The 52,157-nt window shown below is 69.8% G+C and carries 48 protein-coding genes, 4 pseudogenes and 1 riboswitch (1 of these 53 running past the window's edge); of the genes and pseudogenes, 27 read left to right on the top strand and 25 right to left on the bottom strand.

The annotated features are described in order from the left end of the window. The 3 genes in view from ABZ876_RS32145 to ABZ876_RS32155 are tightly spaced (at most 36 nt apart) and all read right to left on the bottom strand, a layout consistent with a single transcriptional unit that may run on beyond the window. Positions 1 to 221, bottom strand: partial view of an enolase C-terminal domain-like protein gene (locus ABZ876_RS32145; RefSeq protein ID WP_361788576.1) — the 5' end (the start) only. Its footprint begins 889 nt before the window's first position; 221 of the gene's 1,110 nt are visible here — the first part of the coding sequence; it begins with the start codon at positions 219 to 221; its stop codon lies beyond the left edge, outside the window. Continuing rightward, the gene (locus tag ABZ876_RS32150; protein WP_361788578.1) at positions 218 to 2,041 is read right to left on the bottom strand and encodes a thiamine pyrophosphate-requiring protein; all 1,824 of its coding nucleotides are present in this window, start codon (positions 2,039 to 2,041) and stop codon (positions 218 to 220) included. Before ABZ876_RS32150 ends, ABZ876_RS32145 begins: the two co-directional genes overlap by 4 nt. Before the next feature lie 36 nt (positions 2,042 to 2,077). Further along, positions 2,078 to 5,152, bottom strand: coding sequence for an FAD-binding and (Fe-S)-binding domain-containing protein (locus ABZ876_RS32155; protein WP_361788580.1), 3,075 nt, complete (start codon positions 5,150 to 5,152; stop codon positions 2,078 to 2,080). A gap of 344 nt (positions 5,153 to 5,496) precedes the next feature. Between ABZ876_RS32155 and pyrF the strand changes: the two genes are divergently transcribed. After that, positions 5,497 to 6,192: an orotidine-5'-phosphate decarboxylase gene (gene pyrF, locus ABZ876_RS32160; RefSeq protein ID WP_361788582.1), complete on the top strand. Its 696-nt coding sequence runs from the start codon at positions 5,497 to 5,499 to the stop codon at positions 6,190 to 6,192. A 254-nt stretch (positions 6,193 to 6,446) separates the two neighbouring features. After that, complete coding sequence (locus ABZ876_RS32165) at positions 6,447 to 6,665, top strand: hypothetical protein (RefSeq protein ID WP_361788584.1); 219 nt, start codon at positions 6,447 to 6,449, stop codon at positions 6,663 to 6,665. 37 nt (positions 6,666 to 6,702) lie between these two features. Here the strand turns inward: ABZ876_RS32165 and ABZ876_RS32170 are convergent, their stop codons facing one another. Further along, entirely contained in the window at positions 6,703 to 7,461 is a 759-nt protein-coding gene (locus tag ABZ876_RS32170) for a zf-HC2 domain-containing protein (protein WP_361788586.1), read from the bottom strand. Then, positions 7,451 to 8,038, bottom strand: a complete 588-nt coding sequence (locus ABZ876_RS32175; RefSeq protein WP_361788588.1) for a sigma-70 family RNA polymerase sigma factor — start codon at positions 8,036 to 8,038, stop codon at positions 7,451 to 7,453. The genes ABZ876_RS32170 and ABZ876_RS32175 overlap by 11 nt, the downstream gene beginning before the upstream one ends. 330 nt (positions 8,039 to 8,368) lie before the next feature. Between ABZ876_RS32175 and ABZ876_RS32180 the strand changes: the two genes are divergently transcribed. The 5 genes from ABZ876_RS32180 to ABZ876_RS32200 all read left to right on the top strand — a co-directional run bounded on the left by ABZ876_RS32180 (position 8,369) and on the right by ABZ876_RS32200 (position 14,729). Continuing rightward, positions 8,369 to 10,813: a Pls/PosA family non-ribosomal peptide synthetase gene (locus tag ABZ876_RS32180; RefSeq protein WP_361788590.1), complete on the top strand. Its 2,445-nt coding sequence runs from the start codon at positions 8,369 to 8,371 to the stop codon at positions 10,811 to 10,813. Then, a complete protein-coding gene (locus ABZ876_RS32185; RefSeq protein WP_361788592.1) occupies positions 10,810 to 12,276 on the top strand; it encodes a phosphopantetheine-binding protein in 1,467 nt (488 codons plus the stop codon). The genes ABZ876_RS32180 and ABZ876_RS32185 overlap by 4 nt, the downstream gene beginning before the upstream one ends. After that, positions 12,273 to 13,343 carry a 2,3-diaminopropionate biosynthesis protein SbnB gene (gene sbnB / locus ABZ876_RS32190; protein WP_361788594.1) on the top strand — a complete coding sequence of 357 codons (1,071 nt, stop codon included), beginning with the start codon at positions 12,273 to 12,275 and terminating at the stop codon, positions 13,341 to 13,343. The genes ABZ876_RS32185 and sbnB overlap by 4 nt, the downstream gene beginning before the upstream one ends. Positions 13,344 to 13,396: 53 nt before the next feature. After that, positions 13,397 to 14,425 carry a 2,3-diaminopropionate biosynthesis protein SbnA gene (gene sbnA / locus ABZ876_RS32195; RefSeq protein ID WP_361788596.1) on the top strand — a complete coding sequence of 343 codons (1,029 nt, stop codon included), beginning with the start codon at positions 13,397 to 13,399 and terminating at the stop codon, positions 14,423 to 14,425. A 121-nt stretch (positions 14,426 to 14,546) separates the two neighbouring features. Next, positions 14,547 to 14,729: a hypothetical protein gene (locus ABZ876_RS32200; RefSeq protein WP_361788597.1), complete on the top strand. Its 183-nt coding sequence runs from the start codon at positions 14,547 to 14,549 to the stop codon at positions 14,727 to 14,729. Between the two features lie 21 nt (positions 14,730 to 14,750). Here ABZ876_RS32200 and ABZ876_RS32205 read toward each other — a convergent pair whose 3' ends face one another. After that, entirely contained in the window at positions 14,751 to 16,010 is a 1,260-nt protein-coding gene (locus tag ABZ876_RS32205) for a DUF418 domain-containing protein (protein ID WP_361788599.1), read from the bottom strand. 286 nt (positions 16,011 to 16,296) lie between these two features. Between ABZ876_RS32205 and ABZ876_RS32210 the strand changes: the two genes are divergently transcribed. Next, positions 16,297 to 17,385: a glutamate--cysteine ligase gene (locus tag ABZ876_RS32210; protein ID WP_361788601.1), complete on the top strand. Its 1,089-nt coding sequence runs from the start codon at positions 16,297 to 16,299 to the stop codon at positions 17,383 to 17,385. Positions 17,386 to 17,428: 43 nt separating this feature from the next. Here ABZ876_RS32210 and ABZ876_RS32215 read toward each other — a convergent pair whose 3' ends face one another. The 3 genes from ABZ876_RS32215 to ABZ876_RS32225 all read right to left on the bottom strand — a co-directional run bounded on the left by ABZ876_RS32215 (position 17,429) and on the right by ABZ876_RS32225 (position 19,871). After that, positions 17,429 to 17,893 (bottom strand): hypothetical protein, encoded by a 465-nt coding sequence (locus tag ABZ876_RS32215; protein WP_361788603.1) that lies wholly within the window; start codon positions 17,891 to 17,893, stop codon positions 17,429 to 17,431. Positions 17,894 to 18,010: 117 nt separating this feature from the next. Then, complete coding sequence (locus ABZ876_RS32220; RefSeq protein WP_361788605.1) at positions 18,011 to 18,814, bottom strand: NAD(P)-dependent oxidoreductase; 804 nt, start codon at positions 18,812 to 18,814, stop codon at positions 18,011 to 18,013. Positions 18,815 to 18,983: 169 nt separating this feature from the next. After that, complete coding sequence (locus tag ABZ876_RS32225) at positions 18,984 to 19,871, bottom strand: SDR family NAD(P)-dependent oxidoreductase (RefSeq protein ID WP_361788607.1); 888 nt, start codon at positions 19,869 to 19,871, stop codon at positions 18,984 to 18,986. A 71-nt stretch (positions 19,872 to 19,942) separates the two neighbouring features. Here ABZ876_RS32225 and ABZ876_RS32230 point away from each other — a divergent pair, with 71 nt between their 5' ends. Further along, entirely contained in the window at positions 19,943 to 20,884 is a 942-nt protein-coding gene (locus ABZ876_RS32230; RefSeq protein ID WP_361788609.1) for a LysR family transcriptional regulator, read from the top strand. A 55-nt stretch (positions 20,885 to 20,939) separates the two neighbouring features. Here ABZ876_RS32230 and ABZ876_RS32235 read toward each other — a convergent pair whose 3' ends face one another. Continuing rightward, positions 20,940 to 21,377 carry a thioesterase family protein gene (locus ABZ876_RS32235; RefSeq protein WP_361788611.1) on the bottom strand — a complete coding sequence of 146 codons (438 nt, stop codon included), beginning with the start codon at positions 21,375 to 21,377 and terminating at the stop codon, positions 20,940 to 20,942. Between the two features lie 128 nt (positions 21,378 to 21,505). Between ABZ876_RS32235 and ABZ876_RS32240 the strand changes: the two genes are divergently transcribed. Next, a complete protein-coding gene (locus ABZ876_RS32240) occupies positions 21,506 to 22,312 on the top strand; it encodes a thioesterase family protein (RefSeq protein ID WP_361788613.1) in 807 nt (268 codons plus the stop codon). Between the two features lie 101 nt (positions 22,313 to 22,413). On the opposite strand, the gene ABZ876_RS32245 is transcribed toward ABZ876_RS32240, so the two are convergent. Continuing rightward, on the bottom strand, positions 22,414 to 23,253 hold the full coding sequence (locus ABZ876_RS32245) for an SDR family oxidoreductase (RefSeq protein ID WP_361788615.1): 840 nt from the start codon (positions 23,251 to 23,253) through the stop codon (positions 22,414 to 22,416). 171 nt (positions 23,254 to 23,424) lie between these two features. On the opposite strand from ABZ876_RS32245, the gene ABZ876_RS32250 reads away from it, so the two are divergent. Next, positions 23,425 to 23,856, top strand: coding sequence for a MarR family transcriptional regulator (locus ABZ876_RS32250; RefSeq protein ID WP_361788617.1), 432 nt, complete (start codon positions 23,425 to 23,427; stop codon positions 23,854 to 23,856). A gap of 226 nt (positions 23,857 to 24,082) precedes the next feature. Then, positions 24,083 to 25,300 (top strand): MFS transporter, encoded by a 1,218-nt coding sequence (locus tag ABZ876_RS32255; RefSeq protein WP_361788619.1) that lies wholly within the window; start codon positions 24,083 to 24,085, stop codon positions 25,298 to 25,300. 99 nt (positions 25,301 to 25,399) lie between these two features. Here ABZ876_RS32255 and ABZ876_RS32260 read toward each other — a convergent pair whose 3' ends face one another. Together ABZ876_RS32260 and ABZ876_RS32265 are read right to left on the bottom strand one after the other, a co-directional pair. Next, entirely contained in the window at positions 25,400 to 26,365 is a 966-nt protein-coding gene (locus tag ABZ876_RS32260) for a DUF1152 domain-containing protein (protein WP_361788621.1), read from the bottom strand. 160 nt (positions 26,366 to 26,525) lie between these two features. Then, the gene (locus ABZ876_RS32265) at positions 26,526 to 27,728 is read right to left on the bottom strand and encodes a glycoside hydrolase family 64 protein (protein WP_361788623.1); all 1,203 of its coding nucleotides are present in this window, start codon (positions 27,726 to 27,728) and stop codon (positions 26,526 to 26,528) included. Between the two features lie 468 nt (positions 27,729 to 28,196). On the opposite strand from ABZ876_RS32265, the gene ABZ876_RS32270 reads away from it, so the two are divergent. The 4 genes from ABZ876_RS32270 to ABZ876_RS32285 all read left to right on the top strand — a co-directional run bounded on the left by ABZ876_RS32270 (position 28,197) and on the right by ABZ876_RS32285 (position 32,874). Further along, complete coding sequence (locus ABZ876_RS32270; RefSeq protein WP_361788660.1) at positions 28,197 to 28,649, top strand: pyridoxamine 5'-phosphate oxidase family protein; 453 nt, start codon at positions 28,197 to 28,199, stop codon at positions 28,647 to 28,649. A 177-nt stretch (positions 28,650 to 28,826) separates the two neighbouring features. Continuing rightward, on the top strand, positions 28,827 to 31,214 hold the full coding sequence (locus ABZ876_RS32275) for an excinuclease ABC subunit UvrA (protein ID WP_361788625.1): 2,388 nt from the start codon (positions 28,827 to 28,829) through the stop codon (positions 31,212 to 31,214). Positions 31,215 to 31,365: 151 nt separating this feature from the next. Next, positions 31,366 to 31,950, top strand: coding sequence for a hypothetical protein (locus ABZ876_RS32280; RefSeq protein WP_361788627.1), 585 nt, complete (start codon positions 31,366 to 31,368; stop codon positions 31,948 to 31,950). 225 nt (positions 31,951 to 32,175) lie between these two features. After that, positions 32,176 to 32,874, top strand: a complete 699-nt coding sequence (locus tag ABZ876_RS32285; RefSeq protein ID WP_361788629.1) for an alpha/beta hydrolase — start codon at positions 32,176 to 32,178, stop codon at positions 32,872 to 32,874. A gap of 104 nt (positions 32,875 to 32,978) precedes the next feature. Here the strand turns inward: ABZ876_RS32285 and ABZ876_RS32290 are convergent, their stop codons facing one another. The 4 genes and pseudogenes from ABZ876_RS32290 to ABZ876_RS32305 form a co-directional block, all read right to left on the bottom strand. Further along, entirely contained in the window at positions 32,979 to 34,835 is a 1,857-nt protein-coding gene (locus ABZ876_RS32290) for a M1 family aminopeptidase (protein ID WP_361788631.1), read from the bottom strand. A gap of 242 nt (positions 34,836 to 35,077) precedes the next feature. After that, positions 35,078 to 35,287, bottom strand: a complete 210-nt coding sequence (locus tag ABZ876_RS32295) for a hypothetical protein (protein WP_361788662.1) — start codon at positions 35,285 to 35,287, stop codon at positions 35,078 to 35,080. 92 nt (positions 35,288 to 35,379) lie between these two features. Beyond that, positions 35,380 to 35,535 (bottom strand): annotated as a pseudogene (locus ABZ876_RS32300) (MFS transporter); the annotation flags it as partial. A 53-nt stretch (positions 35,536 to 35,588) separates the two neighbouring features. Further along, positions 35,589 to 35,750: pseudogene (locus tag ABZ876_RS32305) on the bottom strand (ThuA domain-containing protein); the annotation flags it as partial. A 333-nt stretch (positions 35,751 to 36,083) separates the two neighbouring features. Between ABZ876_RS32305 and ABZ876_RS32310 the strand changes: the two are divergent. Continuing rightward, entirely contained in the window at positions 36,084 to 36,863 is a 780-nt protein-coding gene (locus ABZ876_RS32310) for an SDR family oxidoreductase (protein WP_361788633.1), read from the top strand. Positions 36,864 to 36,958: 95 nt separating this feature from the next. On the opposite strand, the gene ABZ876_RS32315 is transcribed toward ABZ876_RS32310, so the two are convergent. Both ABZ876_RS32315 and ABZ876_RS32320 read right to left on the bottom strand, forming a co-directional pair. Beyond that, positions 36,959 to 37,390: a (2Fe-2S) ferredoxin domain-containing protein gene (locus ABZ876_RS32315; protein WP_361788635.1), complete on the bottom strand. Its 432-nt coding sequence runs from the start codon at positions 37,388 to 37,390 to the stop codon at positions 36,959 to 36,961. A 61-nt stretch (positions 37,391 to 37,451) separates the two neighbouring features. Then, positions 37,452 to 37,580: riboswitch (cobalamin riboswitch) on the bottom strand. A gap of 350 nt (positions 37,581 to 37,930) precedes the next feature. Further along, positions 37,931 to 38,164, bottom strand: a complete 234-nt coding sequence (locus ABZ876_RS32320) for a hypothetical protein (RefSeq protein ID WP_361788637.1) — start codon at positions 38,162 to 38,164, stop codon at positions 37,931 to 37,933. Positions 38,165 to 38,532: 368 nt separating this feature from the next. Here ABZ876_RS32320 and ABZ876_RS32325 point away from each other — a divergent pair, with 368 nt between their 5' ends. Together ABZ876_RS32325 and ABZ876_RS32330 are read left to right on the top strand one after the other, a co-directional pair. Continuing rightward, the gene (locus tag ABZ876_RS32325) at positions 38,533 to 38,724 is read left to right on the top strand and encodes a hypothetical protein (protein WP_361788638.1); all 192 of its coding nucleotides are present in this window, start codon (positions 38,533 to 38,535) and stop codon (positions 38,722 to 38,724) included. Between the two features lie 151 nt (positions 38,725 to 38,875). Beyond that, complete coding sequence (locus ABZ876_RS32330) at positions 38,876 to 39,478, top strand: SigE family RNA polymerase sigma factor (RefSeq protein ID WP_361788639.1); 603 nt, start codon at positions 38,876 to 38,878, stop codon at positions 39,476 to 39,478. Between the two features lie 10 nt (positions 39,479 to 39,488). Here the strand turns inward: ABZ876_RS32330 and ABZ876_RS32335 are convergent, their stop codons facing one another. Further along, positions 39,489 to 40,286 carry an inositol monophosphatase family protein gene (locus ABZ876_RS32335; protein ID WP_361788640.1) on the bottom strand — a complete coding sequence of 266 codons (798 nt, stop codon included), beginning with the start codon at positions 40,284 to 40,286 and terminating at the stop codon, positions 39,489 to 39,491. A 79-nt stretch (positions 40,287 to 40,365) separates the two neighbouring features. Beyond that, on the bottom strand, positions 40,366 to 41,343 hold the full coding sequence (locus ABZ876_RS32340; protein WP_361788641.1) for a hypothetical protein: 978 nt from the start codon (positions 41,341 to 41,343) through the stop codon (positions 40,366 to 40,368). Between the two features lie 63 nt (positions 41,344 to 41,406). Between ABZ876_RS32340 and ABZ876_RS32345 the strand changes: the two genes are divergently transcribed. Both ABZ876_RS32345 and ABZ876_RS32350 read left to right on the top strand, forming a co-directional pair. Next, the gene (locus ABZ876_RS32345) at positions 41,407 to 42,045 is read left to right on the top strand and encodes a TetR/AcrR family transcriptional regulator (RefSeq protein WP_361788642.1); all 639 of its coding nucleotides are present in this window, start codon (positions 41,407 to 41,409) and stop codon (positions 42,043 to 42,045) included. Next, a pseudogene (locus tag ABZ876_RS32350) lies at positions 42,042 to 42,212 on the top strand (TetR family transcriptional regulator); the annotation flags it as partial. The gene ABZ876_RS32345 and the pseudogene ABZ876_RS32350, both read left to right, overlap by 4 nt. 414 nt (positions 42,213 to 42,626) lie before the next feature. On the opposite strand, the gene ABZ876_RS32355 reads toward ABZ876_RS32350, so the two are convergent. Next, entirely contained in the window at positions 42,627 to 42,974 is a 348-nt protein-coding gene (locus ABZ876_RS32355; protein WP_361788643.1) for a DUF1330 domain-containing protein, read from the bottom strand. Between the two features lie 221 nt (positions 42,975 to 43,195). On the opposite strand from ABZ876_RS32355, the gene ABZ876_RS32360 reads away from it, so the two are divergent. Next, on the top strand, positions 43,196 to 44,212 hold the full coding sequence (locus ABZ876_RS32360) for a winged helix-turn-helix domain-containing protein (RefSeq protein ID WP_361788644.1): 1,017 nt from the start codon (positions 43,196 to 43,198) through the stop codon (positions 44,210 to 44,212). A 391-nt stretch (positions 44,213 to 44,603) separates the two neighbouring features. Here the strand turns inward: ABZ876_RS32360 and ABZ876_RS32365 are convergent, their stop codons facing one another. The 3 genes from ABZ876_RS32365 to ABZ876_RS32375 form a co-directional block, all read right to left on the bottom strand. After that, positions 44,604 to 46,112 (bottom strand): hypothetical protein, encoded by a 1,509-nt coding sequence (locus tag ABZ876_RS32365; protein ID WP_361788645.1) that lies wholly within the window; start codon positions 46,110 to 46,112, stop codon positions 44,604 to 44,606. Beyond that, positions 46,109 to 46,783 carry a hypothetical protein gene (locus ABZ876_RS32370; RefSeq protein ID WP_361788646.1) on the bottom strand — a complete coding sequence of 225 codons (675 nt, stop codon included), beginning with the start codon at positions 46,781 to 46,783 and terminating at the stop codon, positions 46,109 to 46,111. Before ABZ876_RS32370 ends, ABZ876_RS32365 begins: the two co-directional genes overlap by 4 nt. 449 nt (positions 46,784 to 47,232) lie before the next feature. Beyond that, the gene (locus tag ABZ876_RS32375) at positions 47,233 to 48,081 is read right to left on the bottom strand and encodes a polysaccharide deacetylase family protein (RefSeq protein ID WP_361788648.1); all 849 of its coding nucleotides are present in this window, start codon (positions 48,079 to 48,081) and stop codon (positions 47,233 to 47,235) included. Between the two features lie 329 nt (positions 48,082 to 48,410). Between ABZ876_RS32375 and ABZ876_RS32380 the strand changes: the two genes are divergently transcribed. The 5 genes and pseudogenes from ABZ876_RS32380 to ABZ876_RS32400 form a co-directional block, all read left to right on the top strand. Continuing rightward, the gene (locus ABZ876_RS32380) at positions 48,411 to 48,755 is read left to right on the top strand and encodes a cupin domain-containing protein (protein WP_361788649.1); all 345 of its coding nucleotides are present in this window, start codon (positions 48,411 to 48,413) and stop codon (positions 48,753 to 48,755) included. Positions 48,756 to 48,994: 239 nt separating this feature from the next. Continuing rightward, positions 48,995 to 49,789 (top strand): polysaccharide deacetylase family protein, encoded by a 795-nt coding sequence (locus ABZ876_RS32385; protein ID WP_361788650.1) that lies wholly within the window; start codon positions 48,995 to 48,997, stop codon positions 49,787 to 49,789. A 118-nt stretch (positions 49,790 to 49,907) separates the two neighbouring features. Further along, complete coding sequence (locus tag ABZ876_RS32390; RefSeq protein WP_361788651.1) at positions 49,908 to 50,321, top strand: SRPBCC family protein; 414 nt, start codon at positions 49,908 to 49,910, stop codon at positions 50,319 to 50,321. A gap of 239 nt (positions 50,322 to 50,560) precedes the next feature. Continuing rightward, on the top strand, positions 50,561 to 51,628 hold the full coding sequence (locus ABZ876_RS32395; protein ID WP_361788652.1) for a medium chain dehydrogenase/reductase family protein: 1,068 nt from the start codon (positions 50,561 to 50,563) through the stop codon (positions 51,626 to 51,628). A 326-nt stretch (positions 51,629 to 51,954) separates the two neighbouring features. Further along, positions 51,955 to 52,157: pseudogene (locus tag ABZ876_RS32400) on the top strand (hypothetical protein); the annotation flags it as partial.

Raw genomic sequence — 52,157 nt, forward strand, 5'->3', positions numbered from 1 at the left:
ACCGCTGATCCTTTCACCACACCGGCGAGCAGGTCGTCGATGACGCGTGCCGTGGCGGCGGGCGCGTAGGTGTAGCCGGTGCCGGTTGTGTCGCCGCAGCGGACGGCGGCCAGGACGAGTGTGGTGCTGTCCCAGCTGAGGGTGCCGTCCGCTTCGGGGGCGTCGGTGGGGATGGTGAACACGGCGGTGTCCACCCGCTCCACGACCGGGGTGTCGGTCACCTGCGGTCCTTCGTGCGGTGCCTGTCCTCGCGTTGGTGGCTGCCGGGCAGGAACTCCTGGATCTTGGCTTTGAAGCCCTGGCGGACCATGGCGGCACGGTCGCTGTCGCCCTTGAGGATGGAGACCGCGGCGGCTTCGATCTGGTCGAGGGTGGCGTGCGGCGGGATCGGCGGCACCGCCGGGTCGGTCACGAAGTCGAGCACACAGGGCTTGTCGGCGGCCAGCGCGGCCTCCCAGGCGCCCCGCACATCGCCTGGCTTCTCGATTCGCATGCCGTCCAGGCCGATCAGACGGGCGAAGTCTGCGTAGGCGACGTCGGGGATCGACTGGGAGGGCAGGAACTGGGGGGCGCCTTCCATGGCGCGCATCTCCCAGGTGACCTGGTTGAGATCACGGTTGTTCAGGATGGCCACGATCAGCCGCGGGTCCTGCCACTCCCGGTAGTACTTGGCGATGGTGATCAGCTCGGCCATGCCGTTCATCTGCATCGCCCCGTCGCCCACCAGGGCGATCGCCGGGCGGTCGCCGTGCGCGAACTTCGCGCCGATGACGTAGGGCACGCCGGGCCCCATCGTGGCGAGGGTGCCGGACAGCGAGCCGCGCATGGCGCCGCGCAGCTTCAGGTGCCGGGCGTACCAGTTGGCGGCGGAGCCGGAGTCCGAGGCGAGGATGACGTTGTCGGGCAGCAGGTCGTTGAGTGCGTGGGCGACGTACTCGGGGTTGACCGGGTCGGCGTCGACGGCGGCGCGCCGCTCCATGACTTCCCACCAGCGGGCGGTGTCCTTCTCGATCTTCTTGCGCCAGCCCCGGTTCTTGGACGACTTGAGCAGCGGCAGCAGTCGGGTGAGCGTCTCGCGGGCGTCGCCCACCAGGTTCACCTCGAACGGGTAGCGCATGCCGACCATGTGCGGGTCGATGTCGATCTGCACGGCCCGCGCCTGCCCGAACTCCGGCAGGAACTGCGTGTACGGGAAGGACGAACCGATGACGAGGAGCGTGTCGCAGTCCTGCATCAGCTCGTACGACGGGCGGGTGCCCAACAGGCCGATGGAACCGGTGACATAGGGCAGGTCGTCGTCCAGAGCGTCCTTGCCCAGCAGCGCCTTGGCCACGCCGGCCCCGAGCCGGTCGGCGACCGCCATGACCTCCTCGCGCGCGCCGCGGGCGCCCTGACCGATGAGGATCGCGACCTTCTCACCTGCGTTGAGCACCTCGGCGGCACGGGTGACGTCCTCGTCGGACGGTACGGGTGCGTAGCGCGGCATGCCCAGGCTGGAGGGAACCATCTTGAAGGCGTGCTTGGGCGGTGAGTAGTCGAGTTCCTGTACGTCGGCGGGGATGATGACGGCCGTCACCGAGCGTCGGGCCATGGCGGTGCGCATCGCCCGGTCCAGCACATTGGGCAGCTGTTCGGGAACGGTGACCATCTCACAGAAGTCGGAGGCGACGTCCTTGTACAGGCTCAGCAGGTCGACCTCCTGCTGGTAGGAGCCTCCCATGGCGCTGCGGTTGGTCTGGCCGACGATCGCGACCACCGGCACATGGTCCAGCTTGGCGTCGTACAGGCCGTTGAGCAGGTGGATGGCGCCGGGGCCGGAGGTCGCGGCGCACACCCCTGCCTTGCCGGAGAACTTGGCGTAGCCGACGGCTTCGAAGGCGGCCATCTCCTCGTGGCGGGCCTGGATGAACCGGGGGTTGTCGCCGGCGCGGCCCCAGGCGGCGAGCAGGCCGTTGATGCCGTCGCCGGGGTAGGCGAAGACGTACTCCACCCCCCAGTCGCGCAGGCGCTCGAGGACGTGGTCGGAGACCTTCGTAGACATGTTCTGACCTTTCCTGAGTTGCTCTCGGGGGCTCGGTCACGGGTGGTGCAGGCGCTGCCGAACCGCCCGGCCGGCCGCGGTGGCGGCCGTCGCCATGAGGGCTGCGGCGCCCACGGTGGTCGCCCACCGGGCCGCGTGGGTCGGGTGGGCGGGCCGCTCGGCCAGGCGTTCGGGGTGTTCACTGGGCAGATTGCCCTTCAGGCCGAGGCCGAGCGCTTCGGCCAGGTGCAGGGCCCGGCGTCCTGTGTCGCCCTGTTCGATCTGGGTGCGGCAGCTGAAGCCGTCGGCGAGGAGCAGGCTGTCGGGGGCGGCGGTGCGGACCGCGGGAAGGAAGCCCTGTTCCGCGACGGCCATGGAGACCTCGTGGTGGCCGCGTTCGAAGCCGAAGTTGCCGGCCAGTCCGCAGCAGCCCTCGTCCAGGACCTCGGCGTCCAGGTGGGCGAGGCGCATCAGTTCACGGTCGGCGTCGAACTTCATGATCGCGTGCTGGTGGCAGTGGGTCTGCACGGTCGCCTGCCGGGCCAGCTGCGGAGGCTGCCAGCCGGGCGCGTGCTGCACCAGGTGCTCGGCGAAGGTACGCACCTGCCCGGCCAGCCGCTTGACGTCCTGGTCGGCGGGCATCAGCTCGGGTGCGTCGGCCCGGAACACCGCGGTGCAGGAGGGTTCCAGTCCGATGATCGGAGTGCTTGCCTCGAGGTAGGGCCCCAGCACGTCGAGGGTGCGGCGAAGCACCTTCTCGGCGACGGTCAGCTGGCCGGTGGAGATCCAGGTCAGGCCGCAGCACACGGGCGTGGTGGGGACGGCGACCCGGAAGCCCGCGTCCTCCAGGACTCGTACGGCCGAGATCGCGATCGAGGGGTGGAAGTAGGTGCTGAAGGTGTCCGGCCAGAGCACCACGGTCCGCGGGTCCGCGGGATCGGGCTTCCCGGCGTCGCGCGCCTTGTACCACCGCAGGAAGGACTGCTTGGCGAAGAGCGGGGCCTGCCGGGCCTCGGCCACGCCGGCCAGCCGCTTTCCCGCGCGGGCCAGACCGGGGGCGTGGAGGAGGGTGTTGACCAGGGACGGGGCGATGCGGGAGAACCGGGCCCACACCGGCAGCCAGCCCATCGAGTAGTGGGCGGCGGGGCGTGGCCGGCCCCCGTAGTGGTGGGAGAGGAACTCGGCCTTGTAGGTGGCCATGTCGACGCCCACCGGACAGTCCGACTTGCAGCCCTTGCAGGCCAGACACAGGTCGAGGGCGTCGCGCACCTCGGTGGAGCGCCAGCCGTCGGTGATCGTCGAGTCGGCGTGGCCGCCGAGCATCTCGAACAGCAGCCGGGCCCGGCCCCGGGTGGAGTGCTCCTCCTCCCTCGTGGCCCGGTACGAGGGGCACATCACGCCGCCCTCGTGACTGCGGCAGTTGCCGATACCGACACAGCGCATCACCGCGCGAGTGAAGGAGTGCTCGTCCTCCGGGTAGCCGAAGTGTGTCTCGGGTGTGGCCGGCCGCCAGGCGGGGCCGAGGCGGAGCTGCCCGTCGACCGGATTCGGATCGACGATCTTGCCTGGGTTCATCCGGTTGGCCGGGTCGAACAGTGTCTTCAGCTCGCCGAAGGCGGTGACCAGCCGCTCGCCGAACATACGGGTCAGCAGCTCGCCCCGGGCCTGCCCGTCACCGTGCTCGCCCGAGAGGGAGCCGCCGTGGGAGACCACGAGGTCGGCGGCCCGTTCGACGAAGCGGCGGAAGTCGGCCACGCCCTCGGCGGTCTTCAGCGCGAACGGGATACGGGTGTGCACACAGCCCTGCCCGAAGTGCCCGTACAGGGAAGGGTGGTCGTAGCCGAACTCGTCGAAGAGCTGCTTGAGGTCGCGCAGATAGGCGCCGAGGCGCTCGGGTGGGACGGCGGAGTCCTCCCAGCCCTCCCAGGTCTCCCGGCCGTCCGGGGGCCGCGCGGTCACACCGAGCCCGGCCTCGCGGGCCTTGAGCATCTTCTCCTCGCGCTCCGGGTTGTCGGAGAAGGCCACGTTGGGGTCCTTCTCGCCGCGGCCGAGGGCGCGCAGCAGGGCATGCGCCTGCTCGTCGACATCGTCCTGGCTGTCGCCGCTGTACTGCACGAGCAGCCAGCTGTCGCCCTGCGGAAGGACGTTGAGCGAGTCCAGGTAGGCGCCCTCCTCGCGCATCAGCTGCGCCATACGCCCGTCCAGCGCCTCCAGCTGGCTGGGCGAGCAGTGCTCCAGTACGCGGGACACGTCGTCGCCGGCCTGGCAGATGTCGTCGTAGCCGAGCACCAGCAGCGACTGGTAGGGGGGCACCGGCACCAGTTCCAGTTCGGCGCGCAGCACGGTCACCAGGGTGCCCTCGCTGCCGACCAGGGCCCGGGCGACGTCGAAGCCGTTCTCCGGCAGCAGCGAGTCGAGGTTGTAGCCGGAGACCCGGCGCGGGATCTTCGGGTAGCCGCGTCGGATGTCCGCCAGGTACTCGGTGGCGATGCGCTCCAGGCCGTCGTATATCTCGGCCTTCCGTCCCCCTTCGGCGGCGATCCGTGCTCGCTCCGCCTGCGAAGTCGGCCCGACCCACGTCCTCAGCCCGTCGTAGGTGAGGATCTCGAGCCGGCGCACATTGTCGACCGTCTTGCCGTAGGCCTGGGCGGACGCGCCGCAGGAGTTGTTGCCGATCATCCCGCCGAGTGCGCAGTGGCTGTGGGTGGAGGGCTTGGGGCCGAACTGGAGGCGGTGGTCGGACAGCCGCCGGTTGAGCTCGTCGAGGACGATGCCCGGCTCGACCACACAGGTGCGAGCGTCGGGATCGACGGAAATCAGGGTGTGGCAGTACTTGCTCCAGTCGATCACCACAGCGGCGTTCGTCGACTGCCCCGCCAGGCTGGTGCCGCCGCCGCGCGAGAGAACCGGCGCTCCGAAGCGGGCACACACTTCCACCGCCTGCGCCCCCGCCTCCACGCTGCGCGGGACGACGACCGCGAGCGGCACCTGGCGGTAGTTGGAGCCGTCCGTGACGTACGCACCTCTGCTCCCGGCGTCAAAGCGGATCTCGGCGTCCACAGACTCGCACAACTCCGCCTCCAGACCGGCCACGTCCGTCCCGGAGGCGTCGTAGGGGGCTGTGCGACTCATCAGCGACAACCGCCTTCCTGAGGCATGCCTGGTGTCCCGGTCGTGCAAGCGGCGTCCAGCCGCCGCCGGCCGAGTACCCGCCTTTGCAGTGTGCAAGGGTGTCTTGTCACCCGCTCGCCGTACAGCGCCACCGTGCGCGACCAAGGCCGGAGATCGGCGACACCGACGGGGCGTCGCCGCTACGCCGATGGGGTGAATCGGGTACGACGGCTCCTGCAAGCAGCCCCCGCAGCGGGCCGACAGCAAGCCACTCGGGCGACGGCGCAAGTGCAGCACCGGACGACACCGTCCAGAACGCCGACCGCCGCCGGACGGCACGGTACGTCACCCGGCACAATGCGGTCGTGGACCCGAACAACCAGATCATCGTCGCCCTGGACTGCGACAGCCGTCCGGCCGCTGACGGCATCGTCGATCAACTGGGCGACGACTGCGGTTTCTACAAGGTCGGCCTGGAGCTACTCACCGTGGCCGGCCCCGACTTCATCAAGCACCTTGTCGCGCGCGGCAAGCGGGTCTTCCTGGACCTCAAGCTCTTCGAGATCCCCAACTCGGTCGCTGGTGCCGTCCGCGCCGCGGGGGCTCTGGGCGTCTCCATGGTGACCGTGCACAGCATGGGCGGTACCGGCATCATGACCGCCGCTGTCGACGCCGCCCGCGACTTCCCCGATCTGCGGATCCTCGCGTTGACCGTGGTCACCAGCATGACCGACGAGGATCTCGCCGACATCGGCGTCCGCGACTCGGCCATGGAGCAGGTGGTCCGGTTGGCCCGCCTGGCGGGCAAGGCCGGATGCCACGGCGTGATCGCCTCGCCCCAGGACGTCGGGGCCTTGCGGAGCGCGCTGGGGGCCGCTGCCCTGATCGTCACTCCCGGGGTGTCGTTGCCTGGTGACTCGTCGGCCGAGCACGCCCGACCCGGGACGCCGGGTGCAGCCCTCGCTGATGGCGCCTCACATGTCATTGTGGGGCGGACGGTCACACGTGCCGCGGACCCGGCAGCCGCATTCCGCCGCGTCCGCGCCGGCCTTGTTCTGTAATGGGCCGCAAGGACTCGGGGGCGGCCCGGCCGACCAGTTCCCGCCCGTCCTGACGGCCGCGGCCGAGGGCTTCGATGAGTGGGTGAACCCGCTCGCCGGCGGGCTACGGCTTCACGACCTTGTCGGCGAACGTGGCCGGCCGGTCAGAGATCGAGGACGACCTCGGTGGCCGGTTCGCTGCAGCAGACGCGCGCCGACGTCGACGAGACCCGGCTGCGCCCCGTCGAAGGCCAGAGTTCTGCCCCTACAGGGGTTTGTGCGACTACCACGACATCGGCGACGCGCGTCGCGCGGCCTGGTCCTACCGCAACGCCTACCGGGAGGTCGACAGGGTCGGCGACCTGGTGTCGTTCGAGCCGGACAAGGTCGAGGTCCGTCTCGACGGCACACGCCTGCACCTGGAGCCCGGGCAGAACGTCATTGCCCATGGCGTCGACCGCGGCCCGGACGCCGACGAGGGCAAGGCCCACTGACCCCGACGGGCAAGCCGGCAGCCGGAACCCCGCCCGGCTACACCCGTCCGGCCCCTTTCAAGTGTGCCTTTGCGAGCACGGTGCCGTCCGGCGACGTCAGCCGGATGCCTGAGACCGACGAGGAGTCGACGGGAGCGGGGCCGCCCCAGTAGCCGTAGCCGCCGCGCAAGGTGAAGCTGCCGATGCGCACCGTGCTGCCGTCACTGCGCTCGAGCAGACAGGAGACCTCGCCGTTGTACGGATTACCGGCGTCGGCGAGGTCGACGGTCATGTACACCCAGCCCGGGGACCCGGAATGGGCGAAGATCTCACCACCCGGCTTCCCAGGCGTACCGGCCGAGGTCAGCGCTCCCCAGAGCATGCCCTTCCCGACCTCGGACGCGATGGGCGGCGCGGCGGTCATGTCCTGGAGCGCCGTGCCGACGGCCCAGCCACCGAACCCGACGGCGAGTACGAGCGCGGTCACCGCGCCGGCGGCCCGCAACCGTACGCGGCCGCCGAATGTCGTGCGCGGGATACCGGATCCGCGGATGTACGAGTGCAGCCCCTTGCGTGCCGATGTCTCCTGCATCAGCGACCGCGCCACCCTTGTCTCGAACCCGAACGTCGGCTCACGGCCCGGCAGCAGTCCGATCAGCCGGTCGCCCACGAGGGTCAATTGCTCGATGTACTCCCGGCAGCCCGCGCACCGATCCAGATGGGCGACCGCCTCGGCCCGCTCGCGGGCCGGCAGCACGCCGAGAGCCAGCTCGGCGCCGATCTCCCGCATTTCTTCACAGGTCACGTCATTCGACATGGTCGCCTCGCTTCGGAGATGCGAGGGTGTTGCGCAGCTTCCCCATAGCGGTCCTGATGCGCGTCTTGGCGGTGCCCAGCGGGATCTGCTCCCAATCCGCGATCTGCTGGGCCGTCATTCCGTAGATCCCTGCCATCACCAGCGCACGGCCTTGTTCGCGCGGAAGTTCCGCCACGGCGGCCCGCAGCCTGGACGACGCCTCGTCGGCCAGGGCCTGCTGTTCGGGCGTCTCGCTGACGACGCCCAGGATCGCGTCGAGGTCTTCCGGCGCCACGGGTTCCGGCCGCCGAGAGCGGACGGCGTCTATGGCCAGGTTGTGTGCGATGGTCGTCAGCCAGGTCGTCACCGAACCACGGCGGGAGTCGTAGATCTGCGCGTGACGCCACGCACGCTCGAACGTCTGCTGGGCGATGTCCTCGGCGAGCTGCGGATCCCCGGTGACGGCGACGGCGACACCGAAGACCGTGTGCTGGAACCTCCGTACGAAGGTGACGGCAAGCTCCGGGTCCCCGGTGGCCAGACCGGACAGCAGGGCCTCGTCCGGAACACGACCGACGGGGAACCGGTACCTCTGCATATCCCTATATACGGTCCGCCCTGGCCAGGGGATTGCACGGCCATCTCGGAAGATCACATTCCGATTCTCTCTCGATACGGCCCAAGGCTCCATCGGATGACCGGCGGCCTGCGCCGCAACCGGAGCCGGGCTTACTACGCGAGACAAATGTCCGCGATATGAAAAATATTCCAATTGCCCAATACATTCATCTGCGGACTCCGTATACATGTCGTGACGTGTGAATCGAAGCCCGCATGCGGCGCAGCGGGAAACGCTGCCTGCAACGGCCGGCCAGGGGATCCACCCGGCGGCGAGCCGGGGGAACCTCTGGAGCACGCACTCGCGGAGGTGCTGGCGGACGTCGCACGCGTCGACCAGGTACCGGTCGACAGCCACTTCTTCGACGATCTGGGTGCCGACTCCCTCGTGATGGCGCATTTCTGCGCGCGGCTTCGCAAGCGGGCGGATCTGCCCTCGGTGTCGATGAAGGAGGTCTATCTCCACCCCACGATCAAGGATCTCGCGGCGGCGGTCGGTGCCGCACCCATGCGCGTCGTGCTGCCGCAGACGCCGGCGGCCCGGGAGCCGCCGGCTCCCGAGCGCCCCACCGATGCCATGGCAGGCACGACGGAGTACGTGCTGTGCGGATTCCTTCAGGTCCTCGCCTTCCTCGGCTACACCTATCTCCTCGCGATGGCCACCGCCTGGGGGTACGACTGGATTTCCGCCCGGTCGGGCGTACTCGACGTGTATGTCAGGTCGCTGGTGTTCGGCGCCGCCGGCTTCGTGGGACTGTGCAGCCTTCCGATCCTGGTGAAGTGGACGCTCATCGGCCGGTGGAAGCCGGAGGAGATCCGCATATGGTCCCTGCGGTACGTCCGCTTCTGGATCGTCAAAGCCCTGATCTCCTCGGATCCGCTGGTGTTGTTCGTCGGCTCGCCGTTGTACGTGCTCTATCTACGGGCACTGGGCGCCCGCATCGGGCGAGGTGCCGTCATCCTCTCCCGCCATGTACCTGTCTGTACCGACCTGTTCACCATGGGTGAGCGCGCCGTCATCCGGAAGGACTCCTTCTTCCCCTGCTATCGCGGCCACGCCGGCGTGATCCAGACGGGTCCGGTCAGCCTCGGGAGATCGGTGCTCATCAGCGAAGCCACGGTGATCGACATCGGGACAGCGCTGGGCGACGGGGCCCAGTTGGGCCATGCCTCCTCGCTGCACAGCGGGCAGGTCGTGCCCGACGGCGAGCACTGGGGCGGATCCCCGGCACAGCGGACCGCGACGGATTTCCAGGTCGTCGGCGAGATGCCCCACGCCATGCTGCGCAGAGTCCTGCACAGTCTCCTGCAACTGGTGGCCGCCGTGTTCGTGTACGTGCCCGTCGCGGTCGGCGGCGTCGTCATGCTGCTGGTCACGGTCCCCCAGCTCAGAACGGTCGTCGAGCCGGGGCCCGCCGTCCTGGTCCGCGGCGCGTTCTATCGCGACGCGGCGATGGCTGCCGCGCTGCTGGTCTTCGGCGGGGTGCTCCTCGGTCTGCTGCTCGTCACCGTTCTGCCCCGTGCGCTGCGTCATGCGCTGGCACCGGACCGCGACTACCCCTTGTACGGATGGCGCCATGCGTTGCACCGGGCTGTCGGGCGGCTCACCAACAGAAGGCTCCTCACCCGCCTGTTCGGTGACAGTTCCTGCATCGTCCACTATCTGCGCGGTATCGGCTACGGCTTCCCGCACATCGAGCAGACGGGGGCGAATTTCGGCACGCTCGTGAAGCAGGACACTCCCTACCTGTCTTCCGTCGGCGGCGGAACCATGGTGGCCGACGGGCTGTCGATCGTGAACGCCGACTACTCCAGTACCGCGTTCCGGGTCTCCCGGACATCGATCGGGGCGCACAGCTTCCTGGGGAACTGGATCTCCTATCCGGCACGGGCCCGCACAGGCGACAACTGCCTTCTGGCGACGAAGGTCATGATCCCGGTCGACGGCGAGATCCGGGAAGACGTGGGGCTGCTGGGTTCACCCAGCTTCCCCATCCCGCGAACGGTCCTGCGCGACCACCGGTTCGACCGGCTGAGGAGCGGTGAGGCGTTTCGCCGTGGCCTCGCGGCGAAGAACAGGCACAACGCCGCCACCATGGGCTGGTACCTGCTGGTGCGGTGGATCTACGTTCTGGGTGCCCTCCTGCTCACCGCCGGGGCGGCCGATACCTACCCGCTGCTGGGCGCGCCTTCCATTGCGCTGGCCGATGCTCTCTTTCTGCTGTTCACCGTGGTGTTCTACGTCCTGGTCGAGCGTGTCCTCATCGCGGTGCACCCTCCCTCTCCCCTGTACTGCTCGATCTACGATTCCCGTTTCTGGTGGCGCGAGCGCTACTGGAAAGTGCCGTCGGAGACGTACTTCCGCATCTTCAACGGCACGCCGTTCAAGAGCGTGATCTGGCGGCTGCTGGGGGTCCGGATCGGGCACCGGGTGTTCGACGACGGCTGCTACCTGTCCGAGCGGAGGATGGTGGCCATCGGAGACGCGTGCACGCTGAACGCGGGAAGCACCATCCAGTGCCACTCACAGGAGGACGGCACGTTCAAGTCCGAGACCACCACGGTCGGCCGCGGGTGCACGGTCGGGGTCGGCGCCCTCATCCACTACGGCGTGACAGTGGGCGACGGTGTGGTGCTCGCCCCTGACTCGTTCCTCATGAAGGGGGAGACGGCCCCGCAGCACTCCCGGTGGGCCGGGAATCCGGCCCGGGAGCTGGATCGGGACCGCGGCGACGCAGGAAGGTGCAGCCGATGACCGCCGCATCCGACGTCCGGGCGTCCCGGCTCGGCGACGAGGACTTCGGGCGGCCCGTTCCCCCCAGGGGCGGGATCACCACGATTCCCCACTGGACCCTCACACCGGTGTCCGGCGTTGCGGAGCATGCGGTGACGGTCCCGGGAGACCTCATGACGTCGGTGCACCGGCTGGCCGAGGACATGGCCGTGCCGACCCGCTCGGTCCTGCTGGCGGCCCACGCCAAAGTGCTGGCCGCGTTGTCGGGCGAGCAACAGGTCACGACCGGCTACCTGGCAGAACCGGGTGCCCGGCCGCTGCCGTGCAGGCTGACGACCGATCCCGCGACGTGGAAGGCCCTGATACGGGAAGCGAGGCGGGGTGAATCGGAGCTGCCGGCACACCGGTGCGCCCGGGGCGGGGACGGTCCCTGCGATCCAGGCCTGTCGGAACGGCTGACCGAGGCCTCGTTCGTCCCGTTCCCCGCCGGTCGCCGGTCCGGTACCGGCGAAGGGGGCGGTGAACTCCCCGCCGGCACCGTGGTGCAGGTGGTGGCGCCCGGGAGTGACAGCGGCCCCGTACTGCGCCTGAGGTACCGCCGCGATGCCCTGGACGCCCGGTCCGCCGCACGGATCGCCGGCTACCACCGCCCGGTGAACAACGTGGACGTGCGCGTCGTCGACGAGAACCTGTCGCTGGTACCGCTCGGCGCCCCCGGCGAGATCGTCTTCGCCGGAGTCTGCGTCGGCCGCGGGTATGTCAACGATCCCGATCGCACGCGCCGGTCGTTCACCACCGATCCGTACCGCACCGGCGAACGGCTCCACCGAAGCGGTGACTACGGCCGCTGGCTGCCCGGCGGCGAACTGGAGTTCCTCGGCCGCCGGGACAGCCAGGTCAAGATCCGCGGCTTCCGCGTCGAGATCGAGGAAGTCGAGAACGCCCTGCTGAACGTGCCCGGCGTGCACACCGCCGCGGTCACGGTCGCCCAGGGCGATCGGGGCCCGCGCCTGGTGGCCTGCTGCTGCGGTGAACACCCGCTGCCGGACAGCGTCCTGCGGGACCACCTGGGCAAGCGGCTGCCCGCCTACATGATTCCCTCGGCCTTCCACTGGCGCGATGGCCTCCCGCTGACCGCGAACGGAAAGGTCGATCGCAAGGCCCTGGCGTCGCTCGCCAGGGGACTCGACACCACCTGGCCCCTCGTCACCTCCGACGCGGCGGCCTCACCCGCCGGCGAACCACCGCGCACACCGACCGAGGAGCGCCTGGCCGCCGCCTGGGCCACCGTGCTCGGCATCCCTCAGCACCGGATCGGTCGGCGGGACCACTTCTTCGACGACGCCGGCTGTACCTCACTCACAGCGCTCCAACTCGCCATCCGGCTCGACCGCACGGTGTCCCTGAAGGACCTGACTCATCATCCGGTCCTCGCCGACCTGGCCCGTCTGCTCGACGCCCGCCCGGAGGTGATCACCTCATGACCACCACCTACTCCCCCGCCACCCGGCTCACACCGTCCGGGACGCAGCGAGTGCCTCCCTTCGCCGTCATCTCCGGCGCACAGGTGCAGCGTGCGCTGAAGGGGCGGGAACGGCACATCGTGGAGCTGGTCGAAACCGCCTATCGGCTGCACGCCGCGGGGCGCTCGGTGAACCCGGCCTCCTGTTTCCTGCGTTTCGACGATCGTCCGTCCTCCCGGATCATCGCGCTGCCCGCGTCGCTCGGCGGCGAGACACGGGTGGACGGCCTCAAGTGGATCTCCAGCTTCCCGCAGAACGTGACGTTCGGCATCCCTCGGGCATCGGCGGTGCTCATCCTCAACGACCATGACACCGGCTATCCGTTCGCATGCCTGGAAAGTTCGATCATCAGCGCTTCCCGGACCGCCGCGTCGGCCGCGCTGGCCGCCGACTGGCTCAGCCGGCACCGGCCGCGCCCGATGCACCTCGGATTCGTGGGGACGGGACTGATCGCCCGTTACATCCATACATTCCTTGCCGGAACCGGCTGGTCGTTCGAGAACATCGGGGTGTTCGACCTGTCACCCGACAACGCGGCAGCCTTCCGCTGCTGCCTGGAGCAGTCCGGGGCCGCGGAACCCGTCACCGTGCACGACAGCGCCGAGCAGGTGATCCGCCTGAGCGATCTGGTGGTCTTCGCCACTGTCGCGGCCCGTCCGCACGTCCACGACCCGGAATGGTTCGCGCACAGCCCACTTGTGCTCCACATATCGCTGCGCGACCTGGCACCCGCGGTGCTGCTCGCGTCGGCCAACATCGTCGACGACATAGAGCATTGCCTGCGAGCCGACACATCACCGCACCTGACCGAACAGCTCACCGGCGACCGGCGGTTCCTCGACGGCACGCTGGAAGACGTCATGGCCGGACGGGTCACACCGCCACCGGACCGTCCCGTGGTCTTCTCGCCCTTCGGTCTGGGCGTACTCGATCTGGCCGTCGGCAAGTACGTCTACGACCAGGTCGCCGAGTCCGGAGAACTGTATGTGGTCGACGACTTCTTCCATCAGCTGAACCGCTACGGATGAGCGGCCGGCGGCGCTGCCGGGCGCCGAGCCGCTCTCGACCCACGGAGGCCATCGTGCCAGTCATATCCGATCCCTACAGCTTCAACGAGGAGGACCTCTACGTAGACCTGCTGTCGGTCTTCGGGCAGCCGCTGTTCCTGAAATGCGAGGGCTTCAACTTCGCCGGCTCGATCAAACTGAAGCCGGCCAGGGAGATGGTCGAGGCCGCGGAACGGGCAGGGGTCATGACGCCCGAGTCGGTCCTGGTGGAGTCCTCGTCGGGCAACATGGGCGTGGCCCTGAGCGTGATAGCGGCCAGCAAGGGCTACCGCTTCCTGTGTGTCACGGACTCGCGCTGCAATCTGTCGACCCGCTTGCTGATGGAGGCGCTCGGCGCCCAGGTCCACGTCGTCACCGAGGCCAGCGCGCACGGTGGGTTCCTCGGCGCGCGCCTCGACTACGTCCGTTGGCAATGCGCCCGGGACGAGCGGTATGTGTGGCTGAGCCAGTACACCAACGCCAACAACTGGAGGGCTCACTACCGCAGCACGGCGCCGGCGATCGCGCGCCGGTTCCCGCACCTTGACGTCCTGTTCGTCGGAACGGGTACAGCCGGAACGCTCATGGGATGCGCCCGCTGGTTCAGGCACTGGCACCGCCCCGTACGGATCGTCGCCGTCGACACGGTCGGCTCGGTGACCTTCGGCGGAGCACCTGGACGACGGATGCTGCCCGGCCTCGGCATGAGCATACGACCGCCGCTGCTCGACACGTCGTACGTGGACGAGGCGATAGAAGTCGAAGAGGCCGACACCATCCGGGTCTGCCACCGCCTGGCCAGGCACGGTTTCCTGTTCGGCGGTTCCACGGGCACCGTGGTCAGCGGGGCGATCGACTGGCTGACCCGGTGTGACACACCGTCCCTCACCGCCGTGGCCATCGCTCCGGACCTCGGTGAGCGCTATCTCGACACCGTCTACCAGACCAACTGGATCCGGGATCTCTACGGCGACGATGTCCTGCCGGACGACACGCCGTCCCAGGCCGATCCCCGGGAGATCCGCCCGGCGACCTCGGCGCAGTGGCCGGGCAGACGGCCGTAGGGCCCCACGTACCGTTGCCGCACGACGACGATGAGTAGGCCGGCAAGCCCGTCGACCCCGGGCCGCCTGGATCGACGCCGGCCGAGTGGTGGACATGCCGGTCTGGGCTTATACGTCGGACATGAGCAACGACAAGGTGTACCTCCCTGGCGAGGCAGTGCCGGAATCCGGCCTGTACGAATGCGAAACGGCCTGTGGCCACAGCTGGTCCACCGATGTGCAGGGGCAGCGGTTCCCGGCGACGCCCGCGGACTGCTCCGGCAGCGGCTGGAAACTGGCCACGAAGACTCCCGTGGGCCAGTAACCCCTCTTCACGGCCGCCGTCTCACCTGATGTGCCGGGCGGGCCGGGTGGCGATGTGGAGCAGGTACTCCAGGGGGCCACGGCGGAACAGACGGGTCCAGACGGTCGCCAGGAGTGTGGCGCCCGCTATGAAGCCGAGCAGCACGGGCAACGCGGCCATGCTCCCGTCTTCGACCAGGGCCAGGTGCCAGACGTGGGTGAGGAACCAGAGGGCGACGATGTGCCCGACGTAGACGGTCAGCGCTGTCATGCCGACCGCTGCCATGGGGGTGGCCAGACGTGTGAGGCGCGGCATCAGGGCGGCTACGCTCAGACACCCGGCGATCACCAGGAGTGCGACGCCCGTGTTGCCGACTATGGAGAAGGTCGTCTGGCTGTGCGGCGCGGCCACCAGCAGCCAGGAGAGCGGGGTGCCGTTCTCGGGTTCACCGACGGTGTCGGACCACCACGCGGATGATGCCGAATCGCCCGTGGCCGCCGCGACCGCGGAGAGGGCGTGGGGCACCAGGCGCATGGCCAGCCAGGAGCCCCCGTAGCCGAGGAGGGCCAGTGCCCCGCCGGTGGCGGCCAGCCGGGATCGGATGCCGGAGCGAGTGAGGTCGAGTCGGGCCACCGCCATACCGGCGAGCAGGAACGGAAGCCAGGTGAGCACCGGGTACTCCCCGGTGAACAGCAGCTCGACGATGCCGTCCGTGCCGGTGATACGGGCCAGCGGGTCCCGGGCGGCGATGGCGTCGGCCCAGTTCCCTCCCTCGATCGACTTCCGTATGACGTAGAGGACTTGGGGCAGGATCAGCGCACCGGCGGCGGCCAGAAGCGCGAGCGTCCTCCCCCGCAACCGGTACAGCGGGAGTGCGGTCAGGAAGAGCAGCCCGTAGAAGCTGAGGATCACGTCGACCTGGGTGTCCAGGGCGGTGAGGGCATAGCCGAGGGCTGCCAGGAGGACTGCGCGGATCATGATCCTGACCACTGCCTGACGGCCGGCGCGGCCCGTCCGTGGCTGCGGGCGGCCTGTGATGATGATCAGCGAGAAGCCCGCGAGCACGGCGAAGAGGGCGGAGGAGCGGCCACGTGCCATCTCCAGCAGGAACCCTGTCGGCCCGCCCACCGTCACGTCGGGGCCGACGTGAGCCGAGTACATGCCGAAGACCGCGAGTCCGCGTGCAAGATCGATCCCGATCAGCCGGCCCGTGGCCGGGGTGCCGGCCGGGGCGCCCGAGCGATCCGTCTTCGGCTCACGTGACACCTGTGCCGGCACAGCCAGCGTTGCGTTCAACGTCATGCATACAGGCTTCAGGGACCTGCCGTCCAAGCCATCCCGGCGGCTGGCCCAAGACACCCCGTCCACCGGCCGACGCCACCCGGCCGACCGGCTGAAACCGCACGGCCGACCGGCGGGAAAGTGATATGCAGCACACAATGGCCTGGTCGGATCCGCCCCCGGCGAACGGATCCCGAGGCGCGACCGGGCCGGTTTTCCCGAATGCGGGGTAGTCGGGCTCCTACGACCCGGCCATCGCCCGGTGTCGCAGCTAAGTCGCAGCGGACGAGCAGAAAGGCGGCATGACGTGCGGACCGTCGGAGTGGAGGAGGAGCTCCTCCTGGTCGACCCGGAGACCGGTGAGCCGAAGGCGTTGTCCGCCGCGGTTCTTGCGCGCGCCGCGCAGGACGAGGCGGCGGGGGATGTCTTCGAGAAGGAGCTGTACGGGCAGATGCTGGAGTTCGCCACGCATCCGCAATCGGATATGGCGAAACTCGGCGGTGAACTCGTCCGCTGCCGCAAGGAGGCGGGCCGGCATGCGGAGGAGATCGGCTGCGCGGTGGCCGCACTCGCCACGTCACCGCTGCCCGTCAGCCCCTCCATCAGCATGAACAGCCGCTATCAGTGGATGGCCGAGCAGTACGGCATCGCCACCCGGGAGCAGCTCGTCTGCGGCTGCCATGTGCATGTGTCCGTCGAGTCGGACGAGGAGGCCGTGGCGGTCGTGGACCGGATCCGCCCCTGGCTGCCCGTTCTCGCGGCGATCAGCGCCAACTCGCCGTTCTGGCAAGGCCAGGACTCCTGCTATGCCAGCTACCGGAGCCGGGTATGGGGGCGCTGGCCATCGGCCGGTCCCACAGAGTTGTTCGGGTCCCCGGAGCGGTACCACCGGCGGGTGGCCGACATGGTCGCCACCGGCGTCATCCTCGACGAGGGGATGGTCTACTTCGACGCGCGCCTGTCCGCGCGATACCCGACGGTGGAGATCCGGGTTTCCGACGTCTGCCTGCACGCAGAGAACGCCCAGCTGATCGCCGCCCTCGCCCGCGGCCTGGTGGAGACGGCGGCACGCGCATGGCGGGCCGGCCGGGAGCCGGCCGACCACAGTGTGAGCCTTCTGCGACTGGCCGCCTGGCAGGCCGCCCGGACCGGACTGGCAGGGGAACTGCTCCACCCGGTGACCATGCGGCAAACGCCTGCCGAGGGGGTGGTGCAAGCCCTGCTCGATCACGTCGGCGACGCGCTCGCCGACACGGGTGACCTCGACTGGGCGCGCGAGGCCGTGCGCCACCTGCTGCGGCACGGCAACGGCGCCCGCGTTCAGCGGGACTTGATGGAGCGGACCGGGAGCCTGCGGGACGTCGTCGCGGAGTGCGTACGCCTCACGCAGCGGTGAGCGCCGCCAGGCACCCGGCAGCCCCCGTTCCCGGCTTTCGCTCTCATCCGGAACTCGCTCCGTGTACATCGTGCACCGGCCGTCCGATGAGGACCTGGATGTCGCGGAGGGCTTCACGGTAACCCTCACCGAAGTCGGTCTGCGCGGTGACGGGTTCGCTGGCGATCCAGGCGCGAATCCTGTCGACGGCCTGCGCGCTCTTCTGGCGTTCTCCGGGGCTGAGGGTGTTGAGGGTGGCCTCCGGGTCCTCGCTCGTTCCGGGCTCCCGTGTCGGGTACACGCCGCGGAATGCGGGGAGGCGTTCGTCGAACGCGGCGTGCACGACGCCCTCGCGGGTGAGAAGCTCACGCCGTATGTAGGCGGCTATCCGCCTCCACTGCTCGCGGTCCTCGGCGCTGAGGGTGTCGCCGGCGGCGGCGCGTTCCGCCCGGTCGACGGTCTTCCGCACCTTGGCGCGGGCCCAGGCGATCGCATCGGGGTCGTAGTCGTAGCGGTCGAGGCTCGTCATGCGGACTCCTGCGGGTGGTCGATGAGTTCTGCTGTGCCCGCGATGCTCCCGCCCCTAACGCCGCGACGGCCCTCGACGCTTGATTGCCGGTCCCCGGCCGTTCGGCGGGCGTGCGCGTCAGGGCCTCAGGTGTCTGAGGGTGAACTCGGGCAGCGCGTAGGGGCCCGCCTGGGGTGCCGTCGGGTCGGCCGGGAGGCCGGCTCCGGCGATGTCCCTGGCGTGGCTCTCGGCGTCGTCGACGGGGGTGTAGCCCAGTACGGCCGGGTCTGGGAGCTCCCAGAAGCGGCGGGTGTTGGCCGAAACGGCGTACGCCGTGGCGAAGCGGACGGACGGCGGAGCGGTGAGCGCGGCCCGGATGTACCCGACGGCGTCGCGCGGGCTGAGCCACGTCGCCAGGTGCCGGGGTTCGGTGGGCGTGGGTTCGAAGCTGCCGATGCGCAGACAGACGACCGACAGGCCGAACTTGTCGGCGTACAGCTGCCCGAGCGCCTCGATGGCTGCCTTGCTCACCGCGTACAGGCCGTCGGGGCGTACCGGGTGCTGCGGAGCGGTGCGATGGCTGACGGGATAGAAACCCGTCACTCGGTTGCTGCTCGCGAGTACCACTCGCTCGATGCCCCCGCGTCGTGCCGCTTCCAGGACGTGGTGGGTACCGAGCACATTGGCTTCGAGGAGGTCCGCAAGGGGCGCTTCGTCCGGCACGCCGCCCAGATGGATCACCTGACCGGCTCCCGCGAGAGCCGAGTCCACGGCGGCGGCGTCGCGCAGGTCGATGGTGTGCACGTCCTCGTTGTCGGTCTCCGGACGGAGCGGCACCCGATCGAGCAGGATCAAGCGCTCCGCTTCGGGTCGAAGCGCCGTTCGCACCACGGACCCGATGTTCCCCGCCGCGCCGGTCAGCGCCACCGTCCCCAGCCCCACTGCGCCTCCCCCCAGTCGATGACACTCTCGTATCCTCGCGGTTCAAGATCCGCCGAGCAAGCAGTGGGGAGACCCGACGCCTCCGCCGTCGGGTCCGCGGGCGCCGCGTGTTCTCCGGGTCGGTGCAGTCGCACCGGCGGGAGCTGAAGGGTGCACGGTGCTTCCGTGGTCAGGGTGTGAGCATCCGGTCCTGCTCGGTCGGCGGGGTGCCTGCGTGCCAGGGCAGGGCCTTGCCGAAGCGGACCAACTCGCCGTGGAACGCGGGCTCGATGTGCTCGGCGAACACCAGGCCGAGCACGGCGCGGGCGGCCTGGGCAGGCGACTGAGCCTGGCTGTAGTCGCTGAACCAGGGACGGGATGTGGGGGTGTCGACCATGCCGGGGCACACGGCGGCGATCAGGGTGCCGGCGGCGACGTCGTCGTCGCGGCGTTCGGCCGCGATCGCACGGACGGCGGCGACCTGGGCCACCTTCGACGGAACGTTCAGCCAGCGCGGCCAGCCCGCCTCTTCCGCGGTCCCGGCGTGGAGGGCGGTACGCCAGGACTCCACGGCGTACTCGACCTGGTCAAGGCTCACTCCGTCGAACAGATGGTGCAGCCGGGGGTCGAGGTGTCCGAGGGTGCCCAGGCTGCTGGCCACGACCAGCAGGCGGCCGCGCGGGCGCAGTACGGGGCCGAAGGCGCGCAGGATCGTGTGGGTGGCGGTGTTGGAGACGTCGATGAACTCGTCGGCCCGAGCGGCCTGTGACTCTCCGGGCAGCACACGGGCGACGGCGTTGGAGATCACGACGTCGACCCCGCCGTATCGCTGATGGAGTTCGTCGGCGAGGTGGGCGATGGCGCCTGTGTCGGTGACATCCAGTACCTGGCCCTGCACATGACTGCGGGTACCGGGCAGGTGCGCCACCTGGCGGGTGGCATCGTCGACGCGCTGCCGGCTGCGGCCGGTGAGCAGTACCAGGTCGTCAGGGCCCATGCGGGCCGCGAGCCCTTCCACGAGCGCTCGGCCGAGGCCCTGGTTGGCGCCCGTGACGAGCGCGATGCGCGAAGCGTTCATGCAGGCCACGCTAAGAACGTCTATGCAATGCGTCCAACGAAAGTTACGCACGGCTAACATGCGACATCGTCATGGACTTCACCGATGTGTCGCTGACCGCTCTGCGCGTCTTCCGTGCGGTGGTCGAACAGGGAACCTTCACCGCCGCTGCGGCATCGCTCGGCTACACCCAGTCCGCGGTGTCCCGGCAGATCGCCACGATCGAACGGGTCGCGGGCTCGGAGCTGCTGGAGCGGCGGCGCGACGGTGTGAGGCTGACCGCAGCCGGCCGCGTCGTCATGCGCCGGGCGACCATCGTGCTCGACGAGATCGACGCGACCGCGCGCGAGCTGTCCGGCCTCCCCGGACAGGCCGGGACCGTCCGCCTCGGCTGGTTCCCCAGCGCAGGAGCCGTCCTGTTGCCGGGCGCCCTGGCCGCCCTGCGCCGCAGCGACCCTGGCATTCACGTCGTCAGCCGGGAGGGCGGCACCCCGGCGCTGGTGCGCGGCCTGCGCGCCGGCAGCCTCGATCTGGCGCTGCTGGCGTCGGCGCCGCCGTTCCGTCCACCGGATGCCGAGTCGCCTCCCCTGCTGCTGGAGACGCTCACCGAACGCGCGCTGTGCCTCGCGGTGCCCGACACGCACCCCCTCGCCCGCGCCGACTTCGTGGAGGTGACCGACCTGCGCGGGCAGCGCTGGATCGCCGGCTCCTCCTCCGGAGAGGACCGGCTCATGGGTGTGTGGCCGGGCCTGGACGAGCGGCCCGAGATCGTCCATACCGCCCGCGACTGGCTGGCCAAGCTCCAACTCGTCGCCGCCGGCTGCGGGCTGACCACCGTGTCCGCCTCACTCGCCGCCGCCGCGCCGCCGGGGGTGCGCATCCTGCCCGTACGCGGTGGGCCCCAGGAACAGCGGCGCCTGCTCCTGGCCCGTCTCGCCCACTCACCCGGCCAACCGGTCACCCGCGTGGCGGCCGCCCTCCGCGCGGCAGCCCTCGACGCCGACACACCGGGCCGGCCCTCGCCGTCCCAGTGAGCCCGGTGGCCTTCGAGCCGCGGGTCTTAGCCTGACCTTGATACCGCGTCAGGGATCAGAGGCCGGGGTCGAGGTCCGTAACCCTGGCCTTGGCGCGGGCGAGTTGTTCCTCGGGCAGAGGGCACGAACGCCGGGTCGTGGTGTCGAGGTGGACGCCGGTCAGTACGGTGATGGCGGCCACCTCTCCCGTTGCCGCGTTCTCCATCCGATGGCAGAAACGGATCACCTTGCTCCGTACCTCGAGGAGTGCGGACCGGATCATCAGTACGTCCCCAGCCAGAACCTCGCGGCGGTACGAGATCCGCTGGTCGACGGCGACCATGCCGTGCCCTGTGTCGCGCAGGTAGTCGGGCGTGATGCCGATGCCGGAGAAGAGATGCCAGGTCGCCTCGTCGAACTTGCCGACGTACCACATCACGTTCATGTGCCCCATGTGGTCGCAGTGCCATGGGTAGACGGTGCCGCGGTACGTCACTTCCATCCGGGTCTCCACCGCTTCCCTCCTCTCGCTCCGTTTCCGGCGTTACGTTAATCATCGTTAACTGTCTTGGCTATGTGACCTAGGACTCGTGAACCAGCGAGTAACATGTCGGCCCTACCAGCCGGAAGGAGCGGAGAACGGTGGCCGTGCCAGTCAGTGATGCCGAGGCGTTCTTCCGACAGGTGGAGGACCGGCGTTTCGCGCCCACCGCCTACACCCGCGGTCCCTGGGACGAGCACAGCCAGCACGCCGGGCCGCCGGCGGCGCTGCTCGGCCGGGCCGTCCAGCTTCGTCCGGGTGCCCGAGAGGACATGCGCCTGGCCCGCATCACCTTCGAGATCCTGCGCCCGGTGCCGCTGCGCCCGCTTGCGGTGACCACCCGCCTCCTGAGAGAAGGACGCAGTGTGGAGCTGGTCGAAGCGTCACTGACTCCTGACGGAGGGGAGGAGGTGATGCGGGCGACGGCACTTCGTATCCGGACCGCACCCGGTGCGGTGTCGCCGACGAGTGAATCTCTCACCGTCCCGGCCCCGGAGCGGTCCCGCTCCGAGCCGTTCTTCCCGGTGCCGTGGGAGGTGGGCTACCACACGGCCATGGACACCCGCTTCGCGGCGGGCTCCTTCCTCGGCAAAGGGCCGGCGACCTGCTGGATGCGGATGCGCGTGCCCTTGGTGGAAGGTGAGAAGATCATGCCGCTGGACCGGGTCCTGGTGGCAGCCGACTCCGGCAATGGGCTGAGCAATGTGCTCGACTTCGCCTCACATGTGTTCATCAACCCCGACCTGACAGTGCACCTGCACCGGCACCCGCTGGGTGAGTGGGTCTGCCTGGACGCCAGGACCAGCATCGACGCCGACGGGATGGGGATGGCCGAAGCGGCCCTTCACGACGAGCGAGGCTCGATCGGTCGTAGCGTGCAAAGTCTGTTCGTCAGTGCCCGGGGCTGACGACCGGACTCGGAGCTTCGAGGGGACCGCTTCCGCAAGGCTTCGCGACAGGCACGGCGGCCTGGTCGGCCCCGACCCGGGCGCCCCGGCACGGGCCTCGGTCAGCCCAGGTACGCGCTGGTGATCGCGAGGACAGCAGAGCCGTCGTTGTCGGCGAGCTTCGTGCCGGTGAACGTGCGCGCCCAGTCGGAGGTCTGGAGCCGGAACGGGGGCCGCTCTGCGGTGAGCGCCTCCATGACGGTGCCCGCCACCTGCTCGGGCGTCTGCGCGGAATGAGCGAACTGGCGCTGCGTACGGGTCACATACCCCCGCAGCGGCTCCGCGTAGTCACCCGCGGCGGCGATCACCTGCGACGGATCGAGGTCGATGTTGTTGACGAACTCGGTGGCCACGGCACCGGGTTCGACGACGGAGACGGCCACTCCGAGCCTGCCGACCACCGGGGCGAGGCTCTCCATGAAGCCTTCGACCGCGAACTTGGCCGCACAGTAGGCCTCGTTGAAGGGCTGGCCGATGACTCCACCGACCGAGCTGACGGTGATCAGCCGGCCGCCCGAGGCGCGCAGGTGCGGAAGCGCGGCCTTGGTGGTCTGCACGACGCCGAAGAAGTTCACCTCCATCACACGGCGCACCTCCTCCACCGACTCGTTCTCGATGGTGCCGACGTGGCCCGCGCCGGCGTTGTTGATCAGTGCGTCGAGCCGGCCGTAGTCGGCGGTGACGCCGTCGAGCGCGGCGGTCACCGAGTCCGCGTCGGTGACGTCGAGCTGCCGGACATCGATGGGTACCCCCGCTCGGTCGGCGGCTTCGCGTAGAGCTCCGGCCCGCTCCGGGTCGCGGAGGGTGGCGACGGTGGTCCACCCTGCGCGGGCGGCGGCGACGGCCGATGCGAGACCGATGCCGGAGGAGGTGCCGGTGACGAGAACGACTTTGGAGGACATGACGGCCTTTCGTGGGTGTACGGGGTTCTGCTCCCGGCGGTTGGGCCCGGGGCGGCGATGCCGGGCGTCCGGACGTCCTTGATAGTTACCCGGACGCCCCTAATAGTTATGGAGTACCACCATCATTGTCAACCATGGTGGTGCCTCTGTTGCTCGGTCTAGACTGCGTCCATGAACGCTCGGGACCAGCTCACCGCCGACGTGGTCGCCCTCTTCGCCAAGATCACCGACCTCTACAGCCGCGAGTACGAGACCGCTTCGGCGCACCACGGCCTCACGCCGCAGCAGGTCAAGGTGCTGCTCACGCTGGACGAAGCGCTGCCCATGCGACGGATCGCCGAGCGCCTGGGCACCGACCCCTCCAACCTCACCGCACTGGTGGACCGGCTCCAGAGCCGGGGCCTGGTCGAACGCGTCCCGGACCCCACCGACCGACGGATCAAGCGCATCGCCGCCACGGAGACCGGCCGAGCGGCCGTCCAGGACCTGCGTGAACGCCTCCACTTCGCGACCGATCCACTGGCCGCCCTCGACCAGGCCCAGCGACGGGACCTCCGGGACCTTCTCCAGCTGATGGTCGACTCCCAACGGCCTCTCGGCTGACCGGCACCGGAGGAATGGTGTCCGCGAGCAGGTAGCGGGGCGGCAGACCACGGCCCCTTCCCGCGGGCACTTAGGCCGTGCCCGGCCGGAGGGGGCGGACCACGACGTAATAGTTGCATGCGCTGGCTATGGCGACTCAGCGGATACAGCGTTTGCATTTATAGAGCGCCTGCAACTATTGTCGACGCTTATAAACGCCCTACGCAACAACCGGAAGGTCTCTCCCATGCCCCTCGCGCTCCTGGCCCTGGCCATCGGGGCCTTCGGGATCGGCACCACCGAATTCGTGATCATGGGTGTGCTGCCCCAGGTCGCAGACGACTTCGGCGTCTCCATCCCCACCGCAGGCTGGCTGGTGACCGGCTACGCACTCGGTGTCGTTCTCGGCGCGCCACTGCTGACCGTGCTGGGCACCAAGGTCTCCCGCAAGAAGATGCTCATGTTCCTCATGGCGCTCTTCGTCATCGGCAACGCCCTGTCCGCAGCGGCCCCCGTACTCGGCGTCATGCTCATCGGCCGGGTCGTGGCCTCTCTCGCGCACGGCGCGTTCTTCGGCATCGGCTCCGTCGTCGCCGCCGACCTCGTCGCCCCGGAGAAGAAAGCTTCGGCCATCTCCCTGATGTTCATGGGCCTGACGGTCGCGAACATCGTCGGTGTCCCCGTCGGCACGTTTGTCGGGCAAGCCGCCGGCTGGCGCGTCACCTTCGCGATCGTCGCCTCGCTGGGCATCGTCGGCTTCCTCGGCGTGGCCAGGCTCGTGCCCGACACGGGCAGGCCCGAAACCGACAACATACGCAACGAGTTCGCCGCTTTCCGCAATGTGCAGGTCTGGCTCGCCCTGGCGATGACCGTGCTCGGCTACGGCGGCGTCTTCGCCGCGATCACCTACATCACACCGATGATGACCGAGGTCGCCGGCTACACGGAGGGCGCGGTCACCTGGCTGCTGGTGCTCTTCGGCGTCGGCATGTTCTGCGGCAACCTCATCGGCGGCCGCTTCGCCGACCGCGCCTTGATGCCGATGCTGTTCACGTCACTGGGCGCCCTGGCGTCGGCTCTGCTGCTGTTCACCGCGACCGCCCACAACAAGGTCCTGGCGGCGATCACCCTGACGCTCATCGGCGCCCTGGGCTTCGCCACCGTGCCGCCGCTGCAGAAGTGGGTGCTCGACCAGGCTTCCGCCGCCCCCACGCTGGCCTCCGCCGCCAACATCGGCGCCTTCAACCTCGGCAACGCCCTCGCGGCCTGGCTCGGCGGCATGGTCATCGCCTCCGGACTCGGCTACACCTCCCCGAACTGGGTCGGATCCCTGCTCTCCGGCACCGCCCTGCTGCTGTCCTTCCTGGCCGCCTTCCTCGACCGCCGCACCCGCGCCCGGGCACCCGGCGGCGTCGTGACCGCTTCCGAGCGGGCGGAACAGGCACCCGCAGGACTCGTTCGCTGATCTTTGCGCACCCGCCACACCCACCAACGGAGTCACCCACCAAACCCCGTGCCCAACGCGCCGGCGGCATCCCGCCTCGGGACAGTGCCCGGTTGCGGGTCAGTGCGGGAAAGCCCTCGGCGGGCGCTGTCCGGGCAGTTCGTCGCGGAACGTCTCGATGACGGTGCTGATCTGCCGCATGAGCGCGGTGTTCTCCAGCCGGTCGAGATAGAGGTTGCGACGGGCCAGTGCGGGAGCATCCACGCAGAAGTAGAGAGTCATCAGGGGGTTGATGAACAGTTCGCTGTCCTTGGTGCGGTCGGTGAAACGGACGTTGCCGAAGTCACCGCGGACGGCGGCGGCGATGGAGCCGTTGACGATGCTGGGGTGGGTGGAGGTGCACCGCTGGGCGTGGGCCACCGCGTCGAGGTAGAGGGCTCCCTCGCGGCTGTGCCGTGGGAGGGAGAAGGCGCCGAGGTAGGCACCGTCGCGTTCCAGGGCGGCGAGGTTCTCCAGGACCAGACTGTGGTTGACACCGTGGTGGGAGTCGATGCCGAAACCGAGGCAGGCCACAAGCCGGTGGGCGATGTCTTCGAGTCCGCTCACGGCGGCCAGACTGGCCATGTCCTCCTCGGGGGTGCCCAGTCCGTGCTCGTCGCCCCGCATGAGGATGTCCGTGCCGCCGTCGACCAGCACGAGGGCGTCGACCCCGCCCAGGTGGTCGATCAGCGAGCGGTATGCGGCCCGCAGCGGCTGCACGCCCGTGCGGGGGAACGCGTACACGGTGGCGGGCAGGTGCTGGTGGTCGAGCCACTGGGCGAGTGTGCGCTCGGGGAAGTAGTCGCCCCGGCCCGTGGTGTCGGGACGGATGACCGCAACGTCCCGGTCCAGCCACACGCCCTCGTCCAGGCCGTACAGGTCGGCGAAGGAAAGGTTGGCGAGGTGTACCTCCTTTCCGGCCGAGCGCAGGGCGAGGGCGAGCGGGAGGCCGGCGTAGATGTCGAAGCCGCCGCCCGCACCGGCGACGAGTACGCGCTGTGCGTCGCGTAGCCGGGTGAAGAAGGGCGGCTCTTGCAGGGAGAACATCCCGGGGAGGCTAGCAGGGCCGCTGCCGGGGTCCATCGGTCCTCGGTACGGGAGAGGGACCCCCGGGCTTCGGCGCGGCGGCCGCGGCCGCTGTCCGCACAGCCGCGCGCTACGCCGCCGGGCCGAGTCCCGACAGGATCCCCTCCCCCTGCTGTCCGGGCTAGAACTGTGTGAGCGTCAGTCGTATCCCGGTGGGAGCCGTGTCCTGGATGTAGGAGGCGAAGTCCGCCACGTCGTCGAAGGCGAACCCGTACGCCCTGCCGTCCTCGGTCGCCGCGTGCATGGCCTTGGCGTAGTGGTTGGTGAGATCGGTCCGGTAGAAGGCGGAGGCATCCGTCACCGGCTGGGAGGCGGTGGCGAGCAGGGTCGAGCGGTTGAATCCGGCGCCGAGCACCGCGGCGACGGGTCCGGTCGTCCCGTCGTTCGGCGCGGCGAGAGCGCCGTCGCAGAAGAGGACGTCCCGGGTGGACGGCTTGTCGAAGGCGACGGAGGCGGGTCCGCCGAAGGTGAGCTTGCCGCCGCGGACCCGGCCGGTGAAGGTACCCGCGTTGGTGGTGACGGTGAGGTCTTGCGCGGTGTACGTGCTCCACACGTCGTCGATGTACGGGGCGAGGTAGTCCCTTGCGAACAGTCCCGCATCCACGCCGTGGCCGGGGGCTATGACGCGGGTGTCGTCCACGACCAGCTTCGCGAACGCCTCGATCTGCCGCAGGGCGGCGAACGCGGCGGCCCGCCCGCCGCTGCGCACGGTACCGGTGGTCTGGTCCTTCGCACCGGTCAGCCGGATGCTCATCGGCACACTGAACATGTCGACCATGGTCGTGTTGCAGAACATCCCCGAGGAGCTGTGGGTGAACTCGGCACAGTCGTGCAGCACCGGATAGTTGGGGTCCGATGACACCCAGCCCGCCGGATACTGAAGGGCGGCGTTGCCGTTGCCGTCGGTGACGGCCCTGAACTTCAGCTTCTGCCCGAGGGCGACATAGATCCGGCCCGACATGCAGGGCAGGGACAACCGCGTCTCACCGCTGCCGGCCAGCGAGATCGCGTAGTCGGTGAAGCCGTCGGCGCCGTTGTCGGACAGGGCGATCGGCGCGAGCGTCCCGTCGGGCGTGACCCGGGCCTGCCTGCCGTCCTGGTTGCCCACGATGTACACGTGGACGGAGGCGTTGTCGAAGGATCCGCTGTTGTTGACGATCGTCAGCGGAAGCATGCCCGCCGCCTGGGGCGCATCCCGCCCGTCGGTCGTACCCGCGAGGGCGTGGGGGGCGATCGCGGCGGCGATGGGTGCGGCGGCGGCCGCGCCGCCCAGAGCGACGAGGAATGTGCGGCGGGCGAGGGTGCGCTGATGACGGGGTGCCATGTGGGGGGTCTCCTTTGTGCTCGACGTGCGTCGGAGGATGGCGAACGGACCCTGAGAGCGCTCTCAGGGTCCGTTGTGGGGCCCGATGCTACGCAGCACTCATGTGCGCGCCAAGGGATGTGACGCGAACCCAATTTCCTCGCCGACGCCGTGACTTGGGGATTCGTTTCGGACGTTACCTGCGCTTAACCGCCGCCTAGGAACTGCTTAAGGCTCCGGCCCGGCAGGCCAAAGCCGTGGCCCGGCAGGACCTTCGACGGCGCACCGGCGTCGTCGTCGCGGACCCGGTGGCCGGATCGATCAGGATTCGAGAAGCACGGCCCCCCGAGCGGCGGATAGCGTGACAGCCGTGGACATGACCCTTCGCGCGGTCTTCCTCCCATACGACGACCCGGATGCATCCCGGCCGGACACAGGACCTCAGGAGTGACCTTGACCAGCTCTTCCACCCAGGAGAATGCAGAACTGATCACGGCCGCCCCCCGCTCCCGCGCTCAGCGCCGTCGTGACACCGAGCACCGGCTCACCCAGGACATCGATCTCTGGGTGGCCAGCGCCTCGGAGGACGGCGCGCCGTATCCGGTGCCGCTGCCCTTCGACCGGGACGGCGAGGCGCTGCTGGTGGCCACACCGGCGGACAGCCCGACCGGCAGGAATCTGGCCGCCACCCGAGCCGTCAGGCTGGGGCTCGGCCCTACCCGGGACGTGTTCATGATCGAGGGCGAGGTCGAGGTGCTCGAGATCGACGCGCTGCCACAGGAGCGGGGTGACCGGTTCGCCGCCCGCACCGGCTTCGACCCGCGGACGCCGGCGACGCCGTACCGCTGGTTCCGCATCTCTCCGCGCCGCATGCAGGCTTGGCGCGAGGTGAACGAGATGTCCGACCGCGAGCTGATGCGCGACGGCCGCCGGCTGGTCTGACACCTCGGCCGGGTGCGTCGAGTCACCCTGGCCGGCACCGCCGATCAGGCGGACAGCGTACCGTTACCGCGACCGCGCGCACGAAGAAAAATCGGATATTCCGCTCGAATTGGATCAGGTCGAGCTGGGCGACGCCGACGGAGACCGCGAAGGCGGCCCCGTCAAACGGAGGGAGACATGAGCATGGCCACGAGGACGGACCCGCAGTCGCCTGCGCTGCACGCTGCCGACAGCCACGATCTGATCCGCGTGCACGGCGCCCGCGAGAACAATCTCAAGGACGTCAGCGTCGAGATCCCGAAGCGCCGTCTGACCGTGTTCACCGGCGTCTCCGGCTCCGGCAAGAGTTCGCTGGTCTTCGACACCATCGCCGCCGAGTCGCAGCGGCTGATCAACGAGACCTACAGCGCCTTCGTCCAGGGTTTCATGCCGACCCTGGCGCGGCCCGAGGTGGACGTCCTCGACGGGCTGACGACCGTGATCACCGTCGACCAGCAGCGGATGGGCGGCGACCCCCGCTCCACGGTCGGCACCGCCACCGACGCCAACGCGATGCTGCGCATCCTCTTCAGCCGGCTAGGGAAGCCGCACATCGGCCCGCCCAGCGCCTACGCCTTCAACGTGGCCTCGGTCCGGGCCAGCGGTGCGATCACCGTCGAGCGCGGTGCCCAGAAGGCGGTGAAGGCGACGTACTCCCGCACCGGCGGTATGTGCACCCGTTGCGAAGGCCGGGGCACGGTCTCCGACATCGACCTCACCCAGCTCTTCGACGACTCCAAGGCGCTCACCGAGGGCGCGCTCACCATCCCCGGCTACACGCCCGGCGGCTGGAACTACCGGCTCTACAGCGAGTCCGGCCTGTTCGACCCGGCCAAGCCGATCCGCGACTACACCAAGACCGAGCTGCACGACTTCCTCCACCGCGAGCCGACCAGGATGAAGATCGCGGGTATCAACATGACCTACGAGGGGCTGATCCCCCGGGTCCAGAAGTCGTTCCTGTCCAAGGATCCGGAGGCGATGCAGCCGCACATCCGGGCGTTCGTGGACCGGGCGGTCACCTTCACCACCTGCCCCGAGTGCGGCGGCACCCGGCTCAGCGAGGCGGCCCGGTCGTCGCGGATCGGACAGATCAGCATCGCCGACGCGTGTGCGATGCAGGTCAGCGACCTGGCCGAATGGATCCGCGGCCTGAACGAGCCGTCGGTGGCGCCGCTGCTCGCGAAGCTTCAGCAGACTCTCGACTCGTTCGCGGAGATCGGGCTCGGCTACCTCTCGCTCGACCGGCCGTCGGCCACGCTGTCGGGCGGCGAGGCCCAGCGCGTCAAGATGATCCGCCATCTCGGCTCCTCGCTCACCGACGTCACCTACGTCTTCGACGAGCCCACCACAGGGCTGCACCCCCATGACATCCAGCGGATGAACGACCTGCTGCTGCGGCTGCGGGACAAGGGCAACACGGTGCTCGTCGTGGAACACAAACCGGAGGTGATCGCGATCGCCGACCACGTCGTCGACCTCGGTCCCGGGGCCGGTACGGCGGGCGGCACCGTCTGCTTCGAGGGCACCGTGGAGGGGCTGCGGGCCGGCAGCACCATCACCGGCCGGCATCTCGACGACCGGGCCACGGTCAAGAAGACGGTGCGGACGCCCACCGGGACGCTGGCGATCCGCGGCGCGAAGGCGAACAACCTCCGCGACATCGACGTCGACATCCCGCTCGGGGTGCTGGCCGTCGTCACCGGTGTCGCCGGCTCCGGCAAGAGCTCGCTCGTGCACGGATCGATCCCCGCGGGCACGGGTGTGGTGTCGGTCGACCAGGGCGCGATCCGCGGCTCGCGACGGAGCAACCCGGCGACGTACACCGGACTGCTCGACCCGATCCGCAAGGCGTTCGCGAAGGCCAACGGTGTGAAGCCGGCGCTGTTCAGCGCGAACTCCGAGGGCGCCTGTCCCAACTGCAACGGCGCCGGTGTCGTCTACACCGACCTGGCCATGATGGCCGGCGTTTCCACCACCTGCGAGGAGTGCGAGGGGAAGCGGTTCCAGGCATCGGTGCTCGAGTACCACCTCGGCGGCCGCGACATCAGCGAGGTGCTGGCGATGTCGGTGACCGAGGCCGAGGAGTTCTTCGGCGCCGGGCAGGCGCGTACGCCGGCCGCGCACCGAATCCTCGAGCGACTCGCCGACGTCGGACTCGGCTACCTCAGCCTCGGTCAGCCGCTCACCACGCTGTCCGGCGGCGAGCGGCAGCGGCTCAAGCTCGCCACGCACATGGCCGACAAGGGCGGTGTCTACGTCCTCGACGAGCCGACCGCCGGCCTGCACCTCGCCGACGTCGAGCAGTTGCTCGGCCTGCTCGACCGGCTCGTCGACTCCGGCAAGTCGGTCATCGTCGTCGAGCACCATCAGGCGGTCATGGCGCACGCCGACTGGATCATCGACCTGGGACCCGGCGCCGGCCACGACGGCGGCCGGATCGTCTTCGAGGGCACACCCGCCGATCTCGTCGCCGTCCGGTCCACTCTCACCGGTGAACATCTGGCGGAGTACGTCGGCGGCTGAGCGAGACCCTTGCGGACAGACCGGACACCGGCGGCACAGGAGAGTCGGCCACTACCCGCCTTCGCCGGGTGGGGGCCGTGCAACCATTCGAGCGCCCCAAGTGTCATGTCTGTACACACGGTGGGAGAACCACGACACCAAGGGGGAAATCATGCACAAGGCGCGATGGACGGCCGCTGCGGTGGCCGTGGTGATCGCATCGGGATCCTTGGGAATGGCGCTTCCGGCGTCTGCCGCCGGCACGGGAGCCGCTCAAACCACCGCGACCGCCTGCGCGACCGGCTGGGGCAGCCTGCCGAAGAGCAAAGCGGACGGCTCGGCGGCACCGCGGTCTCTGACGGACATCCGGACCGGGCGACACGACTGCTACGACCGCATCGTGGTCGCCGTTCCGGGGTCGGGCACCGGTCCGCTCGGCTACGACGTCCGGTATGTCGACGCTTTCCGCCAGGACGCCTCCGGCAGGAAGATCCCGGTCTCCGGAGGGGCGATCCTGGAGGTCCGGGTCCACGCGTCTGCGTACAACCCGGAGACCGGCGACCCGACCTACCCCGGAAAGGCCGGCAAGGCCTTGCCCGGTGTCGACCTGAAGGGCTACCGAACCTTCCGGGACGCCAAGTTCGGCTCCAGCTTCGAGGGTGTCACCCAGGTCGGGCTCGGGGTGCGGGCGCGACTGCCGTTCCGGGTGCTGAGGCTGCCGGACCGCTTGGTCGTGGACGTGGCGCACACCTGGTGAGGCGTGCGGCCCGTCCGGTGGGCTTGACGCCGTGTGCAGCGGAGGTCGCAAAGGAGAATGTGGCCCAGCGGCGGATGAGTTCACCAGCACCGGCCGCCCGGCAGGCACCACCCTCCTGCCGGGCGGCCGGACAACTCTGCCGGTACTCCGCCTTTTTTACGTCGACAGGAGCCATGTGATCGCGATCTGATGTCGCATCGCGGGCCAGGTGACTTGGAGGCGGAAATGGCGAACGTAGTGCTGGTGCACGGGGCTTGGAGCGACGGGTCGATCTGGCAGGCGGTCATCGCCGCCCTCCAGGACGAGGGACATCATGTGCTGGCTGTCCAGCTGCCGCTGACCTCGCTGGCCGAGGACATCGCCTGGACACGGCGGCGGATCGCGGCATTCGACGAGCCGGTGACGCTGGTGGGGCACTCCTACGGCGGCATGGTGATATCCGGGGCCGCTCACGGAAACTCTCAGGTCAGCGCACTGGTGTTCGTCGCGGCCTACGTACCCGACGAGTCGGAGTCGCTCCGGATGCTGACCGCTCGTGGAGCGACGGCCAAGGGCCGCTCGGCGATCCGGTTCGCCGCGGACGGCTGGTCGACTCTGGACCCCGGCCTGTTCGGGGATGCGCTCGCGGCCGATGTTCCGGCGACGACGACTCGGGTCCTGGCGGCAGTCCAGAAGCCCACGCACCCGGCTTGCTTCTCGAGTCCGTCGGGGCGCGGTGCGTGGCGTGACCTGCCGTGCGCCTATGTCGTCTCAGCGGACGACCAGATCCTCGATCCGGGGCTGCAACGGTGGCTGGCCCAACGGGCGAACGCCACGGTGACCGAGCTCCGCTCCAGTCATCTCTCGCCGGTCTCGCAGCCCGCAAACGTGGCCGCCGCCATCAGCGGAATGCTGAACGCCGGGACCTCGCCCGCGTTGGGCTGACGGCCGTCCGGGCCGGCGGGACCCGCACCGTGGCCGCCCCCTACGGGCGCGGGTTCGCCGCGGGTGGCGCCGGAAGGCGCCCCCGCGGCGAACCGACGCCAGGGTCAGCCGTCGATACGGTGCTGGGTCCAGAACGAGGTCAGGTCCGTGGCCGTGGCAGCCTGGGCGGCCGCCTTGAACTCGGACGTGGTCGAGATGCCGTACCAGTGCGAAGTGGCGTAGTCCTTCAGCAGTTTGGCCATGGTGGTGTCGCCGAGGACGCGCCGCAGGTCGTGCAGGGCGCACTTGCCGTAGCCGTAGACGACCGTGGAGTACCGGGAGGAGTGGTCCCAGTAGGCCATCGAGTTGGTGATCTTCTCGGCGGTCGAGGACCACGAGACGCCGTTCCAGCAGTTGGTGCCGGTCTTGTTCAGGGCCAGGTCGGTGGCGTAGTCCGCGAACGCCTCATCGAGCCAGGGGCTGTTGTACTCGTCGTCGCCGACGATGCCGTACCACCACTGGTGACCGATCTCGTGGGTGAGCGCCGTCGTGCTGACCAGGTCGAGGACGAACCCGGGGTATTCCATGCCGCCGAACCAGAAGTTGTTGTCGATCACCGCGTCCAGTTCACCGTACGGGTAGCCGCCGAACCGCGACGCGTGGGCGTCCACGGCGGTCTTCGCGGTGCTGAGCATGGACTGCGCGTCGGCCGAGCTGATGCCCGAGACGGAGTAGACATTGACCGCGGTGCCGGCGGCAGAGGTGCCGGAGATCTTGGTGAAGGGGCCGGCTGCCCAGGCGAAGTCACGGACCTTGGAGGCGGTCGCGGTTGTGATCGTACGTCCGCTGGAACCCGGCGTGTCGGCTGATGTGCCGGTCGCCGGCACCAGCAGGGTGCTGGGGTGGTCGAGGGTCACCTCGAAGTCGGCGGCCAGTGAGTAGAACGACTCGCCGTTGTTGGTGTACGGGTCCAGGTGCCAGCCCGCTCCGTCCTTGACCGCGAGAACGGGGAGGGCGTTGCCGATGAAGCTGAAGGCCCCGTCGTGACCGAACCGGTCGGCGCCGCTGGGAACGGTGATGCCCAGGTCGAAGCCGATCGTGGCGGACTGGCCTTGCGCGAGCGGCGTCGGCAGGTCGATCCGGAGGGCGGTGCAGCCGACCGAGAGGGTGCCCGCGGTGCCACCGGTGAGGTTGCCGACCGTGATCGGCATGGCGGAGCAGGTGCCGTGGTAGTTGTCCCACAGCCGCAGGTACACCTCGCTGAGCGCGGTCGAGGATGCATTGGTGAACGTCGCGCTCTCGTGGCCGGTCCAGACGGTGCCGGTGGTATTGCTGCTGAGGCTCACGGTGTACGTGGGCGCGGCGGGGGTGCGCGTGGAGTCCGCGGGCGGAGTGGTACCGCCGGAGGTGTCGAGGGCGACGTCGTCGATGACGAAGCTCGTCCGGAGGCTGTAGTCCTCGGTGCCGGTGAAGGTGAGGTTCACGGTCTGGCCGGCGAACGCCGACACGTCGAACGATTTCCGCACATAGCCGGTGTTCTGGTCCAGGTTCGAGTACGTCGCCAGTGTCGTGGTGCCGATCTTCGCCGTCAGCTTGTCGTACGCCGTGGACGAGGTCGTCTCCGCGGTGTCGATGTGCAGCCAGAAGGTGAGGGTGGCGGTGCTGCATCCGGAGGGGATTGTCACGCTCTGGGCGAGGGTGTCGGTGTGCGTGCTGCCGACTCCGTCCAGCCAGGCGAAGGAGGTGCCGCCGTGGGCGGTCTGACCCGCCCGGTTGGTGATCACGTTGGGCGACGACTGGTTCCAGGGCGAAGTCCCGCTCTCGAAGCCGCCGTTGGTGATCACCTGGGCCGGGGTGCAGGCCGCGGCCGGAGAGGCCGTGGACGGCGCGGCTGCCGCCGGGGTTACGGGAAGCAGGACGGCGGCCATCGCGGCGACGGCGAGTGCGCTCGCCGCGCGGGCCTTGTGGGGAGTGGGTCTCACACGAAACTCCTTTGTGGCGGCCGGGATTCCGGCGTGCTCGATGGCTGCCCGGCCGGCTTGGGTGCGCCGGCGGGCAGCCGGGGTTGCGCGCGTCGCGTGCGCGATCGCTGGGTGAGAGTCCTGCCGTGTCCCTGTGGGGTCAGGGACACGGTTACCGGAAGACTGGCAGATTTGACCGGAACATGCCATTAGCGGGGAGGGTTCGTGTTCCGGACGCGGAGGCGGCGGTGCGTTTCCGTGCGTCAGGCCGAGCCGGGGGCCGGTGGGGTCGCTGTCCGGGAGGCTCGAGCCTCGGCGAAGAGGAACAGTCCGCAGGCCGTCACGGGCAGCCATCCGGGACGGGACGCATGGGCGAGCCCGGTGGGGCCGACGCCCGCGGCCAGGCCCCCGGCGATGGCGATACCGACCGCCGAACCGACCTGGCGTGCGGTGGAGGTGATCGCCCCGGCCACACCGGCGCGGGAGGGCGGCAGACCGCCGACCGCGTGTTGGCGATCGGCGCGTTGGTGAAACCGAACCCGATACCGATGAGCAGATAGGCGAGCAGAAGCAGCGGAACGCTCGTGTCCGGGCCGAGATTCACCACGCACAGCCCCCCGGTGGCGGTGAACCCGCCCGCAAGGAGGAGCGGACGTCGTGGTCCCATGTGCCCCACCAGGTTGCCGGACCAGGGCGCACACACGGTGGCTCCGAGCGCCATGGGCAGCGTCGCCGCGCCTGCCGCGAGCGGCGTCCATCCGCGGGCGTGCTGGAGAACCAGTCGTTCGCCTCGTGTACGAAGCCGATGTGTGCGGCGTCCCAGGTGCCGTTGTAGAGGGCCAGAACCTTGAACGGGGACGCGGCGGGGGTCGTGGCCTGCGCGGAGGGAACCGCCAGGCCCGGCAGTACGGCGAGCAGAACGAACAACCGCAGCATCTTGCGGGCTCCGGCGGCCTGTCCGCATCCGTTGCGGGGTGGCTCGGCCATGGGCGTTCCAGCCTTTCGCGTGCGCGGATGGTGGGGAAGGCCGCGCAGCCGAGTTCAGCATGATGAACAATGGGTTCATTCTTGGATTGCTGATGGTCCGTGAACCTAAAGGTCTGAACCAGACACGTCAAGAGGTGAGGCATCCGGTCGGCATACCGCCCGCGTGGTGCGTCCCGTATACCCGGCACCGGCGCCGCAGGGCCGCCCGCGTACCCGTAGGGTCGTCCAGTCGGACGTCAGTCCGCGTCAACCAGCCGTTCGAGTCCATGCCGGGATGTGAAGATGACGCCGCAGTCCTACCTCACCGACCTCTTCTCGCTCGAGGGCCGGGTCGCGGTTGTCACCGGCGGGAGTTCAGGGATCGGCCGGGCCATCGCCGGGGCCCTCGCCCATGCCGGAGCGAGCGTCGTGGTCGTGGCACGCAAGGAGGCGGAGCTGGCCGCCACGGTCGAGGAACTGGTGGGCGACGGCTGCCGGGCGGCCTGGGTGAGCGCCGATCTGGGCTCGCGAGACGGCGCACGGGCGGCGGCCGAGGAGGCCGCCGCGGTGTACGGGGAGCCGGACATCCTCGTCAACTCCGCGGGCATCAACCTCCGTCCTCCGATGGGCGAGCTGACGGACGAGGTGTGGGATGCCACCATGGCGGTGAACCTGGAGGCGCCCCACCTCCTCGGTCAGCGCTTCGGCCCCGGCATGGCCGAGCGGGGCCACGGGCGGATCATCCACGTCAGCTCGCAGCAGGCGCACCGGGCCTTCGTCCAGAGCGGCGTGTACGGCGTGTCCAAGGGCGGCCTCGAATCGCTGGCCCGCTCGCAGGCGGAAGCGTGGTCCCCGTACGGCGTCACCGCCAACACGCTCGTCCCCGGCTTTGTGATGACACCGCTGAACCGCCGCCTGTCCGCCGATCCGGCCAAGGTGGCGGAGCTCGCCGCCCGTACCCTGGCCGGGCGCAACGGGCTGGCGGAGGACTTCGCGGGCGCGGCGGTCTTCCTGGCGAGCCGGGCATCGGCGTACATCACCGGTCAGTCGATCTGCGTCGACGGCGGGTTCTCGGTCCACTGACGCATGCGGCAACTGACGCCCGGCACATGCGGCCCCTGACCGCGGGTCGATACACCGCTCGACGGTGCTGTTGCGCGGGTCGATCGGCGGGTTTTCTACGACGGGCCCCGGCCGCGTACCGGTGAGAACGAGGTGCGCCGCCGCGGTGGTGTGAAGGTGTAGAGATCGAGAATGGCGGGCTGGGGCGCGATGCCCGGACCGCCTGCCCGCACCCAGGCGGCGATGTCCTCGGTCGCGGCCGGGTCGTTGACGAGGCCGAGCCAGACCGGCCGGGCGCCGGCGGCGCGCCCGGCGGCGGAGGGCTGAACGACCATCACATTGGCCTGGTCGCAGACGTCCAGGCAGGCGGAGATGCGTACCGGCACATCCGCGCTCAGGCGGGTGGTCTGCGCCGCGTGATCGACTCCGGTCACCTTCGGGCTGCCACAGCAACAGTCCCGGCATACGACGACCCTGCACGGTGCAGGGTCGGCCGACCCGTGCTCCGGCGGTTGGCCCGTCGTCCCGTCGATCGAGCTCACGCGCATGACGCTTCACCGTCCTCTTCGGGGAAATCCGCCCCGGTTGTCCTGGAGGAGGCGACCGCGGGAGTCTCCTGGCTCTCGGGTCCAAGCTCGTCCCGGCCTTCCCACCAGCCTGCGGGCAGTGGCCTGTTCGGGATCCACTCACCGATCACAGTGGCGGGACCGCGCCGGATTCACACCGGCTTCCTCGTTCCGCCGTCGCCTTGCCGCCGGCCATCCTCCCATCCAGGACAACTCGGCGACACCATCGCCCCCGGCGGTGGGACTCCTGACCGATGGCTGTCCGTTGGCGGAAACCGGCAGCTCTGTCCACGCCCAGATAACTGCGGTACCCCGACGGACGGGGGCTTCCGGCTCCCGGGCAAGCTTCCCGCAGGCCGCTGCGGCGCCCTGCACACCGTCCAGTCCAGCGAAGGAGGCAAGGAGGCACACCCCGAGCGACGGCGAACGCTGAGGACTCGCCGCAGGGCACCCGGCGGAGCGGGGCGAACGGTCACCGGCGGTCACAGCGTTTTCCCCTGCCACGGGCTTAAGGACGCGCAGTCAGAGGACGAAGCGTTCGATCTCCACGGCCCTGGCGTCCATCTGGACGGTGATGGATTCCGCGACCTGTTCCACCGTCCTGGTGACCTCGGCCGACTCCAACTCCGCGGTTTCCAGTACGTACTGGAGACGTCGACGCGCCAGATAGTCGACCCCCTGGGCAGCGCCGATGGCCGCGGCACCCGTTCCGCCCACAGCCGCCGCGGTGACGATCAGCGGACCGAGGCCCTTCATCTTGCGCGAAACCCGAAATCGTCCTCCGACACCTGGCGGATCGCATTGTCCGTCAGCAGCTGAAGCTCCCCCACCGGCGCCTCTCCCCCGTTGAGCCGTCCGAAGCGATACCCATCATCCGGGAAGTCCTGGACGGCGCGAGGGTTTGCGAGGAAACAGCGTGCGGGTCACGACATGTGGTAGGCGCCGATCCCGTCCTGAGGCGGTCAACTCATTCCGAACCCGCCTCCCACCACCCGCCACGGCATTGATCAGGGTGGCAGAACAACCTGCCCATTCAATCCCTCAGCGCGAAAGGTCGTGGTCAGAAGGCGCGAACAACCGACCCGGCCGGTTCGCCTGATCACACCCGAAGGGAAAAACCGATCATGAACGTGTGCAAGCGGCTCGCACTGGCCGCAGCGACCGTGACGCTGGCCGCCGGACTGGTGAGCACGGCGCCGACGCCGGTCGAGCGGTCGCCCCACGCCTCTCAGGCCACCACACAGCGGAGTGATCTCGCGCGGAGCCACCACGGCGTCGAGGGCACCGGGGCGGACCCCGGCAGCCGCTGCTGCTGACGATCGACGACGTCGTCAGCACAGGCCGACGCCCTGCCGTCGCCCCACCGCGCCGCCAAGGGTGCTCCGGGCGGCGGCAGGGGCGAGCAGAGAACGCCCTCCCGCTCACCGCGCCCATCGTTCACGCATCACCATGAAAGGAACCCGGCCCATGGATGCCCGCACGTGCCCAGACCGGTCTTTGGAATTCGAGGAATACGTCCGTACCCGGCACGACGCCCTGCTGCGCAGCGCCCGGCGGCTGGTCTCGAACCCGCTCGACGCCCAGGACCTGCTGCAGACCGCGCTGGCACGGACGTATCGCCGCTGGGACCGCATCGCCGACAAGCGACTCGCGGACGCCTACCTGCGCCGTGTCATGATCAACACGCGTACGGAGTGGTGGCGGGCCAGGAGGCTGGAAGAGGTGCTCACCGCCCGACTGCCCGACGCATCCGTCCCGGACTCCACCGCCCGGCACGCCGACCGTACGCTCCTGATCGACGCCATGAAGGTGCTCGGTCCGAAGCAGCGCAGCGTCGTGGTGTCACGGCACTGGGAGCACATGTCCACGGAGGAGACGGCCGCCGCCCTCGGTATGTCGGCCGGAACGGTCAAGAGCACGCTGCATCGAGCGCTCGACCGGCTGCGTCAGGAGCTGGAGCGCCGTGATCCGGACCGTGTCCCGGCGTCGGCCGCGGGCCGGGGGCGCGGCGGCCGGCCGCCGGGATCCATGGCGTCTGTACCGGCGGGAGCGGGCCGCGGCGTCCGGTGAGCACGGGAGACTAGCCTCGGCTGCGGATCATCGACATCAGCTGCCAGTGGGTCTCGAGGTCGGCGGCGACGACCAGCCCCCGGCCGTCCCGTCCGAGCGGGGCGCCGTCGATCCCGGTGACCACGCAGCCGGCGGCCCTGCACACAGCGATGCCGGCGGCGAAGTGCACGCTCCCGGACAGGTCGCCGCCGTCCGTGACATACGCGGCGCGCTTGCCGGCCGCCACCCAGGCCAACGCCAGCGTCGTGGAGCCGACACGCGGTTTGAAGCGATCGACGAACCCGGGGTGGGCCAGCAGGTTCACGGCCCTGAATCCGGGCGCGTTCGGGAAGGGCGGGTCCAGGTTGACGTCCACCAACCGGCCGGCGGGCGTGGGGGCCAGCCGTGTATCGAACCCGTCTCGCCGGGCCCAGGCGGTCTCACCGTCGGTGAAGAAGACCTCCTTGCCGAACGGATCGGCCACCGCCGCCGCCCCGTCGCGCAGCGCCACGTTGACGGCCACCAGCATGGTGCCGGCGGCGTAGTTCAGCGTGCCGCACAAGGGATCCACCATCCACAGGCGCGCGGCGTCGGCAGTGCCCTGCCGCCCGCTCTCCTCGCCGAGCAGCGCATCATCGGGCCGAGCGGCACGGATGACGTCGAGGATCGTCTTCTCGGCCGCCACATCGGCGGCGGTGGCGAAGTCCCCGCCACCCTTGTCGATGCGGGAGAGCCGCCGGCCGTACATCTCGCGCACCACATCGGCCCCGGCACGTGCCGCCGCTATGGCCACACCGGCATCGTCAAGGGACGTGGATGAGTCGATCACGCCTCGCAGAGTATCGGGACGGCGTGCCGCCGCCGCGTCTCGCGCCGGAGCGCCGTCCTGGTCCGCAGGCCACGGGAATTCACGGAGCCGGGACGACCGGTCGGGGGCCCAGCTCGCTGATGAGCTGCCGATAGGTCTCGAAGGCCGGCTTGGGGGTGTAGTCGTCGTGCAGGAGGCCGAAGCGATGGAAGAGCCCGTCCGCGGTGCTGTCGGCGTCCCTCAAAGCGAAGAGCGAGTATCCGTCGATGTTCAGGTCGTCGGCGAGGGCGGCCACGGCCCGGATGACGGTCTCGAGGGTTTCGGCCTGTCGCTGTTCGGTGCGGCCCGGTCCGGTGGGCCAGCCGTTCTCGCAGATGCGCATGGCGACACTCTTTGGGATTCCGGCCTTCGGCAGGTCGGTGTGGCGGAAAGCCCTGAGGACCGCGACGACCGCCTCGGCCAACTGCCCGGCGGGGATGGGCCGGAACACGTCCGGGAAGAAGTCCAGGCCGACGTAGTCCAGGCTCTGCCAACACTGCGCGTCGGCCAGTGCACCCAGCTCGGACCAGAAGGTGTCGGCCGGATCGAAGGTCGGTACGGCGTTGAAGCCGACCGCCACGCTGTGTCCCAGGCCTCTGGCCTCCTGCTTGGCCGCGATGACCCCTTGGACGAGCGCGTTGCGGACGTTGGGGATGCTGCCGTCCACAATGGGGAGCCGGGCGTTGGGTTCTTCACAGATCTGGACCGACGCCAGATGCGGTCCGCCGGTACGGATGGCTTCGCGGACGAACTCCGGCCACCCGTCGAGTTCGCCGGACGGCTCACGGAACTGAAGCACCAGGTCGAGTGTGCGGCCGCGCTGGAGATAGGACTGCGGGTCGGCGGGTGTAGGGGGCTCCAGCGGTGTCTCGGTGCCCGAGAACGGCCGGTAGGCGCGCACCGACAGCCCGGCCGTATCGCCTTGCAGTTGGTCCAGTGCCTCGATGATGCGGTCCGGAACGTCCGGGCTGACCGGGTGGACGATGCCGTGGTCGTCTCCCAGGAGCCCGCCGGGATAGATGCCGAGGGTCAAGGTCATACTCGTCCCACCCCTTAGATTCTTGGTGTCACCACAATTTTGGTGTGACACTATCATCAGGGCATGGGACTTCGAGAGATCAAGAAGCGGCAAACCCGCACAGCGATCGCCGATGCGGCACTGACGCTGTTTCTCAAGCACGGTTTCGACCAGGTCACGGTCGCCCAAGTGGCAGGGCAGGCGGGCGTGTCCACCAACACCGTGTTCAACTACTTCCCCGCCAAGGAAGACCTCTTCTTCGACCGGCAGGCCGATGTCGAGGGGCATCTCGCCGCACTGGTACGCGACCGCGCACCCGGCACCTGCCCGGTGGAGACGGTCCGTGACGACCTGCTGTCCGCCCTGCGACGCAACGACCCCCTGCTCGGCCACCACCCCGGCGCACCCCGGTTCTGGCAGGTCATCCTCGACAGCCCCGCCCTGCGCGCACGGGAACGCGAAATCAGCGAAAACGCCGAGGCCGCTCTGACGGCCGCCCTGGCCGAGCATCCACCCGGCACCGCCGGCACACCGGACGACGCCGGCGATCCCATGCCCGCGCTCCTGGCCGGCGCCCTCGCCGGAACACACCGGGCGGCCGTTCGCGAGCTCCGACGACGCATCATGTCCGGCGAAGCTCCCGAGCACGCCCGCGACGCGGTCGCCCCGGCAGCGCTTTTGGCATTCGACCTGCTGTGTTCCGGGCTGCACACTCACCGCTGACCAATACCGTTCAGGGGAGCACGGAACCGGCGGACCAGGTCGGCGTCGACCAGGTGACCGTCTCGGCGCTCGCCCGGCGGTTCGACGTCAAGGTCACCTACGGCGACCACGCCCGAAAGCACCCCGGCCGCTACGCCGCCGCCCAGCTCAGGCTCGGCCCCGAGACGGGCGGCCTCCAATGCCGAGCTGATCGCCCTACGCACCGAGGCCCCCTTCAAGCCGGCACCGGCCGGCGGGCGCATGGTGTGGCTGCACCACGGGCAGTTCCGTCAGCCACGGCTCGAACGCCGCCCATCCCACCACTATTTGGCCGCCCTGTCCCCCGCCCAGGGCGAAGTGGAGCTGCTCGATCCGGCCGCGACCTGTACGGCGCGAAGGGCTACGCCGAACTGCCGCCGTCCGACGAGGTCCACCCCGGCCGCGCGGGACACCGCCGTATCGGCGAGAACTTCGCGCGGCTCGCGTTCGGCACCGAGCGCCCCCTCGCCTTTTCCGAGACCGGCTGACCGGAACCCGGGTTCGAGCCCGAAGGTCACCGGCTCGGGCTCACCGCCTCGGGTGAGCGCCCCGTACGGCCGGCTCTACTCGGCAGGCGCGGCCTCCCGTATCGTCTTCGCGGTGACGGTCGGGTCATAACCGTCCGGGACCCCTTCGACCAGGACGATGTCGCCCCTGATGTGCCGTGCGCGCAGGGGTGCGATCTCCTGGTATGCCGGGGAGTCCCACCAGGCTCGTGCCTCCGCGATACCCGGGAAGCCGATCACCACCACGTGCCCGGGCCAGCTGCCCTCCTTCACCTCGTGCTGCGCGGCGTGCACGAGGAAGCGGCCGCCGTACGGCGCGAAGGTGGCCGTGATGCGCTCGATGTACTCGGCGATGTCCGGGTGCGGGGCGGACTCCTGAAGGTGAGCTACGGCGTAGGCAGACATGGTGTCCTTCCGGTCGGTCGGGGTCCCTACGCCGCCGATCATGGCATGCGGCCCTGCCGGGTTCGATTACCTGTCAGGTAAGGAGAGGGGAGGGCGATGCCCTGGCGAGTCGTTGCAGAGGCGGTGTGGACGCCATCGTCGACGTCCGAACTCGACCAGATTCGGTCTAGGCCAAACCATGGCATTCCGGAAAGATCATTACGGATGCACCGGGGGGAATCATGGTCTATCGCATTCACTTCACGACTCAGGACCTCGCGCGGACCCGCGTCGCCGAAGCTCCCATGCCCCTGTCCGAGCTGGAACTGGCAGCCCGGGTGTTACAGGACCGCAGTCAGCCCGTGCGGCTCGAGGCCTGGCGGAGACGGTGCCTCGGAAGGCTGACCGCCCCTGCCCGTATGGTCCTGTCGCTCATTCCGCCGGTCGGCTGGTCCCCGACCTTCCTCGCGCCGAGCGTGGCCGGCACCGCGGAGGAGGTCCTGGAGCAAGTGCAGGCCGTGCCCCGCAGCCGCATCCGAGCGGAACTCGCGGCGATCGCAGAGCACCAGCCTGTCCCCTCATGGGCTCGGCATCTTGCGGACGACACAGGGCTGCGCCGGCAGATGCACAGCGGCTTGACGAGCCTGTACGCCACCCTGCTCGAGCCCTACTGGACAAGCCTGACGGGTCACTTCACGGCCGACCGGACCGTGCGCATGCGCCAGTTCCTCGATGGAGGCGTGGAGCATGTGCTCGCTCAAGCGAATCCGCGATGGATGCGGTGGAACCCGCCGGTGCTGGACATCCGGATGGCGAACGGCGTCGAGTACGACCTGCACCTCGAGGGACAGGGCATCCTGCTGGTGCCGTCGCTCTGGGGTACGCGCACCATCGTCGACAACGACGCCGTGCCACAACCGACCGTCACCTACCCAGTCCTGCCGGACCGGCCCGTGCGCCACCTCACCGCCCTCGCGCGGGAACCCGGACCGGCGAAACCCGCCGACGCCGTCGCGGCCCTGCTGGGCGGCACCCGGGCCGCGGTACTCAACGCCATCGCCACGCACCCGGGCTGCACGACGAAGGAGCTGGCCTCGCTGGTCGGCGTGGCGTCCGCCAGCGCCAGCGAACATGCGACGACTCTGCGCGCGGCCGGCCTGGTTCAGACTCTGCGGCACCGCAATTCGGCGCTCCACAGTGCCACTCCGCTAGGGGTCGCCCTGCTGAACGAGGGGACGGGTTCACGGGCGTACGGTTGATCGTGACCGGTCGATCGTCAGCGCGTTCGCGCTGGTCTTCGTCCGCACGGGTGTCACCCTGCCGGTCACCGGCTGCGCGGAGCTGGTCCTGTGGCTGACGCCGCGCGACGAACTTCCGCAGGTGCAAGGGGCGCTCTTAGCCGGCGCGGGGATGTCGTCGCTCGTGCTCAGCCGGCCGGGCAGCCGGGCTTCGGCATGCCGGGATCGCACGAGCCCGCGTTCCACGCCGGATCCGCACATACCCGACTGGCTCTTTCGCGCCGGTAATGCTGCCGCGTGTCGTCGCAACCGCGGCGACGGTCGCGTCCGCCGTGAACGACCGGAGACATCGAGCTCTTCCGCCCCCGTGCACGGGCGGGCTCGCCCCGGCCCCGGCCCGGGGCCGGGGGCCTCATGCCTTGTGCAGCTGGTCCTGCATCCGTTCGACGGTCCGGCAGATCCGCAGGGCGGCCCCCGCGGCGGCGGTGTGGCCCTGCCGGTCGAGCAGACGGCCCAGGAGATGCCAGCCCGCGGCCTGTTCGGGCGCCAGTACCAGTGCCGGGACCAGCGCGGACAGCGCGGACTCGACGTCGCCTTGGGCCGCGTAGGTCTCCGCCCGCAGCCCGTGCGCGAAGTCCAGCCATGGATAGCGGTCGAGTGTCTCGGCCAGGGACCCCAGATCCGGTCTGCGGGGGCCCCGTGCGAGATGGGCCCACACCTCCTTCTCGGTGATCGGCGTCGTCCGGTAGGCGGCCGGGTCGTCCACCCGGCGGAGCGTGGGCCAGGGGTCGACCAGCGCGGTGACCGTACGCCAGCTCGGACGCAGCCACACCGGCGGCACCTCCCGGGCGTTCATCAACGACTCTGGAAGCAGGGCCCGTTCACGAGCGAAACGGCTCCCGTCGGTGTCTCCCCGCCGGCGGAACCCCTCCGCCAGCCGACGCGTGTAGTCCACGGCCTCGGCCATGCCGACGAGTTCCAGTGCGAACCACAGCGCCGGGAAGTCCGCGTGCAACTCCTCGAACTGCGCACGCACGGTCCGCAATCCGAGCGGCAGCCGGTCCACCGCGTGCCGAAGTCCGCTCAGGCAGACGACGCCGGCGCAGGTGACCCCGGCCAGCGCCGCCGCCCAGGAGTCGAAGTCGGAGGCGGCCCGGACCTGGCCGAGCCGTGTGTGCAGGTAGGTCAGCAGCCAGTTCAGCGCGCGCTGCGCGGGCCGGCTCAGGACGGCCACCGGTTCTTCCGGCCAGTCGAGGGGGCCGCTCACCCACTGCTCGGGCGAAGCGGGCAGCGCCTCGCCGGTGAACACGCGTGCCAGGGCACCGGCGGAGACCGTGTCCTCCCCTGCCGCACGCAGCAGCAGCGCCACGGCGTCACCGGCCGCGGACACGTCCGTCACCTGTCCGGTGGCGGCCAGCTCGACGACGAGGCGTACCGCTGCCGGTACGGCGTCCTGCGCGTCGGTGGTGACGCAGTGCCAGAGCGCCGCGCGAAGAAGCCGGTCGACGAGCGCCATCCGCCGCCCCTCGGCCTGCTCCCGGTCCTCCTCCCCCTCCTCGCCGGGGCCGGAGGTCTGCCAGCGGACGAACAGCTCACTGACCCACCGGCTCGGCGTGTGCTGCGGCCATCGTGTGGTGTACCCGGCGAACGGGGCACCGGCCTGCGCGGCGGGTCCGGAGACGACGAAGGGGAGGTCCGCAGCGAAACGCAGCCCGATCTCTTCCTCGGCCAGCACGGTCAGCATCAGCAGGACGCGGTTTCGGCGGAGCTGATATGCGACGGAGGGCGGGGACACCTCATGGAACCGTAAAGCCGTGGCCTGCTGCCCGGCGAGCAGCGCCTCCGCGAGCAGTGTATCGATGATCTCCAGCAGCGGTCCGGTGCCCGGCGCGGGGGCAGTGACCAGCGCGGGCCCGCTCAAGGGGTCAGTCCCGTCAGGCCGATGGTGGTGACGATGTCACCGAGGTTGGCGCGCGTGGTGTCGAACGCCCGCAGCAGCCACTCCCGCGCCGAGATCCGATCCGTCCGTATGTGCTCGACCCCCTGACGGTACAGCTCCAGACCCAGGTCATCGAGGTACTTGCCTGGTTTCGCCGTGCCGCTGACATGGCCGATCAGCGCCAGCACCCGGCGCAGGCGCTGCCGTACCGCGCGTTCGTTGTCCAGATCGCCGAGGGGCAGGTAGAGCGCCTCACACTCCTCGGCCAGGTCGTCCAGGGCGACCAGCCCCGGCAGAGGTGGCGCCGGGCGCCCGTCGAACAGCGCCCGGACCATCCGGTACGAGGGATGAACGCCGACGTCCAGATCCACCCAGGAACGCAGAGAGCCGGCCCCCACGGGCACCGCGATGGGGGCGGGTTCGTCCAGCGCGAACAGCACCAGCACGTCGGGGCCGCTGTCGTCGGCCAGCGTGCCCGCGCGCACGTAGTCGGCGACCTCGATGTCGCGGCTGTGGAAGGCCAGAAAGCAGTACGCCCGTGCGAACTCCCTCAGCCGCATCAGGTTCTCCGGCCGGAGCAGCTCGTTCAAGGCCCGGATGTTTCCGGTCTGGTTGCGGACGTCCGCCGCGGCCTCTTCGAGCAGCGCTGCCATGGACAGTACGTACATTCGTCCCCCGTAGCGTCGAGCACCAGGAACCTCAGCGGGCTCTCACCACGCCCCCGTTGAGCACGATAGCCCTCTTCACGCGGAGCCGCCGGGGAACTTCAGCGCCACCTTCGAGCATGTCCAGGCCCTGTTGATCTCCGCTCGAAATCGATATGGCCCGCACGCCGAAAGACGTTCGCCAGGGGGACGTTGCCGAGGTCCGCGGCCTGTGCGCCGCGACGACGAATCCCACCGGTTCCGCGTTGGGGCAGCACCGCGATGCGCCGTCAGTCCCTGGGGCTGGTGCAGCGCGCGAGTTTTCCTCTCCCCGGCGCAAGCGTCTTCCCGGTAGTGCCTGGTCGCCGCCTCGTGGGGAGACGCTTGCGCCGGGGATCCGGGGATCCGGGGATCCGGGGATCCGGGGCGAGTGGCGCCCCGGTGGGCGGCAGGCGCCCCTACCGCAGCGCGTCCGAGAGGCGGACGAAGGTGTGGCCATTGGCCAGCAGGTGGGGAACGGCGGCGGCGATTCCGCGGGCGGTGCCGCCCCGGGGGTGGTTCATATGGCACAGGACGATGGATCCGTCGCGGGCGGAGGCCACGGCGGTACGGACCTGTTCCGGCGTGAAAGTCGCACCCCCGTCGCCGTTGACGGAGAAGCTGACGAAGCGCTCTTCGAGGTCGGTCACGATCCGTGCCGCGATGTCGTCGCAGTATGCGGTGCCGGAGCGGAAGAAGCGCGGCGGGGCGCCCAGCAGCCCGGTGAGCTTGGCTCGGTTGCCTGCGATCTCGTCGTAGACCTCGGCGGCGTTGCGGGTGCCGCGAATGCCGTAGGCGGAGCGCCTGGTCACCGACAGCGGGCGATGCCGGGTGCCGTGGTTGGCGATCTCGAACAGCGGATCGGCGGCCAGTCGGTGGAAGGCCGACGGGTTGGCGTCGATCCAGCGGGAGTTGAGGAAGAGGGTCGCCGGTATCTTCCGCTCGCGGAGGAAGTCGATCAGTGCCCGGTCATAGCCGCTGCCGCCGGGGCCGCCGCAGGCGTCGAAGGTCAATGCGACCACGCGTCTGCCGGCCGGGAGCGCGCGCACCACTCCCGGCGCATCGAACCCCCAGGTACGGGGTATGGCGTGGCGGTAGCGGGCGACTATCTCCGCGCGGCTGACCGAAGACGCTGTGGGCGACGGGCCAAGGGTGGGGGCGCCCGCCTCAGTCGCCTCGGGTGTGGCGGGTGAGTCGGACGCGGAGATCGTGTCGCCCGATGTGCTCTTGCCAGGGCCCGAGCAGCCGGCGAGCACGCTTCCCGCCATGGCAGCCAACAGTGCCCGGCGCCTGGGTGTCATCCACTCCCCCACCTGGTAAGAAAGACCGATCGGCGGGGATCGGCTCCCGCCGTGGCCACCGTACGGGGCGGATGGGCCGTGACCGGGAAGGCGCCGGACAAGAGATCACCAACGATCCTTTGTGGATCATTTGCTCTGCCGGTGCAACGCCCTCGCGAACTGCTTCCCTCGCCGCTCGTGCTGCTCGATCACGGGCGATCTGCTGTTCGATGCGCGGCGATGTGTCCTGCGATCGGGGCCGGCAGCCGACAAAGTGTCGGCGGATGGGCCGCAGAGGGTCCCGCTAGGGTCACGCCATGACCCACAGCTTCGTAGTCCGCATCCCCGACGCAGAGCTCGAACCCGAGCCGCTCGACCCGGCGCAGATCGTGTCCGGCACGCCCGAGGTGACCGGCAAGGTGGTCTGGGAATCGGAGGACGGGCAACAGCTGCGGGGTGTTTGGCAGATCACACCCGGCGTCGTGACCGACACCGAGGCGAACGAGCTGTTCGTGGTGATCAGTGGCTCCGCGACGATCGAGGTCGAGGGAGGGCCCACGCTGCACGTCGGGCCGGGCGACATGGCGGTGCTGAGCGAGGGCGACCGTACGACCTGGACCGTGCACGAGACACTGCGCAAGGCGTACGCAATCAGCCTCTGAGCAGCGGGACTTATTCACGCCCGCTCTCCGCTGCCACTGTCTCCGGCCGCTCCGCCGAACCGGGTTCAGGGTCACGCTCACGCGCTCGGCCCGTCGTCCCGTTGCGTGTTGCGGCACCCGGCCTGTCGCCGAATGCCCGCGGAATTGTCCGTGATCGGTAACGGACGCATCCTCCGGCCGTCTTCCTCCGTCATGACGGGTGCACGTAACCCACGGAGACGGCAAGGAGCGGGGCTGACATGGTGAGGCGCGCAGGACGGGGATGGCACGGCCGGGTGCTCGCGGCGGCGGTCGGGGTGACGGCAGTGGCCGCCGCCACGTCGGTGTGGACCGCACAGGCCGGTCCTGTCGAGGAGCGGCCCGCCAGGGCGGATGCCTCGGCGCACTCCTCCGCGCCAAACGCGCGTCCCCAGCCCCGAGGCGGGTCGCCGGTCTCGGCGGACATCGCCCACGCCTCGGACCGGGGCACCCGGGGGGTCAACATCACCATCGATGACGGACCCGACCCCGTCTGGACGCCCCAGGTGCTGCGGGTGCTGCGGGAGAACGGCGTGAAGGCCACGTTCTGCATGGTGGGAACGCAGGCCCGGAGCCACCCGGACCTGGTCAAGGCGGTGGTCGCGGCCGGGCACCGGCTGTGCGATCACACCGTTTCGCACGACACCACCATGGCCACCAAGTCCCAGACTTACCAGTCACAGCAGATCCTGGACGCCGAACGCATGATCACCGAGGCGTCCGGGGGTGTCCGGCCGCTGTACTACCGAGCCCCGGGTGGTGCCTTCACCCCGTACAGCCGTCGGCTCGCCGCCTCCCGGGGGATGCGGCCGCTGGGCTGGAACGTCGACTCCAAGGACTTCGAGCGCCCCGGCACCGCCGCCGTCATCGCCACCGTCAAGAAGGAGATATCCAACGGCCCGACCGTCCTCTTCCACGACGCGGGCGGGGACCGCTCCCAGAGCGTGGCCGCCCTTCGCGAGGTCCTGCCGTGGCTGAAGCAGCAGGGGTACTCCTTCGGCTTCCCGGTGCGCTGAACGTGTCGCGACCGGCGGGGAAGCGGCATGTGCACGCACACCGAAGGGCGCCACACGAACTTCAGGGGCCGCAAAACGGGCACCCGACCACGTGTACGCCGAGGCGAGGAGGTACCCGATGACCGAGTACGAGCGCTCACGCACCATGCCGGCCCTGCCCGAGCACGTCTTCGACCAGGCCGCCAACCTCGACCAGCTGAATGGCTGGCTGCCGGAGGCTCTGCACGTACACGCGGAGGACCCGCCTGCCGTGACCGTGCACGACGATCACGCCGAGCAGGACATGTCCGCACTGCTCAGCGCCCGCCCGGACCAACTGCGAATCGAGTGGGGCACCCGTGACGAGGGCTCCTACGCCGGCTGGCTGCAGGTCGCCGGCATCGGCAGCGGCGCCAGCGAGGTGACCGTGCACCTGTCGTTCTTCGACACCCGCCACGACCCCGGCGAGCGCCCCGTGACGGAAGCGCTCGACGGCAGCCTCCGACGGCTGGAGGAACTGGTGAGGCTGCGCACCGAGAACGCGGCCGGCTGAGACGCCCCGGTCACCCCTGCCCCCGCCGGCTCCCGGGCCCCGCTTCCGGACGGCCGGGCCTGGCAGGGGGGCCAGACCGTTGACAGCCTAAAGTGTGAGTGGTTAATTACTCATGTAGCAGCGACTCCGCAGCACGCTCCTCGCGGAGACTCTTCTGGCGATCGCGCACTCAGCATTCGTTCGCTTAGCAAGTGAGTGACCAATCACTCTCAACGCTCTCCACACACAAGGAGTCAGCAATGCAGGCCACCGAAATCGTCCTCCCCTCCGTCGGCGAGCCCGAGTCCCTCCAGGTCCGCGTGCGGCAGCTGCCCGAGCCGGGGCCCGGCCAGGCCCTCGTCCGTGTGGAAGCCAGCGGTGTCACCTTCGCCGAACAGCAGATGCGGCGCGGCAAGTACTACGACATGCCCGCCTTCCCCTTCGTCCCCGGCTACGACCTCGTCGGCACCGTCGAAGCGCTGGGAGCCCCGGTCGGGGACGAAACCCGGCCGGCGGTCGGACAGCGGGTCGCCGCCCTGACCAAGACCGGTGGCTGGGCCGATCACGTCCTGCTCGACGCCGCCGATCTCGTGCCCGTCCCCGAAGGTGTGGCCGCGGCCGATGCCGAGACCCTGGTCACAAACGGTGCCACCGCCTGGCGCATGCTGCACCACACAGCGAAGGCGAAGCCCGGCGACACCGTCGTCGTCCACGGTGCCAACGGCGGTGTGGGCAGCGTGCTGGTGCAACTGGCCCGCGCGAGCGGTATCCACGTGATCGGCACCGCCTCCGCCCGCAACCAGGAAGCCGTCCGTGCTCTCGGCGCCGTCCCGGTCGACTACCGCGACGACGTCCCCGCCCGTGTCCGCGAACTCGTCCCGGACGGTGTGGCAGCCGTCTTCGACCACGTCGGCGGCAAAGGCATCAAGGATTCCTGGCGCATGCTCGCCCCCGGCGGCACCCTCGTGTCCTACGGCAGCGCCTCGACCCGCGACCAGGCCGGCAACGGCACCCTCACCGTCCTCAAGCTCGTCGCACGGCTCGCGCTGTGGAACCTTCTGCCCAACCGCCGCAACGCCCACTTCTTCAACCTGTGGGCCGGCAAGGCCCGCCACCCTGGGCAGTACCGCGCCCGGCTGCGCGGCGACCTCACCCAGGTCCTCACACTCCTCCGTGCCGGAACCATCACCGCGCGGATCGACCGGGTCTACCCGCTCGAGCAGGCCGCCGCAGCGCTTCGGCATGCCGAATCCGGCCAGGTCGTCGGCAAGGTCGTCATCGTCCCTGGCACCGGAACGGCTCGGGGCCCCGCAGAAGCCGGGCGCTGACGAGACCGACGGCCCCGACAGGGCTGACGACGAGGCGGAAGGGATCTGATGTCATGCCACCGAACCGGGAACTGGGGCGGATGGACAACGGCAGACGGTCCCCGACACCGGCGAGATGACGGTTGATCGGCGTGCTGATCGGGGTGGGGCCGATCGGGTTACTTTTCAGTCTGGAGACACCCGGAGGGAGTACGGGCTCGCGCCCTTGCCGTGTCCTTCAGCGGTGCAGGGCGGGGGTCGGGTTGAGGGTAATCACGTTGCTGCTGCGATTCCGCTGTGCCGGCGTGGTGCCGGCCTTCGCGGCGGCGGCGAAAGGACGACCTCTGATGCGAGTGACCCGGACCATGTTCGCTTCCGCGGCGGTTGCCGCCGCCGTCGCTTTGTCCGCTCCCGCCGCGCACGCCTACGTGCGGGCCGGCGGCGACGCCCTGACCCTGACCAGGGACGACCACCACGGCGGCCAGTCGCACGGCGGGCAGGGCGGCGGGGCCCAGAAGTGGCAGGGCGGCGGTGCCCAGAAGTGGCAGGG

Source organism: Streptomyces sp. NPDC046931, from assembly GCF_040644655.1.
In the GTDB taxonomy this organism is placed as follows: domain Bacteria; phylum Actinomycetota; class Actinomycetes; order Streptomycetales; family Streptomycetaceae; genus Streptomyces.

Excerpts from the sequence above, each read along its gene's own strand:
- ABZ876_RS32150 (WP_361788578.1), bottom strand. The coding sequence starts at position 2,041 with ATGTCTACGAAGGTCTCCGACCACGTCCTCGAGCGCCTGCGCGACTGG.
- ABZ876_RS32155 (WP_361788580.1), bottom strand. The coding sequence starts at position 5,152 with ATGAGTCGCACAGCCCCCTACGACGCCTCCGGGACGGACGTGGCCGGT.
- ABZ876_RS32170 (WP_361788586.1), bottom strand. The coding sequence starts at position 7,461 with ATGTCGAATGACGTGACCTGTGAAGAAATGCGGGAGATCGGCGCCGAG.
- ABZ876_RS32175 (WP_361788588.1), bottom strand. The coding sequence starts at position 8,038 with ATGCAGAGGTACCGGTTCCCCGTCGGTCGTGTTCCGGACGAGGCCCTG.
- ABZ876_RS32185 (WP_361788592.1), top strand. The coding sequence starts at position 10,810 with ATGACCGCCGCATCCGACGTCCGGGCGTCCCGGCTCGGCGACGAGGAC.
- sbnB (WP_361788594.1), top strand. The coding sequence starts at position 12,273 with ATGACCACCACCTACTCCCCCGCCACCCGGCTCACACCGTCCGGGACG.
- ABZ876_RS32200 (WP_361788597.1), top strand. The coding sequence starts at position 14,547 with ATGAGCAACGACAAGGTGTACCTCCCTGGCGAGGCAGTGCCGGAATCC.
- ABZ876_RS32205 (WP_361788599.1), bottom strand. The coding sequence starts at position 16,010 with ATGACGTTGAACGCAACGCTGGCTGTGCCGGCACAGGTGTCACGTGAG.
- ABZ876_RS32215 (WP_361788603.1), bottom strand. The coding sequence starts at position 17,893 with ATGACGAGCCTCGACCGCTACGACTACGACCCCGATGCGATCGCCTGG.
- ABZ876_RS32225 (WP_361788607.1), bottom strand. The coding sequence starts at position 19,871 with ATGAACGCTTCGCGCATCGCGCTCGTCACGGGCGCCAACCAGGGCCTC.
- ABZ876_RS32230 (WP_361788609.1), top strand. The coding sequence starts at position 19,943 with ATGGACTTCACCGATGTGTCGCTGACCGCTCTGCGCGTCTTCCGTGCG.
- ABZ876_RS32245 (WP_361788615.1), bottom strand. The coding sequence starts at position 23,253 with ATGTCCTCCAAAGTCGTTCTCGTCACCGGCACCTCCTCCGGCATCGGT.
- ABZ876_RS32250 (WP_361788617.1), top strand. The coding sequence starts at position 23,425 with ATGAACGCTCGGGACCAGCTCACCGCCGACGTGGTCGCCCTCTTCGCC.
- ABZ876_RS32255 (WP_361788619.1), top strand. The coding sequence starts at position 24,083 with ATGCCCCTCGCGCTCCTGGCCCTGGCCATCGGGGCCTTCGGGATCGGC.
- ABZ876_RS32260 (WP_361788621.1), bottom strand. The coding sequence starts at position 26,365 with ATGTTCTCCCTGCAAGAGCCGCCCTTCTTCACCCGGCTACGCGACGCA.
- ABZ876_RS32265 (WP_361788623.1), bottom strand. The coding sequence starts at position 27,728 with ATGGCACCCCGTCATCAGCGCACCCTCGCCCGCCGCACATTCCTCGTC.
- ABZ876_RS32275 (WP_361788625.1), top strand. The coding sequence starts at position 28,827 with ATGAGCATGGCCACGAGGACGGACCCGCAGTCGCCTGCGCTGCACGCT.
- ABZ876_RS32280 (WP_361788627.1), top strand. The coding sequence starts at position 31,366 with ATGCACAAGGCGCGATGGACGGCCGCTGCGGTGGCCGTGGTGATCGCA.
- ABZ876_RS32285 (WP_361788629.1), top strand. The coding sequence starts at position 32,176 with ATGGCGAACGTAGTGCTGGTGCACGGGGCTTGGAGCGACGGGTCGATC.
- ABZ876_RS32310 (WP_361788633.1), top strand. The coding sequence starts at position 36,084 with ATGACGCCGCAGTCCTACCTCACCGACCTCTTCTCGCTCGAGGGCCGG.
- ABZ876_RS32315 (WP_361788635.1), bottom strand. The coding sequence starts at position 37,390 with ATGCGCGTGAGCTCGATCGACGGGACGACGGGCCAACCGCCGGAGCAC.
- ABZ876_RS32320 (WP_361788637.1), bottom strand. The coding sequence starts at position 38,164 with ATGAAGGGCCTCGGTCCGCTGATCGTCACCGCGGCGGCTGTGGGCGGA.
- ABZ876_RS32325 (WP_361788638.1), top strand. The coding sequence starts at position 38,533 with ATGAACGTGTGCAAGCGGCTCGCACTGGCCGCAGCGACCGTGACGCTG.
- ABZ876_RS32330 (WP_361788639.1), top strand. The coding sequence starts at position 38,876 with ATGGATGCCCGCACGTGCCCAGACCGGTCTTTGGAATTCGAGGAATAC.
- ABZ876_RS32340 (WP_361788641.1), bottom strand. The coding sequence starts at position 41,343 with ATGACCTTGACCCTCGGCATCTATCCCGGCGGGCTCCTGGGAGACGAC.
- ABZ876_RS32345 (WP_361788642.1), top strand. The coding sequence starts at position 41,407 with ATGGGACTTCGAGAGATCAAGAAGCGGCAAACCCGCACAGCGATCGCC.
- ABZ876_RS32355 (WP_361788643.1), bottom strand. The coding sequence starts at position 42,974 with ATGTCTGCCTACGCCGTAGCTCACCTTCAGGAGTCCGCCCCGCACCCG.
- ABZ876_RS32360 (WP_361788644.1), top strand. The coding sequence starts at position 43,196 with ATGGTCTATCGCATTCACTTCACGACTCAGGACCTCGCGCGGACCCGC.
- ABZ876_RS32370 (WP_361788646.1), bottom strand. The coding sequence starts at position 46,783 with ATGGCAGCGCTGCTCGAAGAGGCCGCGGCGGACGTCCGCAACCAGACC.
- ABZ876_RS32375 (WP_361788648.1), bottom strand. The coding sequence starts at position 48,081 with ATGGCGGGAAGCGTGCTCGCCGGCTGCTCGGGCCCTGGCAAGAGCACA.
- ABZ876_RS32380 (WP_361788649.1), top strand. The coding sequence starts at position 48,411 with ATGACCCACAGCTTCGTAGTCCGCATCCCCGACGCAGAGCTCGAACCC.
- ABZ876_RS32385 (WP_361788650.1), top strand. The coding sequence starts at position 48,995 with ATGGTGAGGCGCGCAGGACGGGGATGGCACGGCCGGGTGCTCGCGGCG.
- ABZ876_RS32390 (WP_361788651.1), top strand. The coding sequence starts at position 49,908 with ATGACCGAGTACGAGCGCTCACGCACCATGCCGGCCCTGCCCGAGCAC.
- ABZ876_RS32395 (WP_361788652.1), top strand. The coding sequence starts at position 50,561 with ATGCAGGCCACCGAAATCGTCCTCCCCTCCGTCGGCGAGCCCGAGTCC.